The following is a 57,671-nucleotide window of genomic DNA, read 5'->3' as shown; positions in this document are numbered from 1 at the left end:
GTCGTACAGCATCATTAGGACTGATGAGACTGTATTCCGAACTGCAAAGTGTACATGCCTGAACTTCTAAGCCTAACTCGGCCAGTTGTTGCCCTAAACGCTGCCATTTTTCCAGCTTGACGTCATTGATCGGAATCTCGACAAAATCAAATCCACTCGTTTTCAGGAACGACAGTGTATCGGACAAATCTTCGTCCATTGTCATTGTCCAGACAAACAAGTTCATTCCTAGCTTATTCATATTTGGTCTGTAAAAATTTACACAAACTTATTCAGTAACGAAAAGTTTATCTCCGCTTTTATTAGCCAATTATGACTCTATTTTTACATAGATCAGAAAAAATGGGCAACATTTGTGTTAAAAAAGGAACAATGAAATGAAACAGCCCTTACGCAAAGACCTGGAACCCGTTGCGGCTTCATTCATCGTCAAAGAATTGGTTGAATCCCATTTCGACCCCAACTGGCACTTTCATCCACATTACCAGTTGTTTCTGGTCGAGGAGGGTACGGGCACTCGATTTATAGGTGATTCAATTAAACCATTTGGCCCTGGCGATCTGGTTTTTCTGGGCCCCAACCTACCGCACCTCTGGCGAAGCGATCAGGCCTATTTCAGCAAACAGCCGGGACTGATTACCAAAGGCATAGTGATTTATTTTGCCGACGATTTTCTGGGAAATGATTTTTTCAAAAAACAGGAAATGAATCTGCTTCGCCAGCTACTCAACCATGCCCGGCAAGGCCTTGAATGGACGGGACCTACTCACTCGTATGCTGAAACGGCGCTTCGAAACCTGGCAACGCAAGCTGTAGGGTTTGAGCGGATATTGAATCTGCTGACGTTGCTCAACCGCTTGTCGCAGGCAACCGACTATCGATTCCTGACAAGCTCAGGCTACACCAACACTGTAAAACCATCCGAAACTGACCGAATGCAGCTCGTCCATGATTATGTACTGGATCATTTCCCGGATGAAATTAGTCTGGACACCGTCTCTGATCTGGCCGGAATGACTCCCCCAGCCTTCTGTCGGTATTTTAAAGCACGCGCTAATAAAACCTTTTCCGAATTTGTATCGGAGGTACGGATTGGTCATGCCTGTAAATTACTCATGGCAGGTAAGCTGAACATAACCCAGATCAGTTTCGAGAGTGGGTTTCGAACGCTCTCGAATTTCAACCGACAGTTTAAGTTCATCACCGGCCAAACGCCTTCGTCGTATGTGAGAACTTACCGGGACCTATAATTAGTATACATTATGTGTTTTTTTGTTACTTTTCGGATCTATGAAACCTCGCTACCAATCGCCTTCCAACTCATGGGGAAGCTTACACACTATTTTAAAGAGCAAGAGGATCCATTTTTCCAGAAAGGTCAGCGTTTGGGCTTTACGCTCGGTCTCGAAAGTGGCAAAAAAGAAGGATTAGAAGAAGGCAAAAGTGAAGGGCTAAAAGAAGGAAAAAAGCAAGGATTAGAAGAAGGGAAAAAGCAGGGGAAGCGGCTAATTATTTTAAATCTGCTTACTCAAACCAACTTTTCAGTAGCTGAAATCGCCCAGTTAGCGGATGTATCTGACTCTTTCGTAGAGGAAATAAAAAAAGAAATGGGTGCATAATCTACACACCCATTTGGGAAATTTATACTGATTCGGTTGAAAACTAGTACACCGTTGTGGTTCCTACAGTTTGCCGAACGTTGACACCTTCCAGAATAAAGGAAACCAAATCGTCATTCAACCGATCTTTTTCAGTCATGAACAAGCCGTGTGGCGCCCCATCGTACACAATATACTGGGCCGTTGGCAGTGCATTAGCCGTCCGTTCACCTGATGCCTCGATGGGGACCGTTTTGTCCGAATCCCCATGAATTACCAGGGCCGGAACCTGAATCTGAGCCAGATCATCCCGAAAATCGGTCATGGCAAATGCCTTCGCACATTCTACCGTAGCCCGCTGTGAAGCGACATAAGCCCTGGCAAAATCGCCGTCCAGATGGGCCTGACTAACGGGTTTACTAATCAGATTGACTCCGTAAAACTGTTTGCCGAAGGTTTGCAGGAAATCGGCCCGGTCTTTTTGAAGGCCGTCCAGAATTTCGTCAAACACACTCTGATCTACCCCATCTGGATTATCATCGGTTTTGAGCAAATAAGGGGTTACTGCACTCACAAAAGCCACTTTCGCCACTCGGGCTCCGCCATGCCGACTCATATAGCGGGCCACTTCGCCACCACCCATCGAAAAGCCGACCAAAGTCACATTTTTGAGATCTAATTCATCGAGTACCGCTTTCAGATCATCAGCCATCGTATCATAATCATACCCATCCCAGGGCTGCGACGATTTACCAAAGCCGCGCCGATCATAAGTGACAACCCGTATGCCGTGCGCAGGTAGTTCGGCCAATTGATAATCCCACATTTCATGGCCTAGTGGCCACCCATGAATTAAAACCACTGGGGTGCCAGAGCCTAAATCCTGATAGAAAAGTTTAACGTCATTGCCGGACGAATCCGTACCTGCTTTGATGTAGCTCATAACGTGATCGAATTTGTTGAGTTGATCGATTAATTTACTAGAGAACTAACTACAGGTACGAAGAATAGTTTGTCTCAGATTTTTGTTCAGTCGATTTTCAGCAACACCTTACCCAATGGCCATGAACGTATCTCTAGGCGAACCGATTTATAACAACACCGCCTGAAAAACCTCGTCCAGACGAGTTACAGGCTTGACACTGATTTTGTACTCTTTTGTGTCGAGCCCTTTCATGTTGTATTTGGAAATGAATATTTTCTTAAAGCCCAGCTTTTCGGCTTCGGCAATGCGGGATTCAATCCGGCTGACAGCCCGTACTTCTCCACCCAGACCGACTTCAGCCGCGAACGCTACGGAGGGCGGAATGGCAATATCTTCGTAGCTGGATACGACTGCCGCACAAACGGCTAAATCGATGGCAGGGTCTTCGACGCGCAACCCACCCGCAATGTTCAAAAATACATCCTGCTGGCCCAGCCGAAATCCTCCACGTTTCTCCAAAACGGCCAGGAGCATATTCAATCGTTTGGCATCGAATCCAGTACTACTGCGCTGAGGAGTACCATAAGTTGCCACACTCACCAGTGCCTGCGTTTCGATCATTAATGGTCGATTCCCCTCCAGCATTGAGCCGATAGTAACCCCACTCAAGGCTTCATCCCGTTGCGAAATCAGAATTTCGGACGGATTGGTTACCTGGCGGAGTCCTGTACCCAGCATTTCATAAATCCCCAATTCATCGGTGCTGCCAAAGCGGTTTTTGGTGGTTCGCAAAATCCGGTACGTGGTATGACGATCCCCTTCAAACGTCAGGACTGTATCGACCATGTGCTCAAGCACTTTAGGCCCAGCCAGCGAACCTTCTTTGGTAATATGGCCAATCATAAATACAGGTACCGCACTTTCTTTGGCGTACTTCATCAGCTCGGCCGTACACTCACGCACCTGCGAAACACTACCCGCTCCCGACTCAACCAATGACGACTGCATCGTCTGAATGGAATCGATGATCAGAACATCCGGCTCAAAATGTTCCACTACCCGGAAGATGTTCTGCGTGGACGTTTCCGACATCACATGGCAATCACTGGTAGGGGCGTCGAGTCGTTCGGCACGCATTTTTATTTGCTGCTCACTTTCCTCACCCGATACATACAACACGCGCATTCCCGCTAAACTAAGCGCAATCTGAAGCAACAGAGTCGATTTGCCAATACCTGGCTCGCCCCCAATCAGCACCAGCGAACCTGGAACAATCCCCCCACCTAATACCCGATTCAGCTCAATATCGGTGGTACGTACACGCGGTTGCTCTTCATAATTAATGGCGTGAATTGCTTTGGGTTTAGCAGCTACTTTAATGTTGCCAGGACCCGACGAAGGGCTGCGCCAGTTGCCTTTTTCAGGTTCGTCTTTCTGTACGAGTTCTTCAACAAACGTATTCCATTCACCACAGGACGGGCAACGTCCGAGCCACTTGGCAGACTGAAGACCACAACTCTGACAGAAATAGGTGGTTTTTAACTTGGCCATCTTTGAGATAACGATAAACAATAGAGCCTACTCAGCGGTTGGATAACGTAAGCTGATTAAACCTTTTCGGTAGCAATTTATCCAACCCGCACCGGGAATTTTTGGGGATAACTGCCTACTAATGTCAACGCCATTCACTCAAAATTAGTTGGCTTTTGTACCGGAATAAACCGATTTCCGTTAATCAGACAGTACAATCATTTTACAACCAGCTATGAACAAAATCCTGCTTTTCGTTTCACTGACTCTACTGCCCGCCTGCGTGTTTGCACAGGGCTTTCAATTCGGCATTAAGGGGGGCGTCAACCTCACCAAACTCAGCTTTGGCAACTTCGTATCAACCGGAACCAACGCCAATGGATCGCCTAGTGTAAGTGTGGATGGCCAAACCTTTCGCAACAACCTGAATGCGAGCCTGGACAGCCGCACTGGCACATCCTTCGGCGTTTACGCTCGTATTGGCAGCAATCTCTTTATTCAGCCCGAACTTCTGTATTCAACGCGTGCCGGTTCATTCGACGTAATCCGGAATGGGCAAACAGAAACGGTTACGGTGAAGACAACAACGTTTGATGTGCCGGTTCTGTTAGGTATAAAAGGGGGACCTATTCGGGTGGTAGCTGGTCCCGTTGCTTCTTTTCGTGTGAATGACAATCAATCACTCGGACAAGCCGTTAAGCAATACACCAATGGAACCCTGAATGATGCCTGGTCGCAGGCCTATTACGGCTACCAGGTTGGCGGTGGACTGGATATTGGCTCCTTCGGGCTCGACGTTCGCTATCAGGGTAACATCACCGACATTGCCCAAATAAAAGACAACTCATCGCAGTTCAGTCAGGGTATGAAAACCTGGCAAATCACCCTCGCATTTAAAATTATCTAATCCTCATCGTATGCTGAAGGGTAATGCCTTTAGCGATATAAAAACAAACCGTTGCTGTCCGCCCGATTGGGTTTGCAGCAACGGTTGTTTTTTTCAATTAACCCACTAAATACGTACAGTCTTCAGTCGACCATGGCCTATTGACGAGGGTCGATGTTTTAATTATACAGTCGGTGCCAGTACTGGGCCAGTTGCTGCGAAATGTCTTTCATGCGCCGACGAGAAATAGCGACTTCACGGCCATCGGCCAGCCGGACCTGACGATCCCGATTGAAGATGTTCCGTTGCACATACGCCAGATTGACGATATAGGATTTATGGATACGCAGAAACATCGAAGCGTCTAAAGTCTTCTCAAATTCTTTGAGTGTTTTTGACACCAGGAACCGCTTGCGATCGCGTGTATAGAGAAATGTATAGTTACCTTCTCCCTGGAGGCACAAAATATCATCGACCGAAATAAAAATGGTTCGGTTCAGATAAGGCAACGCGATACGTTGTGCACTACGCTGGTATGAAGCGGGGAACTGGGGAACAACGGGAATCGGTTGAACGGACGAGAATAAATTAGCTTCCATGATAGAGAGTGTTTTGGTTCGTGTTCTAAGTGATTACTGACGAAGCAAAACTACCTGATGGTTCCCGCCCGGGAAAGAAATAGCCTGATCTACAAGGGCGGCAAAAAGCCATAACCAATTGCAAATCAGGCTATTACGAGACGTTCTCGTATATTATTCAAGTGAATGTACTCAGAGCATTGCGTAAAACTACGTAGTTGGGAACTATGTGAATTGCCCTATAATCAATCGGGAAATCCCACACCTACCTACTTAAACTAAAGCGACGGGCTGAAAATCCCGAATTCGATCCATAAACATCTGCGCCCGCCGACGAGAGATTTTAACCTGCTGGCCGTCTGTCAGCTCAAGCTCCCCTTCTTTCTTAACAAAGAACTTACGGACAAAACCAAGGTTCACAATACAGGACTTGTGGACCCGAACAAATGCCTGCCCTTCGAGCATGATTTCGTATTCTTTTAATGTGCGCGATACCAACATTTTAGTTCCATCTTTGAGGAAGAACTTGGTATAGTTTCCACACCCTTCAAGTCTAACTATTTCGTCAGTAGAGACCGTGCGTTTCCGATCATAAAATGGAATGAGTAATTTCTGCAGACAGTTCGAATCGGCAATTTTTTCCACACTATTGTGGAAACCTCTGGACACTGTGTCAAAAAGGGAATCATTAGCGAATGCATTCATAGCTGTTTGATCGGGTGTTTAATAATGGTTATATAGAGGCTGACATTCAGAAACTTACCAATTTTATATCCGCATCGGCGCCACTGGTTAACCTGCCTTCTCTGTCGAATCAATGTACAAGAATCAGTCCTACTTACTAGAATTAACGTATATTCATAAAATAATTCTATAACCAATTGTCAATCAACACATATAACCATTCACTCAACAAAACATCAATAATCTCCCTCCTGTTCACATCTTGGTAACACCCAAATTTGACAGGTTCCGGACCGATTCCGTCATGAGCTTAGCAGACAGATTGGGCTGCTCTTCTTTGTTTTCCCTACCTTTGTACCAGCGAATGGCTAAATGAGTAACCTATGCTGGATAAAGTAAAAGACCTATACCAGGAGATTGATCACTATATCGTTAGCTCACCAGAGCAATTAGAGCAGTTTCGGATGCGTTTTATCAGCCGCAAAGGCGTAATAACCGAACTGTTTGAACACCTCAAAACCGTTCCACAAGCCGACCGCCGGGCTGTTGGTCAGGAATTGAACGGGTTAAAAAATCTGGCTCAGGAACGTTTCGATTCATTCAGTCAGCTCATAGATGAGCAGCGGTCTGCCGCCAACAATGCCCCTCCGGTCGATCTGACATTACCAACGATCCCTAATCTGACGGGCACTCAGCACCCGCTCACGCTGGTTCGGCAACGCATCATTCAAATTTTTGAGCGCATTGGCTTCAACGTAGCCGACGGGCCTGAAATTGAAACAGACTGGTATAACTTTGGGGCGCTCAATTTCCCCGACAATCACCCTGCCCGCGATATGCAGGATACGTTCTTTATCGAGAAATCGGAAAATGGCTCCCCTTCCTCCGATGTCTTGTTAAGAACCCATACCTCCAATGTACAAATCCGTCTGATGGAGCGACAGAAACCGGGCACGGCCTTCCAGCCTATCCGGTCGATTATGCCCGGACGGGTTTATCGAAACGAAACCATTTCGGCCCGGGCGCACTGTATGTTTCATCAGGTCGAAGGTATTTATATTGACCGGAATGTAGGGTTCAAAGACCTGAAAGATACACTTTACCACTTCGTAAAAGAGATGTTCGAGCCAGGTACGCAAATTCGCTTCCGGCCCTCCTACTTTCCTTTTACCGAGCCGAGTGCCGAGATCGACATTTCGTGTCAGATCTGCGGAGGCAAGGGCTGTAATATCTGTAAGCATTCAGGCTGGGTTGAAATTGCCGGTTCGGGCATGGTCGACCCACAGGTAATTGCCAACTGCGGCATCGATCCCGAAGAATACACGGGCTTTGCCTTCGGCATGGGTATCGAACGCATCACCCAGCTAAAATACGTTGTAAACGATTTACGACTATACACCGAAAACGACGTTCGTTTCCTCCGTCAGTTTGAAGGACTTTAAATGCAATGATTGAATGACAGAATGATTGAATGATTGAATCGACGGGCGTAGGCCTTTTATTCATTCGATCATTCCGCTATTCAATCATTCAATCATTATCTATATGTCTCCCATTCGTCTTTCTGATCTGGCCTTCACGCTCGAAGCTGTTCTCGATGAAGCTTTCGGTCAGAAAGCCATGTGGGTAGTCGCCGAAACGAGCGATATAAAAAATTATCCAGATCGGGGCTATTGTTTTCTGACACTGGTAGAGCGTGACTCCGCGAGTCGTGAGACGGTGGCAAAACTGGAGGCCTGCATCTGGCGACGGAATTACCATACAATTGGTGATTTTGAACGGGAAACGGGGGTAGCCTTCGCCCGAAATATTCAGTTACTGCTGTTGGTATCGGTTGCGTTCAATCCCGTATATGGGTTACGACTCGAAATTCTGAAAATCGATCCGTCGTACACACTCGGCAACCTCGAACGCGAACGACAGGCTGTACTGGACTCACTTGTTAAAAATCACCCCGATCTGGTCTGGCTCGAAGCAGGGCATTACATCACCGCTAACCAGCTTTTGCCACGCCCAGCCGTTATTCAGCGAATAGCCCTGATCGCAGCCCCCAATTCAGACGGCTGGCGGGACTTCCGGCACGAACTGGCTCAGAATATGCTCGGGTACGACTTTGTGGTGGATGAGTATCTGACGCAGGTGCAGGGGCAGGGAGCCGAACGGGCCATTTGTGGGCAACTAGAACGTATCCGACTCAGTGGGGTTCCATACGATGCCGTTGTAATGGTGCGGGGTGGAGGCTCACAACTCGATTTTGGTTCGTTCGATACCTATCTAATGGGCCATACCGTAGCTGGGTTTGAGATACCTATTCTGGCTGGTATTGGCCATGAGCGCAATGTGAGTATTACCGATCTGCTCTGCCATCAGAGTGTAAAAACACCAACCAAAGCGGCTGCTTTCCTGATTGAACACAATCGGCAATTTGAAGAAAGCTGTCTGCAACTTCGTGAACGGCTACGGCTCCTGGTTCAGGATGCCATGCTGTCTGCGCGGGAGAATCTGGATCGTGAAATCGAACGGTTACGGTTTGTGAGTCAGACTTATTTTCGGGAGCGCCATACCGACCTTACTGAAAAGGCGGTTACTCTACGCCACCTCGACCCATCGAATGTATTACGCCGGGGCTACGCACTCCTGCTTCGTAATGGGCGAATCATTACCCAGGCTAGTCATATCCAACCCGCCGAAACCCTTCAGGTACAGATGTACGACGGAACACGAACGATTAACGTAGTAGAGTAATAAAGACCTGAAAATAGACCGGGCCAATACAGCTCAGGATCAACTCTGCTAGTTTATGAGTCTATAACTTTCCAACGCTATAGCAATGACGTATCAGGATGCTTACGACCAACTGACAACATTGGTCTACGAAATTGAAAATGAACAGGTCCCTCTGGATGAGCTTCCTGCCAAAATCCGGCTGGCCACTGAACTGATTACATTCTGCCAGGAACGGCTTCGGGCTGTAGAAACGGAGTACCAGGAAGTTATCGAAAAGTTACCTAAGCGATAAATTAGGATTTTTATTATAAGGTCGTATGTAACCTTTGCTAAACCTTGCCTAATTTTATCCCCTGTGAAAAATAGAAGGCACTTTATGCCCGGGATCGGTTGTGATGAATGAAGAAGTGTCTAATTACCGCCTGATTGAGTCTGTTGAAAATATGAATTTATTCGCCAATATAACGAATGTATTAAGTTCGGATGTTCTGTCGCGCATAGCAACGTATATCGACGAACCACCTGCTAAAACGACCAAAGCCGTCAACGGTCTTGTTTATACGATCGTTGGAGGATTGATGAAGCGTACTACTAGCGAAATAGGTGTTAATCAACTGTATAATCATATTCAAAAAGGTCGGTTCGATGGATCGCTGACCGAAAATCTGGCGGCTGTTCTACGTGACCCAACGCTAACGAATACCCTGATCATGCAGGGCAACGACGTGATTAGTCACTTGTTGCCAGCAATGAAAAGTTCGATTGGCAACATGATTTCGGGCTATGCGGGCATCCGCAATTCGTCGGCGATTGCGTTGCTGGGCTTGATTACGTCCCTGGTTCTTCATGTGCTGGGAAAGCAGGTCAAGGATCAAAAACTGGATGCCGATGGGCTGGCCGCTTCGCTGTTTACCGAGCGCGAAACGCTGGTCAATGCGGTACCGGAGGATTTTATGCCCCAACTGGTCGAGAAAGTCGGCCTGCATCAGGTGGTAGCTGGGCTAGCAATGCCAGCCCGACGGGCAACCGATTCGGCTGGCCGGTCAACCGCAACGGCCACTCGGCCAGCCGTCAGCTATGAGCCTGTAGATGAGTCGGATGGAGAGAACGAAACCTTAACAAAATGGGGAGTGGGCGCCCTTATTGCTGTAGCACTCGGTGTTGGCGGTTACTATCTCTATCAAAACACGCAGCGTTATTCGGACGGACAGGAACAGGTGAACGATGTGACGACCATTACCAGCGATACCGTTCAGGCTGATACAGTGGCCCGATCGCTGGCCGTTCCTATTGACTCTTCGACCAAAACACCGCCTAAATCGACTTCGGTAGCGGCCATTACCACAGCAGCCCCTTCAACAACGGTTGCCGCTTCTGGCGACCTGACCAGCCGAATGGCTCCTTATCTGGGCAATGCCGCTTTACCTAAAGGGCGAACTTTCCCGATCACCTCCATTACATTCCCACCGGGTTCATTTTCACTGACCCCTGGTTCAGAGGCTGGTATTGCGGAATTGACTACCCTTTTGAAAACCTATCCTCGTCTACAGGTTCAATTGGTAGGGTATGCCAATGATGCCAAAGGAGACATGACCAATAAAAGCCTGTCGTTCAAGCGGGTAGTCGAAATTAAGCATCGATTGATGGCCGCTGGTATTGATTATATGCGACTCGATGCAATTGGCCGTGGAACGGGCGTTTCCAAAGCAGACACCTCGAGCGTTCCCAAGCCAACCCTACGCAAGATCGATCTGAAAGTAGTGGTCAAATAGTGGCTTCAACAAGCCAATCAGATTATGTCAAAATGCCTTCCTATGGTTATGGGAAGGCATTTTGATTTCCCCCCTATTCCAGTAACTCTAAAGAATTTCTCTCCGCTTTCTCCAAACAACTTCACTCAGCCACAGTTCATAACCCATAGTGACTAACTAATAAACTGTTATGAACACACAAACAGGAAGAACCGCTCTGATTACAGGTGCCTCTAGTGGGATCGGTCAGGAAATTGCCAAACTGTTTGCTCAGGATGGCTATAATCTAGTGTTGGTAGGCCGTAGCGACGAGAAACTGGACCGACTGGCGGAAGTTTTTAAAAATAACTATGGTACCCAGCAAATAACCGTAATTGGCAAAGACTTAGCCACTGAAGATGCGGCTCAGGATGTATATGATCAGGTTAAGGCAAAAGGTATAACCGTCGATGCGCTGGTCAATGATGCGGGGGTTGGTCTGTATGGCCTATTCGCCACAGACACCGACTGGGAGCGGGAGAAAGCCATGATTCACCTCAATGTGCTCACGCTTACGCAGATGACCAAGCTGTTTTTGTACGATATGCTATCGCGGAACGAAGGCAAGATTCTGAATCTGGCGTCGATCGTTTCGATTACCCCTAATCCAATGATGGCAGTATATGCCGGTACAAAAGCCTACGTCTATAATTTTACCCAATCGCTCATCAACGAGTTGAAGGATACCAATGTAACGGTTACCGCCCTTCTGCCAAATGCCACCGATACCGATTTCTTCCACAAAGCAGGAGCTGACAACACCAAAGTTACCGACGAAGTGCAAGATCCGCTGATGGTGGCAAAAGCCGGCTATGATGCCTTAATGGCTGGTAAACACAAGGTTATTCCGGGTGGCCTGAAAAATAAATCGTACGAAATCCTTGCCTATGTAGCTCCTCAGGAAACACTGGCGGCTGTGATGCGGAACAAAATGGCGCAGAAACCCGAACCGCAGGAAACTGAAAAATCGTCGGCAGCCACATGGGGAATTGGCTTCGGCATTGCTGTTCTGGCGGGTATTGCCTTAGGGGTTGCCTATGCAAACTCGAACGCCATTGATCGGGCCAAATATCGGTACAAGGCCAAATCCTTGGGCGACACCATTTCTGATGCGCTCTCATCCGTAACCGACAATGTAGTCGACTCGTTGGTGGATGCGTATAAATCTACGAAGAGCAAAGCCGAAAAGATCGTTGCCCGGGAAACCGAGCTGGTCGAAGACGAAGTAGGCGCATAATCACGTAAAAGGCACTGCCAAACCTACCTAAAGTCATGAAGAACTCATCATTCTGGCGCATTGCTACGGCCGTTGTGGCTGTAGGCAGTATTCTCTACACAACCGTTCTGAGCAACCGTTCTGGCTCACAAGCCAACGCAAGCGACGAAGATGATGACGAGCCCAGTGGCTCCGAATATGAATACGATGTACCACCCGAGTACCAGCACGTTTTTGAGAAGAACAGTATCGTTCCGGCCGGGTGGGCTTTCGGGGTAGTCTGGTCAACCATATACACGGGCTTAACGGCGCTCTCCGTACACCAGGCCCTGCCAACCCAGGAACGAAACCCTCGGTATATACAGGCTTTACCCTGGTGGTGGGCGAGTTGGGCTCTTAATGCCCTGTTTGGCCGGTTTTTCTCCGAAAATGACCCGCAGAGCATTGTCATTTCTGACCTGACAACCAAATTCAACCTGCCTGCCGCTCTGGCCCTTCACCAGAGCCTGGAGATTGGCAAAACCGATGTCCCCTCGCCAGAGAAATACCTGCGAATTCCCGTCAGCCTGTATGCAGGCTGGCTTACGGCCGCTACGGTAGTGGGTACGCCCAATACCCTTTTGACGCTGGGTCTTTGGCATTCCGACAAAAAACGGGATGACGCTATCGCTTCTGGTATCTTAAGTGCTACTGCTGGGGCTGGGTATCTGATTGGTCGTCGGCTAAACGATCCGTGGTACATGCTCCCCTTTGTGGCTGGCTTTTCGGGCATTGCCAGTCGCCAGTGGAACAAACATCCCCTGGTTGGCTGGACAGCCGCCACGCTGGCGGCAGCCTATGTCGGCTTTCTGACCTACTGGCTTCCCAAAGGGAAATTTCACGACTACGAACGGATCGTGATTCAGGATGCAGAAGCCGAAGTGCTGGCAGGCCCTGTCGAAACAAGCGAGCCTGTTCAGGCAGCAATTGCCCGTGAGCGTACAAAACCGATTGAGATTGAGGAAATAAACTAAGCTTTATTCAACAGAGAGCCAAAAAGCCATTCCGATTGGGGTGGCTTTTTGGCTATTTCCTGTTTTAGGCCCAAAACCGTTTATTGTCATTTTGACCGAAAAACGATCAGAAAAAGCTAAAAACAAGCCAAAATGTCCGAAAAAACACCTCGGCCCGCGATTTGTTAGATAAGCATATAGCGTGAAGGTTGAAGAATAGAGACTGAGCGATCTGGCTTATTCTTCAGAATTTACTCTAAACTCTTCACTCCTTAACGGTCATGGATTTTAAGAATTACACCATCAAAGCACAGGAGGTCGTACAGAAGGCGTCGGAAATTGCCCTCGGAAACGGCCAGCAAGCCATTGAAACAGGTCACCTGCTCCAGGCGATCCTGTCGGAAGACGAAAATGTGATCGGGTTTATTACCAAGAAATTGGGAATCAATCTACCGAATACGACCAGCGCTTTACAGGCCATCCTGACTACCTATCCGAAGGTATCGGGCGGGAATGGAAGCGTATACCTCAGCAACGATACAGCCGCAGCCCTTGCCAAAGCCAGTACGATCACCAAAGAATTCGGCGACGAATTTGTTAGCGTCGAACTGATGCTGTTGGGACTTATGGCAGGGAAAGACCAAATTGCAACGTTATTGAAAGATGCCGGTTTCAACGAAAAACAAGTGAAATCGGCCATCAACGAACTTAGAAAAGGAAACTCAGTGAAAGATCAGAACGCTGAAGCAAAATATCAATCGTTAGAGCGGTACAGCATTAACCTGAATGAACGAGCGCGTACGGGCAAAATCGACCCCGTAATCGGTCGTGATGAAGAGATCCGTCGGGTGCTGCAAATTCTGAGCCGCCGTACCAAAAACAACCCGATTCTGCTTGGTGAACCCGGTGTTGGTAAAACCGCCATTGTGGAAGGGTTGGCCCAACGCATTGTGTCGGGCGATGTACCTGAAAACCTGAAATCGAAAACCATTGTCTCGCTCGACATGGGTCTGCTGATTGCAGGTGCCAAATACAAAGGGGAGTTTGAGGAACGCCTGAAAGCGGTTATTAAGGAAGTAACGGATTCCAATGGCGAGATCATCCTGTTTATCGACGAAATTCACACGCTGATTGGGGCGGGTGCAGGTGGTGAAGGCGCTATGGATGCTGCTAACCTGCTGAAACCAGCCCTGTCGCGCGGTGAATTGCACACCATTGGTGCTACCACGCTGAAAGAATATCAGAAATACATTGAAAAAGATAAAGCGCTTGAACGTCGATTCCAGGCCGTAATGGTCGATGAACCCGACATGGCCGATGCCATTTCGATCCTGCGCGGCATCAAAGAAAAGTACGAATTGCACCACGGGGTTCGGATCAAGGACGATGCCGTCATTGCCGCCGTTGAGCTTTCGACCCGCTACATCACCGACCGTTTCCTGCCCGATAAAGCCATTGACCTGATGGACGAAGCAGCAGCCAAACTGCGACTGGAGATGGACTCGGTACCCGAAGAGCTGGACGAGTTGAATCGCCGGATCATGCAGCTTGAAATTGAGCGTGAGGCCATCCGACGTGAGCACGATAAGGAAAAAGAAACCCTGCTCAATAAGCAGATCGAAGATCTGAGCGAACAACGAAATAGTCTGAAAGCCAAGTGGGAAACTGAAAAAGCATCCGTCAACGAAGGCCGAACCCTGAAAGAGGAGCTCGACAAATTACGACTGGAAGCCGAACAGGCCGAACGCTCGGGCGATTATGGCAAAGTGGCCGAGATTCGCTACGGCCGGATTCCTGAGATCGAAAACAAGCTGAACGCGTTGACCAAAGAAGGCGGAGATAAGGGTTCGTCGGACCGGATGATGCAGGAAGAGGTTACGGCCGAGGATATTGCTGAAGTCGTTGCCAAATGGACGGGCATCCCAGTATCGAAAATGCTGCAAAGCGACCGTGAAAAACTGCTGAATCTGGAGAAAGAACTCGGTAAACGGGTAGCGGGTCAGCAGGAAGCGATTGAAGCCGTTTCGGATGCGGTACGCCGGAGCCGGGCTGGTATGCAGGACCCCAAACGGCCTATCGGTTCGTTTATCTTCCTCGGCACTACGGGCGTTGGTAAAACCGAAGTGGCCCGGACCCTGGCCGAATACCTGTTCAACGACGAGAACGCGATGGTACGGATCGATATGTCGGAATACCAGGAACGCCATGCCGTAAGCCGACTGATCGGGGCTCCTCCAGGATACGTTGGCTACGACGAAGGGGGGCAGTTGACCGAAGCCGTTCGTCGGAAACCCTATTCGGTTGTACTGCTCGATGAGATCGAAAAAGCGCACCCCGATGTCTGGAATATTCTATTGCAGGTGCTTGATGAAGGCCGCCTGACCGACAATAAAGGCCGCACAGCGAACTTCAAGAACACCATCATTATCATGACATCGAACATCGGCAGTCACCTGATCCAGGAGAAATTTGCCGAAGACGAAGGCTGGAACCACTCGCTCGTGCTGGAAGAAGCCAAACGGGCGGTGCTGGAGTTGCTGAAACAAACCATCCGGCCGGAATTCCTGAACCGGATCGACGAAATTGTGATGTTTGAACCGCTCACGCAGGCCAACATTCGCAAGATTGTGGACATTCAGTTCGGTGAAATCAAAAAACGGCTGGCCGAAAATGGCATCCAGCTCGATGCAACCGACGAAGCGCTGACCAAACTAGGCGAAGAAGGGTTCGATCCGATCTTCGGTGCTCGTCCGCTGAAACGGGTTCTGCAACGCCGGGTACTGAACGAATTGTCGAAAAGTATCCTGTCAGGTGAAGTTAAGAAAGATTCTGTCGTATTAATGGAGTTAAACTCCGACGGTGAAATCGCCTTCACCAATCTGGATGCTGAAATTGAATTATAATTGATACCGGGCTAAAGCCCGTAGATACACGCCCGGCTGCTGAAAAGTGGTCGGGCTTTTTTTACATTTGCTTAACTATTACTCTATCGTAACTATGCCTGAGATCAGTCGCTTTTTCGGAATCATTATTTATATGTATGCTAAAGATCATTTACCCCCTCACTTTCATGCTGTTTATAATGATGATGAAGGAATGTTTTCAATTGAAACCGGCAATATTATTCAGGGAGACCTCCCCAGAAAACAGATACGATTAGTACAGGCATGGACTGAACTACATAGAGATGAACTGATGGAGAATTACAATTTGTTACAGCAGGAGACAGGGACTTTCAAGAAAATCAAGCCATTAATGTAATGTTGCCTCGTATAAAGCGTATCCTTGCTGTAGAGCCATATAAGATCACCTGTTTATGGAATACGGGGGAGGTACGTATAATTGATTTTCAACCCTACATAGTCGACTCGAAACCCAAAAGCCCGATTGCGCACCTAGCCGATAAACAACTCTTTAGAGAAGTTAAAACCGATGGGAGAACGCTCTATTGGGATAATCTGCTGACCATGATTGACTATGATGGAAGCCAACATCCTGCTCCATTAGACTTTGACCCCGATGTTATATATCAGCAGAGTCGGCTGATCGAATAAACGGATCTTTTGGTCGGATAACTTAATTAATCGTAAACGTTCAACATGTCAGCGAAACAGCTTCCGTTTCATCTTCTGCCAACCCGAAGGGGCACGCACAATGGCAAGCCCACCAGCCGTAAGGGATATATGCGCCAATCGACCCTGCGTCAGCACAATATCATTAACAACAACTGATGTAGCGGAAGGAGTAATCTCCAAAGTGATCACCTCTCGGCGTAGATTAGCGCCATTCACTACTATAGTTAGTTTCGTATTCTGAGTCTCCCCGGAAATTGTCGCTTTGTACCTACCGGCACTATCCGTCTGGGTACATATTCCTTTCGATGCCCCGCCAATACTGACATACGCTCCGATAGCCGGAACTACCTGCCCGGTCGAATCCATCTGCATAACCCGCCCCGAAACCGTCCACTCCGTCATGGCCCCAATACCGCGTATTGGAATTGGCGATACAGCAATCTCGGGCCGGGAAGAGACCGGCCGACCTAAAGAGTTGTATTGGGCGAGCGCGGTTTTCCAACTCAGCAAAGCCGTTGCCAGTACCCCTACCCACCGATGCCAGTTAAACATCGGGTTCGGACTCGTTACAGACAAAGCCCGATTTAATTGATCATCACGCAAACGGCCACAAATCGGTCCAGGAACTTTACTCAACAACATTACCAGCTCCTGATCAGACAAGGCAGAATAATCGACAACCGTTTTCTGGCAACTGGCGCAGAATCGCCCTTGCTCAGTTGGCTGCATATCCTCCCAACGCTCGTGGCAGGGTTGTGGAATCTGGATGGTAAGGCTACGCATGGCGTCTCTTTGTACTGAATACGAACAATGCGCCAATTTATTACCTAACTACTTTATAGACACAGGCTTTGTTGGGTCGATACGAAGCCAGAGCAGCGCACTAACCAGCAAACAGCCCGCAATCATAAACAGCGGATAGTTGAAATTGTGCGTCTGCTTAACGATGATGCCGAACAGAATGGTAATAAAAAAACCGCCCAACTGCCCGGCAAAATTCATTGAACCCGCTACTGTTCCTGAGTTTCGCTGACCCATATCAACACAAACAGCGAAGGCAACGGGCAAGGCTAAATCTTTCATCAATACACAGGTAGCTAACAAATAACCAGCCTGTTCATTATCCGTTGTCAATCCAGCCAGCAGGAAGAAAAGGCTGGATAAACCCAGCCCACCCAGGCCAACGGCCCGTCGACCAATCTTAAGACCATATCGTTTGGTGAGCGCATCGCTTAAGCCGCCACCCACCAGACAACCTATAGCGCCCAAAAAATACGAGAGCGAGATAAAATTCTTGGTCTGGTCTTCCGATAGGCCACGTCCTTCCTGAAAATACACCGACGACCAGTTGGTAAAAAAATACGAGCCGTAGAAGAACAGATGGCACATAAGCATCAATGCCCACAGATCCGGATTGCGGATGATGGTCGTCCAGGGAATGCGGTGATCCGTCTGTTTAATCCGCCGACCCGATTCTATTTCCTGCACTTCGGCTTCGGTGATGCCTTTCTGTTCGGCGGGGTCGTCCCGAAACCAGGCGTACCAGCCAATAGCCCACAATACCCCCACAATACCCAATATCCCAAACGCCCAGCGCCAGCCTGCGTAATGAACCAGCGGAATCACCAGCAACGGAGTCAACGCGCCACCCAATCGCCCGGCGGCCCAGATCACCGACTGCGCCCGCCCTACTTCAACAGCCGGAAACCAGCGGGCAATGACGATAGAGGCATTCGGATACGCTCCCGCTTCACCGGCCCCAAACAGAAACCGTACGATCAGCAGATACAGGAAATTAAACGCTGTTCCCGTAAGTGCCGTAAAGCCCGACCACCAAAATACCACGCGCGTCAATACCCGTCGGGGTCCGGTTTTATCGCCAAGTGTACCCGTCGGAATTTCAAACAGGGCATACGACAGCGAGAAAGCGCCCAGAATCCAGCCAAACTGTTCATTGTCGAGTCCCAGATCATCTTTGACATATTTACTCACCACGTTCATACAAACGCGATCGAGATAGGTGATGGTGGAGAGCAGAAATAAACCAGCCAGCACACGGTAGCGAACCTTCATAGGGCTTAGAGGAAAGGAGTAAGGAGAGAAAGCCAAAAATACTTATAGACTTGACTTTATCCCAATCAAAGACTGCCGTACTTTTACAGCATGTCAACCGTAGCCATTGCCCCAATCACCGAAAGCCTGCCTGCTTTCCTCGATGCGCACAATTTTTCGGCCATTGCCGTCATTGTCGATAACCATACGTTTCGTTTCTGCTACCCCGAACTGAAAGCGCTACTGCCCAAACACACGCTGGTTCGCATCAAAGCCGGAGAAGAGCAGAAACACATTGCCACCTGCGAACTGATCTGGGATGCACTTACACGCGCCAACTTCGACCGTCATGCACTGGTACTGAACCTCGGCGGGGGGGTAATTGGCGATATGGGTGGCTTTTGCGCAGCTACCTACAAGCGGGGTATTGCCTTTGCCCAGATCCCCACTACCCTACTGGCCCAGGTCGACGCCAGCGTAGGCGGCAAACTTGGTATTGATTTCAACGGTTACAAAAACCACATTGGTGTTTTTAAACTCCCCGATGCCGTCCTTATCGAGCCCCATTTCCTAACTACCCTGCCCGAACGGGAGCTTCGGTCGGGCTTTGCCGAGATTATCAAACACTGCCTGATTGCCGACGCTGAGATGTGGGAAGAAATCCGCCGACGCGACCTGGACGAGCAGGGCTGGCCCCGTCTGGTCGCTCACTCGGTAGCTGTCAAGCAACGTGTCGTTGAGCAGGACCCGACCGAAAAGGGTTTGCGTAAGATTCTGAACTTCGGGCATACCATCGGGCACGCTGTTGAAACGTACTTTCTGACACAGCCCCGCAAGCGATTATTACACGGCGAAGCCATCGCGGTGGGTATGATTACAGAGGCTTTTATCGCCTTTCAAAAAAAAATGATCGAACAATCGCTATTGACCGCAACCGAAGAGTACATTTTTTCCGTATATGGGAATGTTAAGCTGAACGACGAAGATATTGACCCAATTTTGGCGCTGACGTTGCAGGACAAGAAAAATCGGGGGCGCGATGTTCGGATGGCGTTGCTCGATGGGCCCGGAAGTTGCGCGTATGACGTGTCGGTTACGAGTGCTGAAATGCGCCGTGGACTGGATTTTTACCGGGGGATAAACAAGAATTAAAAATTGGCCCTATACTATTGTTTGCCAAACATTTACGGTTATATTTGAGTTCGGTCAGAATAATGACATTGAGTTAATCCAGTTCATAAAGCTTATTGATTGAAACTTTTACAAATGCCCGTATGAAAACGTACATCGGAATTCTGTTTGCAGTGGCCGCAATGGCTATGGCGGGATGCTCTTCGAGCAGACTGTTTGTAGAGCATGATTATAGCTACGAGGGTCATTTCAAAAATTACGAGTCATTCAATTTTCTGGAATGTGAATTTGTCGATTCAACCCTGCTCTGTTCCGATATTCAGGATGCGATCCGGCACCAGATGGAAGCCCGTGGCTACCGGGTCAGTAACCGTAGTCCAAACCTCCTGATTTCATACAATATCTTCCGTTCCGATCTGCGCTTCCGGGGCTATCAACAACCCGTTATCAAAGACTGGGTGGTTCGTGAAGATGACGATGCTACCTACAAGCGCATCGACTACAACCTGGACGAAGGTACACTGATGATTTCGCTGATCGACGCTGAGTCATATCAGGTCATCTGGAAAGGCTATGCCTCCAAGATGATGCGTAATCAGAACTTTAAAAACAACTACTTCAAAGGCATCGTCCGGTCCATTTTCGACCAATACCCCCTCATGGCAGCCGCCAAGTAACGCGGACAACCTGTCCGCAGGTTTAAGCACAACGATCGCTGCTGTTCTGCTTGCAGGGCTTGTTTAGAGCTTATCTGCAAACAGGACAGCAGCGTTACTTTGTCAATTCTTTAAATATACCCTCCAATGAATTTTCCTGCTGCCGCAAGCCAACGAGCGTTAGCTTTTGGTCGGCAGCGAGTCGGAAAATAGAAGCTCGCAAATCCGTCTTAGGCAGGGCCGAGATTCGGTATTGACCGGCTCCTAAAGGCTCTACCTGCTCTACGCCAGCGAGAGTAGTTAATAAAGCAGGCGCTTCCAGCTCGCTTTCAAACTCGGCCACGACCACTACACTATCGCTCCCAGAGGCACTGCGAAGTTGACTTAGTGGACTGTCGACTACGAGTTTTCCCCGATTGATGATAATGACCCGGTCGCAGATCGCTTCTACTTCCTGCATGATATGGGTCGAAAAAAGCACCGTTTTATCGCGACCGACATCGCGAATCACCTGCCGGATTTCGGCCAGCTGGTTCGGATCAAGCCCTGTAGTGGGTTCGTCCAGAATCAGAACGGGTGGATTATGCAATAGCGCCTGTGCCAGTCCAACCCGTTGGCGATAACCTTTTGACAGTTGACCGATGCGTTTGTGCTGTTCACGGCCAAGCCCGACCAGTTCGATCATACCGCCAATCCTTCGGCTTAATTCGCCCCCCCGCAGGCCGTGCAGTGCCCCCGCAAACCGCAGGTATTCCTTTACGTACAAGTCCAGATAGAGCGGGTTGTGCTCCGGCAGGTAGCCTACACTCCGGCGGACCTCCATGGGCTGTGTGCGAACATCAAAACCATTGACCTCTACCGTTCCCTCCGTTGGTGAAATGTACCCCGTAGCAATTTTCATAGTGGTCGATTTCCCGGCACCGTTTGGCCCCAGAAAACCGACGATTTCGCCCGGTTGTACGGTAAAGGAAATCTGATTGACAGCCCGTTGCTGATTATATTCTTTTGTAAGATTCTGAACCTGAATAGACATAGTTAACTGCGCGACTATCTCATCAACGAAAGCCGATAGCGAATTGGCATAAGACGAATGTACAGGTAACCGATTAAAAACCGGAAAGAATTTCTATTTTTAGCGGTTTAACGTCCATAGAACGCGTTTTCTTCCGTCTATACATGTCGATTTTCCGAAAAAAAACCGTCACACAAGCCATCGGCGATGCCGGTTCAGGCGACTCCTCGCACTTGATGAAAGTGCTTGGTGTTCGTGACCTAACCTCACTGGGTATTGCCGCCATTATTGGAGCCGGTATATTCAGCACCATTGGCCGGGCTAGTTTTAATGGTGGACCAGCCGTGTCGATGCTGTTCGTCTTTACTGCCATCGCCTGCGTATTTACGGCACTCAGTTACGCGCAATTCGCCAGCACTGTCCCCGTAAGTGGCAGTGCCTACACCTATGCCTATGTTTCGTTCGGAGAAATTTTTGCCTGGATCATCGGCTGGGCGCTTATTCTCGAATATGCTGTCTCGAACATGGTAGTGGCTATTTCCTGGTCCGAATATTTTACCTCCATGTTATCGGGATTTGGTATAAACTTCCCCGGTTGGCTGGCTACCGATTATGGGTCGGCTCATCGAGCCTATGAAGAAGTCCAGGCAGCCCGACCAGCCGCTACGGCCCTACCAGCCAATGTACTGGCTCTAGCAACTGCTTATGACCAGGCCCCTTCGCTGGGTAGTTTGAAACTCATCATGGACTTACCGGCCGGGCTGATCACTGTACTCATTACCGCTCTGGTCTACATTGGCATCAAAGAATCGCGCAATGCCAGTAACCTGCTTGTGCTGCTCAAACTCTGCGTGATCGGGCTGGTCATTGGCGTGGGCGTATTTTATGTAAAACCAGCCAACTGGTCGCCCTTTGCCCCAAATGGTGTGAAAGGGGTATTGAGTGGGGTAGCTTCGGTATTTTTTGCGTTTATTGGGTTCGACTCCATCTCCACTACGGCCGAAGAATGCCGCAACCCCCAGCGCGACCTGCCCCGCGCTATGATCTATTGCCTCGTGATCTGTACCATTCTGTATGTACTGATTACGCTGGTTTTGACAGGTATGGTCAATTTTAAAGAACTGGGCGTCGATGATCCACTGGCCTACGTGTTTCAGAAACTGAACCTCAACTTCATGGCGGGAATCATTTCGGTTAGTGCCGTGGTAGCCATTACAAGTGCATTGCTGGCTTATCAGTTAGGGCAGCCCCGTATCTGGATGACCATGAGTCGCGACGGTCTTTTGTGGCCGAAATTCTCTGAGATCCATCCGAAATTCCGAACCCCTTCGTTCGCCACCATTATCACGGGCGTTCTGGTAGCCGTACCATCCTTGTTTCTGGATATGCAGTTTTTTATCGATCTGACCAGCGTGGGAACGTTTTTCGCGTTTATTCTGGTGTGTGGTGGAATTTTGTATCTGGATGCCAAAGGGATTTCAGCACAGTCGAAATTTCGGGTGCCTTACGTAAACGGAAAATACCTTATCGGACTTGGTTTTCTGCTGCTGTTCGGGTATGTGCTCTACAGCGGAGGGTTGATGTCGAGCATTGCCGAAAAACCACTAATCGCCGTATTCTGGCTCACCTGGGCCGTACTATCGGTACTTGCCTTTCAGAAAAATTTCTCGCTGTTACCCGTACTGGGTATTCTGACAAACCTCTACTTAATGACCGAACTGGGGGTTACGAACTGGGCTATTTTTATAGTCTGGCTGGTGATCGGGCTTGTGATTTATTTCTCGTATGGCTTTCGAAAAAGCAAATTGGCCAAGAAGGAGTTAATGCCCTCGTAAGGCTTACCGACCGAAGAACATAATATGCTGCTGTGGCAGTCGATCATCGCTTTTCAGCAATCGCAATCCAGCTACTTTCATTTCCTTCGTAGCCTGAGCAATGCTGAGCTTATGCAGTTCTTTGATAGGCACGGCAGGATCTTCGGCCCGGTACTCAACCAGTACTAGGCGTCCGTTTGGCTTTAGAGCCGATACAATGTGGGCAATCATTTCGCGTGGGTACGAAAATTCGTGATAGGCGTCAATCAGAATAGCCAGATCAATGCTGTTCAGCTTCAGTTTCGGGTCCGACTCCGTACCCAATACAGGTTCCACATTCGCAACCCTGTATTTGGATTTGCCCTGGTTCAGGTAGGTAATCATCTCCGGCTGGATGTCTACCGCGATTACTCTACCCTGAGGAAGTTCAGGAGCCATCCGAAAGGTAAAAAAGCCCGTTCCAGCCCCAATATCGGCTACTACGTCGGTCGGTTTCAGACTGAGAGCTTTCAAAAGCAGGTCGGTTCGCTCTTCCTGTTCGCGCTCTGGACGCTCTAACCAAGCGGCCCCTAAATGGCCCATTACCTGTGCAATCTCGCGGCCCTGGTAGAGCTTTCCGATGCCATCGCGGCTGGGTGTGCGAAACTGATAAACCGAAGTAGTATCGACTGATGTGGCCGCAGCCGTTTGTTGCCGGGCAGCCTGTTGGCCACAGGCCATTACCGAAATAACGAATAAGAATCCTAGTTGCTTCATACGGTCTGAAGGCTATGCTGTATAAACTATCGGTGCATCGAAACGGTTGTGTCTCTGAACTAAATACACCTATTCATGAATCTCATTCTTCACTTACTACTCGATGCGGCAGTTATTTTTGGCTTAGCCTATCTAATGCCCCAGGTCGATGTTAAAAATTTCGGTACAGCCGTGCTGATCGCCCTGATTCTTGGCCTATTGAATTTCTTTGTTGGATGGATTATTCGGTTTCCGCTTAATCTGGTTACGTTTTTTCTGCTTACGGGTCTTGTTCGGGTTGTCGTTACGGCTCTCTTACTCAAACTGATCGACAACTTCATGGATAGTTTTACCATTGCCGGTTTCTGGCCGGCGCTGGTTATTGCATTGGCCGTTGCTGTTGCGGGTTCGCTCATTGACCGATCAGCACCAACGCCTGAAATGGTCAATTCGGGTTATGTCGTTTCACTATTGTCGACCCTTCGGCTCGGTTAGCCAGTTTATATAAGCATGCCGTTCGACATTACTGATGTCGAACGGTTTCTGCTCATACGTTCTGAACGAACGATTCGTCATCAAAAAAGCCACGCCGTTGCTGACGTGGCTTTTTAAACGATATTCCCTACGGTTAGTCGTTACGACGACCGCCCATCAATAAACTTGCGTAATAGAGCAGCGTAGCCAGCGAGCCCAGTGCTGCCACCACATAGGTCATAGCAGCCCACCAGAGCGCATCTTTAGCGAATCCGTACTCCCGCTGATTGACAACGCCCCGATTCTGAATCCAGGCCAAAGCCCGACGGCTGGCATCGAACTCAACGGGTAACGTAATAAAGCTAAACAACGTGGTCAGGGCAAACATGGCCACCCCAATCGCCAGCGGAATAGGGGTCGTCCGCAACAGTAAGACACCGGCCAGCAGTACCCACTGCATATACTGAGAAGATACTGTCAGAACTGGCACCATGGCCGAACGGAATTGCAGCGGTCCATACGCCAATTTATGTTGCACAGCGTGACCACATTCGTGAGCCGCAACGGCCGCTGCGGCTACGCTACGCCCGTAATACACGTCGGCACTGAGGTTGACCGTTTTTTCCTGCGGGTTATAGTGGTCAGTCAGCATCCCTTCGACCGAAACGACCCGAACATCATAGATGCCGTTTTCGTTGAGCATTTTTTGCGCCACTTCGGCTCCGCTCAGGCCATTGCTCAGACCAATTTGTGAATATTCATTGAATTTGCTTCGTAAACGCCAGCTCACAAAGGCACTGGCGCCGAAAATGAGAATCATTATTAACCAGATCATCGATAGTTAGTCAGGTTTATGGTTTATTCTGACGGCCAACTTAATTGCCTGTCAATAGTAAAACAACAGTTTACCGAAAAAGTATCCCGGCCCTTTACCATTTATCAGAGTATGGGACCATTCATTCCGCTAATAGCTCTGTTTGATTCGTTCGATGAGCTTCGTGGTTGAATAACCGGGAACTAAAGCGATGGTTTCGACCCGACCACCACGCCCCAGTACAAAATCAGCCCCTACGATGGTAGCTACGGAATAGTCGTTGCCTTTAACCAGAATATCGGGCTTAACGGCTTCGATCAGTTCAAGGGGGGTATCTTCGCCAAAGAGCGTTACGGCATCCACAAACGCCAGCGCGGCCATTAGCCGGGCGCGGGCATACTCGTTCACAACGGGGCGAAGTGGCCCTTTGATACAACTTACCGATGCGTCGGTATTTAGCCCCAAAATCAACTTATGGCCCAGACTCCGGGCCTTTTCCAGATAATCGATGTGTCCTAAATGAACAATATCGAAGCAGCCGTTGGTAAAGACAATCTGCTGCCCTTCAGCCCGCCATTGATTGGCCTGTTGTATGGCCTGCTCACGGGTCAGTATTTTCGATTCAGTCATAAGTAAGTTACCGTTCCAGTTTGATGGCTTTGGGATCGTCGAGTACATCAGGCAGATTGGTCGTTTTATTCCGTCGAAGTAAAACGACCAGCAGGGCCAGAATTCCCAGAATGATGATCATTACGGCCGAAACGCCATGAATAAATGTAGCCAGTATCTGCCCATCCTGACTTGTTAATCCGTAGAGCAATGCTACCTGGCCAACCAGCAGGTGGAACGACCCAATTCCGCCCGGTGTGGGAGCCGCCATACCCAATGAGCCAACCACCAGAATCGTTAATCCGGCCAGCATACCTAGGCCAGCCGTAGCGGGCATGGCAAAGAATAAGGTATACGACATCAGATAATACATCGTCCAGATGAGCAGCGTATGAAACACAAACATACCGGGTCGACGTAACTTCCGAACGCTCAACAGGCCATCCAGCAGCCCTTTCAGAAACCCACTAACCTTCTGATAGAGTGGATGTCTACCTAAGGCTTCGCGATAGCGGTTGAATAAAAACCACGCTAATAAAGCCCCGCCCAGAAGCACAGCGCCTATCAGCAGCAAAAGACTCGACCCACTTGACCCTTTGGGAAGTTTGCCCCCCAGAAATTCCATGAAAAACTGGCTCAGTCGGTCAAACTCCAGCACGAATGTCGCACCCAGCAGCAGGAGCAGCATGAGCAGGTCGAACAACCGCTCGGCCACTACCGTTCCAAAACTCACATTAACAGGCACTGCCGACAAACGATATAAGGTGCCACAACGAGCCACCTCACCAGCCCGAGGCAATGCCATATTGGCCAGATAGCCCGTCAATACGCTTACTGTAGCTTCCAGCGATGTAGGCCGCTGTGGTACAACTGGTTCCAGCAGCACACGCCAACGTTCGGCACGGCTCCAGTGGGCGATAATCGTAAACAAACCAGACAAAAGCACCCACCGATAGTCGGCAGCACTGATTTTCTGCCACAGGTCCGCTACGTCCAGATGGCTTTGCTGAAACGTAAACCAGAGTAATCCTCCGGCAATAGCCAGAGAGATCAGGTATTTGAGTATATTTTTGAGATTCATGCGCATGTAATGCGACAGATAAGCCGCATCAAAAGATTACATTAGGCGGCTTACCAGCCGCGTTCCATAAAAAAACTCCGCTACAAAGTAACGGAGTTTCCCTGAAACGAATAGTAAACGCTTAGTAAATGGCCCGAAACAATCCGCTCAATACACGGCCATTTCGGGTTCAATTTCCCGCGCCCAGGCGTTGATACCGCCATCCAGATTATACAGATTCGTGAGGCCGTCCTGGGCATACAGGTACTGCGCAACATTGGCCGAACGAATACCATGATGACAATAAATGACTACGGGCCGATCCGTTGGGATGCGTTTGCGGTTATTGGGAATCATACTCACCGGAATCAGTACAGCATTTTCCAGATGGCAAAGCTCATATTCGGGCCGCTCCCGAACATCGAGCAGAAACAAGCCTTCGCCCAGCGCCAATCGATTGGCCAGCTCCTGAACTGTCATTTTTTGTGGACCCAGTTCGCCCGGATTCGATCGGGTACTGGCCGAAGTCAACCCCTGCTGAGCCAGCTCATCGGCATCGGCCCGCCGTTTGGTTTTTATTTTCTGCTGATTCATCGACAGCAGATCAATCATCAGCAACTGGTCAGAAAGCGGATCACCAATCCCCGTAATCCACTTAATGACCTCATTAGCCTGATAGGTACCAATCACGCCCGGTAATACCCCCAGTACGCCCGTTACACTACAGTTCGGAATTTCAATTTCGTTGGGATAATCAGGAAATAAACACCGATAGGTAGGCCCACGTCTGCCATCGCCAAGCTCGGCATTCAGGACAGCAATCTGCCCTTCAAATCGGTGAATCGCCCCGTATACAAACGGTTTCTCTAACGTGACGCAGATATCATTGACCAGATAACGTACTTTAAAATTGTCGGTACAATCGACTACGATATCATACGCTTCGATAATCGACCGGGCATTGCTGATATCCAGCGCCATCGTGTAGGTATCGAACCGAAGTTCGGGATTGAGCCTTTTAAGGTGGCTTACAGCTACTTTGGCTTTAGGTTTACCAATCTCATCCGTTGTATAGAGCACCTGTCGTTGCAGATTGCTCAGATCCACGACATCCGGGTCAATGACGCCAATTCGGCCTACGCCAGCCGCCGTCAGATACAGCAGTACCGGACAGCCAAGGCCACCGGCCCCAACCACAAGTACACGCGCATTCTTCAGTTTTAGCTGGCCGGCAGATCCGAGTTCGGGCAAATTTAAGTGTTTCTGATAACGTTGTTGTTCGGAAGGCACTAGCGTTGTTGTTTCCATAGTCGTACAATATACAACTTAAATCAATAGGGGCGTTGCTTCAAATCAACAGATTTAGCCTACTGAAAATTGCGTCGCGAAAGCCTTCCAACAAAATATTTTTAGGCATCGGTTCTCAGGCTTCTGTTTGTCGAAACTCGTCGTTAAAACCGAAAGCCCAACGTCTGAAACGTTACCATTATAAAACCTTTTTTAGTACTATTGCCCCGTAAAATCCAAATGTTTCTCAACTATGTTTACGTATTTATCGATGGCGGGTGGCGTTTCGGCCAGCCTGTTAGCCCTTACCCTGACGTTCAACGCAAATTCTGTCACCTCAACAACCATACACACAGCGGGTGTCTATGAATCGCCAGCCAAAAAAGGTCCCTGGGAAACGCTGTTTGATGGAAAAAGCTTAAAAGGCTGGCACATCTACCTCAAGAACGGACAACCTATATCGGATAAATGGACCGTCGATAACGGCGCCATTCACCTGACAGCCGGTGGCGCTGGTGACCTGGTCACGGATAAAGAATACGGCAATTTTGAACTGGAAGTTGAATGGAAAATTGCTGAAGGTGGCAATAGTGGCATCATTTACCACGTACATGAAGACCCTAAGTTCAAAGCGACGTATCAAACGGGCCCCGAAATGCAGGTCCTGGACAACGAACGTCACCCCGATGCCAAACAAGGTCGTGATGGGAACCGAACAGCCGGAGCACTTTATGATCTGCAAAAACCCATTACGCCAAATGCGGCCAAACCCGCTGGCGAGTGGAACCTAGCCCGCTTAGTTGTAAAAGATGGCCGGGCCGAGCAGTTCCTGAACGGCAAAAAAATTGCCGATTACCCAACCAGCGGCCCTGAATGGGACAAAATGGTATCGGAGAGTAAATTCAAGGGTTGGGAAGGCTTTGGCAAGTATTCGACCGGCCATATAGCCCTGCAAGACCATGGCAACAAGGTCTGGTATCGTAAAATCCGAGTTCGCGAATTGTAATTTTGAATGATAGAATGATTGAATGATAGAATGGTTTAGCCAGCTACACTCCTATTCAATCATTCTATCACTCTATCATTCAATCATTCAACCACTATGCAACGCCGAACGGCCCTTAAAACCTTAACGGGTACAGCCCTAACGCTCCCTACCCTGACTCATTCATTAGCCCAGCCAATGACTGCATCCGAACAAGCTCCTACCGTATTGAAAGGAAACATCAACCACGCCGTTTGCAAATGGTGTTACGGCAAAATTCCGCTCGAAGATTTTTGCAAAGCGGCCAAAGAGATGGGCATCAAAGGCATCGACCTGCTCGACCCCGATCAGTGGGCAGTTGCCAAAAAATACGGTCTTACCTGCTCTATGCCACAGGGAGCGGGCAAAGGGATTACCCAGGGATTCAATGATCCTAAACTCCACGACGAGTTGGTAGCCAGCTACGAAGCTATTTTCCCGAAGCTGAAAGAAGCAGGGCTGGACAAAGTGATCTGTTTCTCAGGCAACCGACGGGGCATGAGCGATGCTGAAGGTATGGAAAACTGCGCGGTAGGCCTGAAACGGCTGATGCCTAGCGCCCAAAAGTATGGTGTGACCATGATTATGGAGTTGCTCAACAGCAAAGTGGACCACAAAGATTATATGTGCGACCACAGCGCCTGGGGTGTGGAACTTTGCAAGAAAGTAGGGTCCGAAAACTTCAAACTGCTATATGACATCTACCATATGCAGATCATGGAGGGCGATATTATCCGGACCATCCGCAACAACCACCAATACTTTGGGCATTACCATACCGGCGGAAACCCCGGTCGAAATGAGATTGATCAGACGCAGGAACTCTACTACCCGGCCATTATGAAGGCCATCGTCGATACGGGCTATAAAGGCTTTGTGGCCCAGGAGTTCATTCCCAAACGCGACCCACTCACCAGCCTCAAAGAAGCCGTCATTCTGTGTGATGTGTAGTTTTTAAAGTAATAGGAGCGAGAAGTGAGAATGGCTGGCGCATCAATATTTATTAATGCGTCAGCCATTCTCACTCCTCGCTCCTATTACTTTAAAAGAACATAGTTCTTATACTCGCCTATTCGCCAGCCGGTTAGCTTTTCGATAAAGGTCAGAAAACGGACCCGGAGCGTGTAGTGCTTTTGGCTGGTATCGAACACAAAATTCCAGTTTAGTCGATCGACCCGTGGTTGCATTACGGCTGGATGCTGCCCTTTAAAAAGAGCCAGCGAGTCGATTTCGCTATAATCAAAATTCGCCTGAGCGGCTTCTACTTCTGCAATTTTTTCGGGATCGGTATGCCAGAAGTGATTGGCGTATCGAAGTCGGTTCTTCTGTAAATCAGGAGGTTTTACCCAGCCGTAATGGTAGATATAGGCATCGATCAGTTTCACGTTCAGCTTTCGGTTATCGCGCGTTCGAAACCCCTGGGCATCCTTATACGACACCACATTGCCCGTATTCCGAATCACCCGAATTTCCCGGCGATACCACCGTCGGGAATCGCCAACGTAGCTGTAAGACCCAAAAAAATGAACGTATTTGAAGAGTAGTCCTTCTACCTTTTTATCGTCCATATACCCTTGCATGGCCTCCCGAACGGCCGGGATCGAATCTTCGTGCAGCACTTCATCGCCCTGAATATAAAATGCCCAATCGACATCAGCCGATACCGCAGCCAGTGCTTTATCCGTTTCCTGGGCGAGTACCCGCCCCCCGGCCCGCGCATTCACATCCCAGGTGGTATGAATAATTCGAATTTTGTCGGAAGGAATGGCCTGGATTAGCTTCAGGGTATCATCGTCCGATTCACCGACGGCAATGACAAACTCATCGCAAAGCGGCAAAACCGATGTGATCGCTTCAACAATCGGGTAATCGAACAGAAGGGCATTACGGATAAAGCTAAATCCGGCTACTTTCATAAAACGACTCAAGTTGACTATGAGCCGGTAAAGATAAGCCTGTTTTTTGGGTTCGCTTCCAGTTTGACATCCTTCATGGCCTTCAGTCAGATTCTGTCATGAAGGCTTAAAAGATTAATCAGGAAAGCTGGCTGGCAAAACGGGCGCTATCCCAGTTAATATCTACGTGCGTAATACGGTCGGATGGATCGAAGCGGAAAACAAAGACATGATCGCTATTGAACGTATGGCCTTTGCTGGGGATACCCATAAACGCTTTGGCCTGCGTACCAAAAATCGTGACCTGACACGTAACCACGTCGCCTTCAGCCGTAATGGCATCAACCGTATTGTCGACGTTTGGAAAGCAATCCATAATCAACTGCCAGACGTTTTTGCCAAACTCCCAGAAAGTCCCTTTGCCATCGTTACCAAGCGGTACGAAATGGACGGTTGCATCGGGGGTTGCGAGGTTAATCATTCGGGCGGTATCGAGATCGCTATAGGCTTCGAAAAATGCCAGGCATGCTCCTTTTCGGGTCAATTCAGCTACTGATTCCTGCTTTGTGGTTTCCATACGTGTAAGGGATATTGATTGGTTGTCTAAACATGAAAACGGTATTTGAGCCGGACAAAACTTATTTCCCAGCCGTTTCTTTCGGGTAGTTCATATGGGCCTTCACCTTACGAATCTGTCGCAAATGCCGATCGACATGGCCCCACTGAAAAATATAGACCTGATGCATGTTACGTGGGCTATCGGTGCCCGTCAATTCAAATTGCGCCCGCATATCAGCCTGAGTCTTCTCGACAAACGAGATCGTTTGATTCCGTAATTTCAGAAAAAAAGCCAGATTGTTTTTTCCTTCGATAAACCCGGTAGGCCGTGAGAAATCGGGCGATACATGCGGAGTATCTTCCATGATCCAGTCCGCATAATATTGATCCGGTTTACTGGTCTGATTAAGTTCGGGTTGTGGCTTACTACGGCTCCCCATGCTCACTTCCCGCGCCCAGATAATTTCCCATAAAGCCAGGTGCTCCACGATTTCGCCAATACTCCAGCGATCGGGCGACTCCTTGAAACGCCATTGGGCCGGGCTCAGGTTTTCCGTTTCCTGCACCACCAAATCGCGGGTACGTTTGAGGTTATCCAGCGTGTATTGCCGGTCAGCTTCAGTCCAGAGTTTTGTCGGTGCAGGCGTTTGAGCCAGCAAGCGGCTGTGGAGCAGAACGACAAGCCAGACCAGGCAGCAAGTTCGCATCACAGTCGATCCCCCTTCAATTGTCCAGTAGCTGTTCATCATGTATTGGTTTGATTGATGAGTCAAAACTACAGGGCCAGCCTAAGGCCTCATTGTAAAATTGCGACATTCTGCCGCCATGTGCTTTCCTTCGGCAATCATTGTGACGATTGCTCTGTCAAATACTGCGTCAATTCAAGGTTATTCCGAACGTAGAGCGATGGATTTTTGCCCGTGAATGCGGTAAATTCTTTGATAAAATGCGACTGGTCATAATAACCATATCGATACACGAGGTCCTGCCAATCGGTGATCTGCCAGCGATGACTAGCCAGTTCGGAACACATATAACTGATCCGTCGGATTCGCGCATAAAACTTAGGACTTACGCCAACCCGTTGCAGAAACTTTCGTTCGAACTGCCGACGGCATAGAAACGCATCTTCGATCAGCCCACTCAAACTGACATTGCCCCGATTCGCTACAATCAGGTTCGCTACGTAATCGATACGGTCAGGCTGGCAGTTACGCCTGATCAACTGAAAGGATAAAAAATGCTCAAGACAGGCAATTTGCGCCGAGTGGCTGGGCGCTTCGGCTAGCTGCTCGGCCAGGTACTGAACAGATTGCTCCAGCACGTCAGTGAGCGCAATGCGTTCATCAGTCAGCTCAACCACGGGTAAGCCGAACAAGCTTCCTATTCCGGCAGGGCGAAAGACAATGCCAACCATATGGATCGAATCGGACAAATACAGTCGGTATTGGTGGGTTGCCTGCCCGGTCATAAAGGCCGTAGGGACAGCCTGAACCGAATTTCTTTGTGCAGTACCTACCGAATACGGAGCCCCCAGATTAAAGACAATAGACCCAAATCCAGAAGGGGGCGATTCTATAACAGCAGGCTTCTTTACAGGCAATGGCCAGGCAGTTGTATCAGGATTATTTTCCCAGATGTAATAACATTCCACAAAAGGAGCCAGATGAGGTGCTGGGGAATATTTCTGGTAAAACATGGGTGTATAGTCTGTTCAATGCCAATTTACTAGATAGTGATTTAAGAATCAGTGTCAGCTAAATAGCTATCAAACGGTCAACCACCCTCAAAGCCTACACGTTATCCCCTAATCAAAAAGGCCGATTCTGAGAATCGGCCTTTTTGATTAGGGGTATATTGCTTACGCATGTTGTCGCTCATGCTTACCTTCCCGAATCTCTTCAATCATTTTCCGGTTGAAGGCAGGAATATCGTCCGGTTTCCGGCTGGTTACCAGGCCCTGGTCGGTCACCACTTCCTGATCGATCCAATTTGCACCGGCATTTTTCAGGTCGGTCTGAATCGATGGATACGAGGTCAGTTTGCGACCGTTTACCACCCCTGCTTCTATCAGCATGATAGGCGCGTGGCAGATAGCGGCTACCGGCTTTTTATTCTCGAAAAAATGCCGGACAAACTGTACGGCCTTGGGCTCCATCCGAAGATTATCAGGATTCATCACCCCACCTGGCAATAATAGCGCATCGTACTGGGATGGATCGGCGGCAGCCAATGGCAGATCGACCGGAAACGTGTCGCCCCAATCCGTGTGCTCCCATCCTTTTACATCACCCCCTTTCGGAGCTATCAGGTGCGTGGTGGCCCCCGCATCCTGTAACGCTTTGCGGGGCTCGGTCATTTCAACCTGTTCAAATCCATCGGTCAGCAGAATCGCTACCTTCTTTCCATCCAATCGTTGTTGCGTTTCCATAGTTTCGTTGAGTATTTAATTCTCTGGTATAACTATAGAATCAAGGGAAAGTTATAGGTATTTACTGACTATAGGCGGTCAAAAGGGCGTCAGAAGCGTATTATTTTCTGGCTATTATACTGACCATCAGCCGTTAACTGAAGGATATATTCGCCCGACGACGAAGGCAGCGAATGGGCTGGAAACGTTTCCTGATGCTCCCCTATCGATTGATCAGGCCGGGCAAATCGCTGTATAATTTGCCCGTTTGCATCGGTTATGGTCAGTAAAACGGTGGACCGCTTTTGTAATCGATATCGGACCGTTAGATCGCCTGCCGACGGGTTTGGACTAACGCTCACGGCAAATTCGGGCGTTGGCTCCACGCCCAGCACCTGCACATCCATTGTCAGAATGGCGTTATCCATCCATTCCAGTCGGTTTTTAACCCAGGTTTTCAGAAAGTTGATTTCTTCCTGATAGGTTTTTCCGACAAAACTATTGGGCCAGACGTACACGCCCAGAATAGGCCAACGCTGAAAATTACGACTCTGGGCTTCAGCCAGTACATTGGCTACTGAATCGACATAGGCCTGAACCCGCTCGGTTTTGAGCAGTCCTTTCCGAAGCGTCTGGTATTTAGTCCGTACAGCCTTCGAAAAACGCGGATCGCTCACCAGCCGATACCACCAGAATGGAACCTGATAGGGATCATCTCCACAGATTCTATCGTACGTATACGACCAGCCCTGATACGAATTACCATTGCAGTAGTTGGCGTTGCCGTAGGCCAGATTAAAGTCCCAGATTGGGCCCATCACCAGCCGCCCATCTTTCGAATCCCGGTCTTTATAGAAAAATGCACTCAATCGATACCCATCCAGATTATGCGCTACTTCGGTCATAATCATATAATCCACAAAGGAATCATCGTGAATGTATTTCCGATACCCCACTGCCGAATCCTGGTACCTGGCCCCGGCCAATGTATTCTCAAAATCGGTCACAAACTGTTTGGCGTACTGGTATTGCGGTTCAGTCACCTCGTCAATCTTGGGCTTATCAATCTGAATTGGAATAGCAATATTGTTCGTTTTGAAAGGTGAATCCCAGTCGCGCGAGTCGGCTCCGGTGTATTTGTCAATTTTGAAAATGTACCCACCCGTTACGGCATCGCCTGTATTATCAGCGGTTTTGATGCTGGTGATGTTCACCCGGTTTTTGTTGCGCTTGATTTTTTCCATCAGCATATACACCCCATTGTAGCTCCCGTTCAGCACCACTTCACACAGGCGAAATCGAGGAGTGTAATAGGCGCTTAGCTGTCGGTTCAGGTCGTAGGTAAGCGGCTCCCGAATCAGCGATTTATCATTATACATGGCGTTGAGTACCCAGTCCGATTCGGAAGGCATACCCAAAATCGACGCGTTGACGGAGTTTTCGCCCGATGCATCGCGCAATTCGAAACCATACGGCTTTTTGGGGAAGCTCTGCGACGACGAGCCCCGTAGTTCGATCCCTATTTTGCTGGTAAACGTAGGCGTATCGGTCAATGCGTTGCGCTTGCCTGTTCCGTTATCGACAATTGCCAGATCGGCTACTATTTTGGGGTCGTCGACAATAGTTTTACTACCTGTGTTGATGATAACAATCGGCAGATTCGACGACGTAAACGATTGGCTAAACGCCGAAACAGTAAGCAGTAAGAAACAAATCGTCCAGGAGTAAACAGGCTTCATAGGGGCTGTGGTCGTTACGGATCTATTTTTTTAGACCCTTCGTAGGTATAAAGCAACATTGCCTTATCGAATACTAGTAAGCCCCCTATTTCTCCTGCCTAGTTGCCTATAGTTAGTTTACCACCCGATACATAGTTTATTTTACCCTTCAGATCGAGCGACCTGGCCTGAACAGTGGCATCGATAGTCACAACATGCCCTGACTGAATGAATGCCTGATCGGTCAGGATCGGGATGCGACCACAGGCCCAGGTGGTTGGGTCGTTCCAGTTGCCGGATTTTACACTGGTCACCCGATCCGTATAGCAACTGGCCTGCGACAGCAATCGGATGTAAGCCCCCTGCGAATAAATAGCGGGTTCGTTAAGCTGCCAGGAGTTTTCGGGATAGCTCGTGTTCCAGGCTTTGTAGGCTTTCTGAATCGGCTGGTTCTGTGGCGGACTAATCACAGGCCCCGAATAAGCCGCGTCGGGCGCATAGGTTGGATTGGCTCCTCCCATCAGATAACCCGGTGGCGGATTCAGGTCAAAAACGGTGCCATCCCCAAACCACGAATGGTACATAGTAGGGGCTGAAAATTCACCCCCGTAAGCACTCATATTGGTCAGGTAACAATACGCCGTCGGGTTAACGCCATGCAGGTAGTGCATGTATCCCATGCCCGCATCCCGATAATTGGCCTTGTTGCCCGTATCCTGATTGTAGACGTTCATGGCAAAAAACATATTTCCCTGATGCGACTTGGTTTCGTTGCTACCCCAGGTGTAGTTGTCATTTTTGAGAAACGCCCGGTAGGCATCCGACTGATTCAGATACGAAGGCAGGTTATCAGAATTACCCGTTTTCAAACTCCCGGTATAGGTCGATAAAATGGCATTTTTAACGCTGGTTGTGGCACCGGCAGCGCGGGTATAATAGAGCAATGCATCCTGATAGGTAGCCTCAAACGGGTAGGCAAAGCTCCACTGCATCAGATGCACCTGACTGTAATTAGCCTCGAAAAAGGTTTTGTACGTAGTGTCGCCCGTCAGAGCGTACAGAAAAGCCGCTGCCGCTACCCGACGGGCCAGCCGGTCGTTGTCGGTATAGGTGGCGGCAACACTCTGAAAACCCGTATTATTGAACAGGACCGACGGATTGCTACTGGCCCAATTGAAGGCATTGACAGCCGCCGTCTGAAGCGTGCTCCCATAGGCTTGCAGGGTTGGGCTACTCAGCGATTTAAACTGAATAGCCGCCAGGGCGAAAACAGCCGCTCCGGTAGCCGTAGCATCCGTGCTGGCGGCTCCATACCGACGACTATGGGTATCGGCACTAGGTGGCGAGGTGGCACTAAAATCCGTAACCGATACCTTATGGAGCAACGACCCATCGGCCTGCTGCATCCGCAGGAGCCAGTCAAGCTCCCATTTCACCTCATCGAGCAAATCCGGCACTCCATTCCCCGATTCGGGCAGGTTGAAATCATCCGTCCACACAGCCGGATTCTCCTGATAGGCCAGCAGCATATCGACTAATGGACCGTAGGTAAACGGTACGTATTTGTTGTAATCTCCGGCATCGAACCAGCCCCCCCGTAAATCCTTCGATGTTGCCGCCGATGTATTACTCACCAGTCGACAGTCGGCATCCTGCTGGGCTCCCAGAAAAGCCGCGCCATCGGTCCAGGGGCTTTGGGCGTAAGGCGTTTGTTTGGCAAAGCCGCTTCGCTGATAGAAAAAAACACGGGTGGCCTGCTTCAGCACATTCTGATAAACGGCATTGCTAATATCGAATGCATACGAACGCTTGTTCTGCCCCACGTCATACACGTAATACGTTCCGGGCGTTTGTAGGGTCGAGAAATCGAACCACCAGACCTTATCGCCCGATTGCATGTGCGTGGCCCCTGCACTCCACGAGGCTGGCGCTCCTGTAAACACAACCGCATCATTGGCCGCATTCCGAATCTGATAGCTACCGGACGGTGTAAATGGCTCACTGGCATTATATCCTGTTTGTGGGTTGCTGATAACGGCCACTTTTTTCGCCATTGGCAAATACCCAAACTGATCGACTTTGATGTGGACATCGACTTCCGGGAAGCTGCTCAATTGATAGTTTTTAACAAAGTTCCAGATCGTCGAGGCCACGTTGAACTGCGTACTCCAGCCATGCGTAGCGTCTTTGGTCATCAGTAAAATCACCTTTTTGCCCGCTCCGCAAAACGTCAGCGAATCGACATTCGGGTTAAACGCGGCAGTTGTATACGAACTCCAGTTGTTGCAGTTCATACCAGCGTAGTTCGATAGCGGCCAGGCATAGGCTGGTGTTTTCGGATAGGGTACAATCGGGGGCGTAACGGTCGGGTCGCCTGCGCTATGGATGTGTAGTATAGGAACGGGCGTATACGTACCCACCGAAAAATAGGCATTCGAATAACTGTTATTGACCCACAAACTGGCCGCTACGGGGGCAAAAGCCGCGATCTTATTCGCCAGCGCCATACTGAGAAAATAACACATATAGCCCCCGCCCGAATGCCCCGTTATATACACCCGATTGCGATTGATGCGGTACGTTTGGGCAAAATAATCAATCAGATCGGACGTAAATCGGACATCATCCGGCGCATTAGGGTCGGCCGGACTAGGGCCATTCGCATCGCCTGCCGATCCGAAACCGGGAGCTGTATCGGCATATTTATTGAATTGAATACTCCCTCCCACCGTAACCGCATCGGGATAGACAACAACAAAATTTTGGGTGTTCGCCACCGCGTCCAGTCCGGCATAAGCCTGAAAGCCAGCACCCGTACCGCCATCGCCATGAAAGGCAATTACCAGGGGCAGATTATCCTTCGGAAAATTTGTGGGGAGATGATAGGAAAACGTCCGCGTTCGGCCACCGGATACCAGATTACCTGACCCATTCACAGGACTTTGCGCTCCGACTCTAGCAGACATCAGCACCCATACGAACGAAACGAGGAGCCTCAGCGCGTTCATGTCTATCCTTTTTTGTTGAGTTCCGATCAGCAGCATACCGCCTGATTTAGCCGTAAATAAGCAAAAGGAGCTATTCAAACTATAATTTTCTATGTGAGCGGTCGTGAATTTATACACTCTTTGTCAGGACGATATATACAAAAAACTTCCTCCCCAGTAAAACCAAACAGAGCCGGATCGCGTGACCCGGCTCTGTTTGGTTTTACTGTTTTACTATCCGTTTTCGGAATACCTCGTCGCCCATCCTGATTTCGACAAAATAGACTCCTCCCGGCGTGTTTCTTATATCCAGTTCCTGCTGGAAGATGTCGGTTGTTTTCTGATAGTTCTGTCGGCTGAGTTCGGCTCCGTTTATGTTTCGGACACCCAGTGTCAAGACTCCTCGTAGCGGGCTGCTGAACGATACCATCATCTGGCCATCAGTCGGGTTGGGGGTTATCTGCAAGGCTTGTTCGGCCAGTGGGGTTGTCGAGGTAACAGTTCCAGCACGAACATTGACGGTCACGACGGCGCTCGTGCTACACAGGTCCAGTCCCGAACCTGTAACCGTGTAGGACGTGGTTTGCGTAGGGCTGGCAACTACCTGGGCGCCTAGCGTTGTGTTGAGGCCGGGTCCACTCCAGGTGAAAATACTGGCGCCACGGGCATTCAGCGTAACGGTCTGGCCGGGGTCGATAAAGATGGACGAAGCGGCCACCTGCACCGAGGGCTTCTGCCCTACACGACCGGCAATATTATGCGCGACGTTCAGACCCAGGCTATCGGCATACCGAATCCAGTTGCCCTGCTGGCTAAGCCGCCACGAGGTAGCCTCCAATGATTCACCATTTCTAGTTGTCACTAAGGCAACCGTATCACCCGATGCATAAGGCAGTAGAATACCGATATGGAAAGGCAAACCACTCAACGGAAGGCTCTTATCAAAGGTTACGGAGGTAGCGCGGTTGTTGGCTACATCGTTCAGAATATCGCGTAAAGGCACATCTTTCTGCCCTAGAATAGCGCCCGGCCCGCCCTGAAAACCCCGGCCATTCCAAACGGTTACGGTTACAACCGATTCGGTAGCGGCTCCTTTGGCGGCCTTGGCGACCCCAAATTTAAGCGTAGCGCCCGACAGGTTATTGTAGGCCAGCTTATTAGCAAAAAACTCCGAAACGGCCTGACTCTTATGGCTGTTCTGTCCGGCTACATAGCCTGTTCCACCCGTTTCGCGGAGTAAGGTGGCGGTTCCGTTGAAGTTGGTAATATCCGAACACAGCCCGGAATTCAGTACTTCGATGTATTCGGTCCGAACCAGCGGGTCCGACTGGCCGAGCGCGTTCGTCGTTACCAGCGTTACTTTAAACTTACCCGGCTGCGTATAGGTAACCGTCGGGTTTTGGTCCGTTGAGGTGGCCGGTGTACCGCCTTCGAAGGTCCATAACCATGAGGTCGGGAAATTTTCCGATAGGTCGGTAAACTTAAGCTGCCCGCCTAACAATACCTGCTGGTTATCGACCCGAAAATTAGCCTTGGGTCGGGCGGCTACCTGTGTACCACAGACATTAGACGATAGCAACGTTAACCGCCGGGGGCTAAGCGCCATAACGGCCCGAATCCGGTCTTTCTGGTTCTGGGTGAAAATATTGGAGCAGGCATCGTTGGAGTAGTCCATGTAGTTCTGCACCATGTTGGTAGACCCGCAGCTTACCCGACCCACCTGGCAACCATTACTGGCCGACGCCTGGGGCGGGGTATCGGCACAGAAGTCGTCGCCACAAACGGCATCGCCCCAGATGTGCCGCAAGCCCAGAAAGTGGCCCGTTTCGTGCGTCAGGGTACGACCCAGGTTATAAGGCGACTGGAGCACCGGGAAGGTTCCTTTGTCGGCACTACCGAACGCTTTGTAATAAATCACCACCCCATCCGTACTGGCAGGTGAATCAGTGGGAATACCCGGCAGATTCGACTGGCTGGGAAACTGCGCATATCCTAACAATTGTCCGTTTACGGAAGGCTCGTTCAGATCCAGTACCCAAATGTTGTAGTATTTATCAGGATTCCAGTAGGTACTGGGTTTGAGCACCCCTTCGATACTGGCCTGATCCCAGGTGGTCCGGTTACCGTTGTAGCGATCAATACCCGGCTCAGCCAGCGTCTGTCCCTGTGGGTTCACTGCAGCCAGACAAAATTCGATTTCAATATCGGCTCCCACCGGATTATCATTGAATCCACGCGTACCGGCTTTCCGGCGGTAATCTTCGTTCAGTACGGCCAACTGCGATTGCACCTGTGCCTGGCTGATGTTTCGCCCCGTTCCAACCGTTTCGCCATTATGTACTACGTGAACAATAACCGGAATGGTAATCACCGTAGCGGCTGCCGTCCGATTGTTGGCCATCTGCTTTTTGAGGGCAATCATTTTCAACTGTAGCTCCCGTTCAAAATCGGCAAGCGAACCCAGTTGCGGATTTTTGGCCCGACGAACACTGTCCATGTACATCGTTCCGCATTTCTCAGGTGCCTGAGCATATAGGCTGGTTGCGAATAAACCCAGTAAGGTCAGGCTAAGTATGAATCGAAACATAGGCCTATTTGGTCGTAACAGGAGTAAACGTAAACTGGTAGCTGGCATCAATATCCTGGAAGTAATACTGAACCGTCATTGAAGTGCTCGTTAGATTCTTAATGATCCAGGGATATTTGCCATTCAAAACAGGAATATAGAATTCCAAAGTTGCGTTGGCATTGACCAACGTCCAGGTATCAGTCAGGTAAAGATCCGGGTCCGATGCACTGCACTTTGTAGGGCCTTCACTGGCTTCAAACTTGCGCTCCGAATTGGCGTAGAAGGTTAGGTAATCGTCGTAGATACAAGGCGCTATATTACTTTGGTTTACGGGAATTACACCCGACGCATTACCCGCGTCGATTACCTGAAAGGAGACCATCTTCCAGGTTTTCTTATCGGTGCCTGTCAGCAGTTGCGAGTAGGTCGGTGGTTTGGGTTCTATCTTTTCCGAACAGCCTCCCAATATCCATCCGATAAAGCCTGGGATCAATAAGAAGCGTATAAACTGTCGCATAGGTAAAGCTTGTCAACAAGTCTGTAAATAAGTCTGAAACAGATCCTTTATTGGGGTGTATAGGTTTGTGAATACGAAAGCAGCGTATCTTTCCCCGTGGTGAGTTTAATGGTAAACTGAAGGTTCAAGGTAATCACCCGATTCTTTGGATTCCAGGCTCCAGTTCCCTTAATCTTATCGGTTGACCCCAATTCGGCATTGTTTTGGGTGGGAACCGTCAGGGAGTTGTCGCCATTGTCAATAAAGGTCAGTGTTGGCTTAATAGCATCGAAACTCAGGAAAGGAATCCCAATGTTCCAGTTGCTCAGCAGATAGTTTTTACAATCGGTACTGGTAATCGACGCTGTATTGGTATAGGTTTGATTCCCTATTTTACTACTCCCTGCATACGACCCGCCCAACAGGCAATCGTCCTGAATAATGAGCGTAAACTGCTTGCCAATCACGTTTTCACCACTCCCAAAACCCACCTGCAATGAACTAGGCTGCACGCTGGTGATAGTAAACGTTACGGTCGATGATTCGAGGATGTTGTTGGCGTTGTTGATCAGTTTCAGCACAATATTGGCCTTGCTTGATTTAGCCGGAATTGTGACGGTCCCTTTCTTACTGGTAAAGGAATACTCTTTGCCTTCACGCGCTGTTCCGCCCACCGTGTAGTTGATGGTAATGGCCTGATCCAGTTGCGGCCCGGCATTGTGTACTTCTATGTTGATCGGCTGGCTGTAGCTTTCCTTATAGGTCAAACTATCCTTCGTAAAACGGACAAAATACGGGCCTTCGAAAATACGGTCAACATCGCTCGTTTCGCAGGCAAACACGCCCAGCGCCAGCACGAGTACGACTCCGAACAACCCACGTAGTTTATTGGTTATCATGACGTTTCGATTCGTTAGTGATTAATACCCTGGATTCTGGGCTCCCTGTAGACTGGGGTTATTTAAAATTTCGGATTGTGGAATCGGCCATAGCTCATATCGACTATTCCAATTCGGTGAAAAAGCAGACATGACTGCCTGCGCCCGACCAGTGCGAACCAGATCGTACCAGCGATGGCCCTCAAAAGCGAGTTCATATTGACGTTCTCGCTCAACAGCCAGCAAGATATCTGCTTGTGATGTTGCCGTAACAGCAATTCCTTTAGCCCGTGTACGAAGTACGCCTAGATCAGCCACGGCTCCAGTTGCACCAGTTAATTTACCCTGCTGGGCTCTGGCTTCTGCCCGAATCAGATACATTTCAGCCAACCGGAATACTACAATATTTGCATTGTTTTCGAGAGCAGTACCATACTTACGAACTGTCCAGCCGTTGTCGTTCCCCTGTTGTTTCGTTGCGTCGAATGAAATTGTTGCTACGCGAGTACCAGATTCTGTTGAATTGAGATTAATGACCAGTTGGTTTGATGGAATAACTTCCCGACGCCCTACAAATAACGTATTTAGTGTCGCCGGATCATCGTTTAATGTATAACCAACTTCCAGGATCGATTCAGCGGGAAAGTTCTGATTGACAATTGTTGTATAATCGGGTACGAGCGTGAACTTACCTGAGTTAATCACTAACGATGCGTAATTTTCAGCCTGTGACCAATTTTTCTGATATAGGTAATATCGGGCAAGTGCAGCTTGGGTAACCCGTTTTGATAAATAAGCAGCTCCCGTCGATGAGTCATCAGGCAGATCAGCTAGAGCCGCATTAAGGTCAGCCAGCAGGGCTGTTAAGACTGTTGCCTTGGCAGTTCGGGTTACGTTTCGGTTAGTAGCTTGGTCAGTAGTGGTTAGCAGTGGAATATCTCCGTAGGTATAAACCCCATAGAATTCAGCCAGACCTCGAAAAAAGCGTGCTTCGGCAGTTAGTTGCTTTCGGGCATCACTCGTTACGCCAGTTACTGCCGGTAATCGCTCCAGAATAAAATTGGCTATGTAAACTGTTCGATACAGTGCCCCCCAAAATGTAGCGACATCCGAATTAGTAGATGTGATCTGTTTGTTGCCGAACTCCTGGTAACTAGCAAAGGTGCCATTATGCTTAATATGGTCTGCGGTGAAATCACCTGCGATAACAACCGAAGACATCATCCCACGAAATGCACTATACAGACCAATCCGAACCAATGGTACATCAACAGCCGATTTCAATACCAATTCATCGGTGAGTAAATCAACAGGTTTGGGTTCCAATACATCCTTACAGGACGTCAGAAACGTAAGGATTAGTATTAATAAAGTGTAGTAATACTTCATGTAACTGAAAAAGAATATCGGATTGAGTAAATTAAAACGTTACAGTTAAGCCTGCCATCATATTCTTTACCTGTGGTAACGTATTCAGATCAATTCCCTGTCCAGCTGTTGACCCATCGATAGCGCTCACTTCCGGATCAGAGCCTGAATACTTTGTATACGTCCAGAGGTTTGTTGCCGAAGTGTATATGCGTACATTGGCTAATTTTACTTTATTTACCCAGATTTTAGGAAGATTATAGCCAAGTGATACGTTCTTCAACCGTAAATACGAACCATCTTCCACAAAGCGGCTACTGAAATAGTCATTATATGTATTCTGATAAATGTAGCGCGGCACACTGGTAATGTCACCCTCTTTTTGCCATCGTTTTAGCGCATCAGTGCTTTGATTAGTCAGAATCGAACTACCAGAATTGACTAACCCCTGTTTTGTCAGATTTACGACACGGTTACCATAAGAGAACTGAAAGAACACACTTAGCTCGAATCCTTTGTAAGTAAACCGGTTTGTTAGTCCACCGTAAAGTTTAGGTTGCGCATTTCCAATTAACTGAGCATCGTCTGGTGTGATTCGTCCATCACCATTTTTATCATCATAGATCGCATTCCCAGTACCAGGATCAACCCCCAGAAATTTCAATCCCCAGTAAGACCCCAGTGGCTGACCTGGCAAAACGATGTTTGTACCGGGTGTACCACTAGCCTGAAAACCAGCATAAATAGGCTGATCCGACACCAGTTCAACCACTTTATTTTCGTTTCTGGACAGATTCAAATCAGTACTCCAGCGCAGCCCTTTCTGATCGATATTGACGGATGAGAGGGTCAGTTCAATACCACGGTTTGACATTTTACCAACATTGCCCTGGAAAGAACCAAACCCAGAGGTTAGTGGAATGGGTTGATTGAATAATAGTTTATCCGTCAGATTGTCGTATACTTCTACGGTAGCATTTAACCGACCATTAAAGAATGAAGCATCAAGTCCAACGTTGGCTTCACGGGTTCGCTCCCATTGCAGATTAGGATTTGACAATCGGGATGGTCCTAAACCTGAGGAGCCACTATACGAAGTAGCACCCCATGTCCCTAGATATAAAAAGTTACCGATCTGTTCGTTACCAGTAAAACCATAACTGGCGCGGAGTTTCAAATCACTTAGGAAACTGTATTTCGACAGAAATTCTTCTTCAGAAAGTCGCCAGGCTACCGATCCTGAGGGGAAAAAACCAAACTGCCGGTTTTGTCCGAATCGCGACGATCCATCGTACCGTCCAGTTGCTGTTACCAGGTATTTTTCTTTATAGTCGTATTTAACTTCCCCAAACCCAGAAAAAAGACCATTATTAACTAAGTAAGAACTTCCTGCATCAACAACCTGGGCAGACGTAATATACGTAAATTCATCTCTAGGGAAATTCTTACCATCAACAAAACTGGTGCGGTTTGTCTGTTTCATAATTTCGACTCCCCCTAAGGCACTCAGTCTATGTTTTTCATTGATAAGCGTATTGTAGGTTATTGTATTGGTACTGGTGAAGGTAGCCGCTAAGTTGGTATTATATTCACCATATCCCTGCTGGCCAAGGCTAGGGATAGCTCCGCCCGTGGAGGTAGTAGAAGGATAAAATAAATTCTCAGTAATGTTATTATAATCAACGCTAGCCTTGGAGCGAAAGCGTAGATTTTGCAAAAACTCATACTCAGCATAAACACCACCCAGCATCTTTATAGTCAGCACCTGTTGCCGTGGAAGCAAGGCTTCAGCAACCGGATTGAAATTGGGGAATCCGGGATAGTTAGGATCGCTTGGACCATAGAGCTGGCCTTGTTCATTGTAGGGTGAATAATAGGGTAAACTGGCAACGGCTCCTGAATAAACCCCATTCAACGCATTATCGCCCAATACCCGGCTATTTAGAGACCGTGTTACAGTCATATTCGTGCCGAACGATAGTTTCGATGTAGCATTATGGTCAATAGTCATGGTTCCGCTCATTCGTTGAAAACCATTGTTAATCAGCACGCCCTGCTCATCCCGATAATTACCACTTATATAGAATCGAGTCCGTTCATTTCCCCCCTGCGCCGAAACCTGATATTGCTGATATACTCCTTTCCGCAACACCATATCGAGCCAATTCGTATTGATACCGTCGGTTACTCCTTTAATCAATCCGAGCTTATCAGGGTCTTGACCTGCATTAATAACCGCTTCCCGTTGCAAATCCAGTAGCTGTGACGCATTTAACAGATTGGGGCGCTTAACAAGATCAGTCATTCCTCGTTGTACATCAGCCGTAATATTGGTTTTCTGATTCGCCTTACCCCGTTTCGTTGTGATTAAGACAACACCATTGGCTGCTCGCGATCCATAAATAGCTTTAGCCGATGCATCTTTCAGCACCTGAATAGATTCGATGTCGCCAGGATTTAACAGTGCCAGCGCATTATCATTCTGACCACCATACCCGCTTGTTAGGGCACTATTCTGGACCTGAATACCATCAACAATATACAACGGGCGGTTACCAGCCGAAATAGATGTGTTTCCTCTAATCCGAACCATGAGCCCTCCACCTGGCGTACCAGACGACTGTTGAACCAACACACCAGCAGCCTGTCCCTGGAGGGCTTGATCTACGCCTGTAACAGGAATATTTTTAAATCGATCAGGTGAAACCGATGCAATGGAACCTGTAATGTCCTTACGCTGCGTGGTGTTATAACCAGTTACAACGACCTGAGTAAGCTCGTTAATAGCCTCCTGCATGACAATGTTGACAACCGTTCGATTATTTACCGGAACTTCCTGAGAGTTCAGCCCGATCGATGTCAGCACCAATACCGCCCCCGGTCCAGGAACCACGATGCTGTAATTTCCGTTGGCATCAGTCGTAGCCCCTATGGTAGTTCCTTTGACAACTACATTGACTCCAGGCAACGTTTGCCCATCCTGTGCTGAGGTTACTCTCCCTGTTATACGTTGAGCCTGGGCCAGCAGATAGCCCGGCAGCATGATCAGCAAAGCCGACCAGCTAATAACACGATAAAAATTTCTCATGTATAGGTTATACCAAGTAAATGCTTTTTGGGGTTACACGCTTAATCTGAAAAACGATTTACTAATGAGCGCATCAAGCTACAATTTTTTAAACGAAAAAATCACCGGCATCGTATAAATCTACTGATAGAGTAGCCTACAGCCCTATTTTCCTTAGCTCGCCATCGATAAAGCTTATTTTTTATGCACCCATTTCCTATACGTCAATATAGGGCTATCCGATGCAATTTCATACAAGTTTAATCAGGCGTCCGAATGGCTAACTAAAAATAAGGCTCTACATCAACGACATAGAGCCTTACAAAGTATAGCAACTGACCTAATTTACTTTTTCGGATTCGAGGTAGGGGCGCTACCCGATGCCGCCGGATTGTATTTCAACTCATTGTCGGGTACGTCCCAATAATCCAGGAAGTTGTAGTTGATGGTGGCATTGGTGCTTACCTTCCCTGCTTTATCCACAACGACAGCCCCTTTTCGGCCACCGCCCTGCGCTACATCGTCGATAACTCCCCAACGGCGCGCATCATAGAAAGACAGGTTCCGGAATGCCAGCCCCACCCGACGCTCACGACGAAGTTCTTCCTTCGCCTGATCGAGTGAAAGCCCGGTACCCGCTACAGCCGCTAACCCGGCTCCCTGATACTTCCGAACGGCATCGATTGATTTTAGCCCATCTTCAATTTTGCCGGTGTTGACCAGCGCTTCCGCTTTCATCAGTTCGTTTTCTTCGTAACTGCCTGCCAGGTATAACTCGGTAGCACCCGGAGTCCGATCGCTTAACGTCGAAACGCCCGCTATCTTTTTACCCCCATCCAGCAATGCCCAGCGTGTATTGAAGGCATTACCCCGGCTGCTTTCGCCAATCCAGGGCGTAGCGCGTTGGGTGAAGTTATTCGCCAGTCGCTGGTCGCCCGTTTTGAAATCCTGAATCAGTCGCTCCGAGATCTTATACGTAGCGCCCCCCGATGGGTCGCCTGTTGCTTTAGCGGCTACCGTCCCGGCGGTTGGCGACAGGAAGTCCCCATTCTGGTTCGAGCGCCCCGTAAAGACGTTGTCCGAAGCAGTGATCCCATCGGTTGCCAGCGTCAGAATTTGGCCCCACTGAGCAGCCGTCATTGCCTTGACGGTTGTATTGACCAGCAGGTTACGGGCCTTCAGGGTATTGATGTTGCGTTTCCACATGTCGGGAGTAGGTACGCCCCCCTTTCCTACCTGATTGAACGGAGGGATCAACTGCGACATGATCGCGGTATAATCCGTTGAAGCGGCAGGTAACAGAGCAGCGGCCTTATCCAGATTGGCGTTGGCCTCCTCGATAATCTTTTCCTTCGCTACATAGTTGTTGTTCGTACCATTCGCATCGCTGTTGATGATACCCGCATAATAGATGGACCCTATGTGCGAATACGCAAAACCTTTCCACCAGTAGGCCCAGGCCTGAATCGTAGCTTTCTTGGCTTTGGCATCTCCTGTAAATGAGACCTGCTCCGACAACGCCAATACTTTGTTCATCTGGCTATTGAGCGAATACATGTACCACCACTCATGAAACAACGGGTTCGACCCCTGATTGGAGTTGACATTGACCTGACGGATCAATGCCCATTGCGTATTCGGCGCATTGGGATTTACGACTTTAGAGCCATCGTCCAGAATCACATAATCGGGTGCCCCAATCTGATTACCGAACTGGTTGGCTGCTTCTTCACCAATGATGTCGCCCATGAGATCATGAAATCCCATTGCCCCCGACCAGAAGTAGCCCGGAACCCCATCGTATAGGTCCGTTTTGATTTCCTTAAATCCGTTGATGTAAGCTGCTCCCTGCGCGAAGTTGATAATCCCCGACTCGGTATTGGCACTGCTTACAGTTGGCTGGTTGGGGTTCTTTACGTCCAACTGGTCTTTACAGGAAGTCGCAAAGCCCAGCACCAGCGCAGCCGCTAGAATATGTATTTTTTTCATTGATAAGTTCATGAAGAGTGAGGTTAGAGTCCGATGTTGAGCGTAGCCTGGTATGAACGTAGGTTGGGCATGGTGTTGTGGTCAGTACCACGATCCCAGGCCGAACTACCTGTACCCGAACTGATTTCCGGGTCGAAGCCGGTATACTTCGTGAAAGTCAGCAGGTTTCGGCCTGAGAATACCAACTGGGCCCGGCGCAGTACAGGTACATTCACCACTTTGCTCAGGTCGAAACCAACCTGTACGTTACGCAGCCGCACAAACGAAGCGTCCTCATAGAAATAATCTTTTGTGCCATTGGCCTGCCGTTGCGCGTAAACGCCCCGATAGAAAGCCGTCCAGGCTCCTGTATTTCCATCAATTGTGATGGGGTTCGCATAATCGGCATGGATACCGTCGCGATACATCCATTCCTTGGTTTGGTTGTAGATGTGGCTGCCATTCACCCAATCGAACTGGAAGCCGAAGGTCAGGAAGTTCTTGAACGTAAACTCGTTGATAAACGACATATTGAACTTCGGATTGGGGTCACCAAAGCTGTACTTATTGGCCGAAAAGAAAGGCTGTTTAGTCGCTTTGCTCACTACGATGCCATTGCTCGCTACCGTATACTGCGACTGCTGGTCGGCCGGAATGAGGGGCGTACCGTCGGGGGCTAGCTGATCCAGTGAATGCGTGGTGATATAGCCGTATAGCTGACCAATTTTTTCACCCGCTTTCAGCACGTAATTTGAGCTACCTGCACTCGACAATACGACCACTTCGGCATTGTTCTTAACCGCCGTAATCTGCGAGGTTTGTTTACCAAAGTTTGTTGTCAGGTTCCAGGTGAAATCTTTTGTCCGCAGAATGGTCGTATTCAACGAAGCCTGGAAACCGTTTGACCCCAGCGAGAAGGCATTGTCTTTGATCGAGTTGATACCCGCCGATGGAATACCGCTTACATCGAAGATAGCATTGTCGGTAGAACGTTTCCAGTAGGTGGCCGACAACCGAACACTGCTCAGCCAGTTTGACGTTTTCGACGGTGTCAGGGCTAAATCGGCACCAATTTCAAGTTCCGACGACACCTCTACATCCAGGGCCGGATTCGGCTGGCTGGCTGGCGTATAGAAGGAGTTCGATGAACCCAGCGTCTGGGTGTTCAGGACCAGATAGCGATCAAAAGGTTTTGGCTGAATACCAGCCTGACCGTAGGCAGCCCGCAGCTTCAATTCGGGGAAGAAACCGGCCACTGAGCTGTTTTCCCAGAATTTCAAAGCCGAAATACGGAAATATGCATCGCCCCGTGGAAACGTAAACGGTTTGGAACCACTACCAAAAGCCGAAGAATAGTCGGTACGGAAACCACCCGAAATACCAGCCAGATCCCCAAAGTCGATCCGCTGGTTGACTACATACCCGTAGGTGATAAACGGCTCGGTATAATCACCACCAGCCGGTAAACCAGCCCGTCCGGCCGATGGGGCTTTTACGCCCGGTACCCGGAACACCGCCGATTGAGCCGCTGTGAAAGGGTCATAGGTCGGCAAACCCAGTGTATAGGTATAGAACTGCTTGAAGTTCCGGTTGCGGTAGTCGAACGACAGTTGCGTAGAGGTGCGAATCGGCAGTTTCGAACCAAAATCATTCTGGAAATCGGTGTTGATATACGCACTGGCCAGGAAATTCTGATACGTAGTGGTCAGGCTGTTGTTATCAATCTCGCCCGAAGGATCGGTACCAAAATAGTTCTGGTAATAGTTGTTGTTCAGCGCAATCACGTTCCGGTTTTTGGTCTGGTTGGCGTAGGTGGTCCGAATCTCCTGTTTCGAATAGTTGATCCCGTACTTTGCATCCAGCGTCAGGAATTTGTTGACATTATAATTCAGATTGAAGTTCTGGATTACATCCACTTTGTTGTCCTTATTGTCGGTGTATTTCTGCCAGAAACTAGGGTTGTTATGGTTCACCCCGACGGCGTCCCCGTAATAAATACCCGGATTACCGTCGGGATCAAGTGCCGAAAAATCAGCAAATGGGCGGGCATTGTTCACCGCGTACAGAATCAGCCGGTCGTTGGTTTTGATTGTGCTTCTGGTATATACCAATTGCGTAGTTGTCCTGAATGTCAAGCCTTTGGCCAGTTGAAGGCCAATATTCGACATCAGATTACTACGTTGATAATTTCCGTTGTTGATGACATTACTCTCCTGTTGGTTATTCGAAGCGGATATGGCAAAATCGACTTTATCGGTTCCCCCTGTCAGCGCAATGCTGTTATTATATGTATTTGACGGGCGGAAGAAGTAGGCATAATGGTCCTGATACTTCAAATTAGCTGTATAAGGTTTATCGGCCTTATTGTTCACATCGAGCGGATTGTACTGCACATTCTCGCTGTAAACCAACGTATTCGGATTGAACTCAAGTGGCTTGCCCGACGTACCGATCACGTTGTTGCTGCCATCAACGATAAAACCGTTGTACTGCGCTTTTGCTACCCCGCCTACGTTCAGGTATTCGCTCCGGGTAATGCCCGAACTCACATCAATGTTTAGTTTACCCGATTTCCCTTTTTTGGTAAATACCTGAATAACCCCGTTCGCTCCCTGAGCCCCATAGAGGGTAGCGGCAGCCGCACCCTGCACTACCTCAACCCGCTCGATGGTATTGGGATCGATGCTGCTCAGCAACGCGGTTGGGTTATTATTGATGTTCCCGTTCGAATCGTAGTTCGTGGCATCGACCTGCACCCCATCAATGAGCAGAATGGGGGCTGTTCCCCGGTTGATGGTATTGATACCGCGCAGTACGATGTTGACGGGTGATCCGGGCGTACCATTGCCACTCGAAATCTGCGCTCCGGCAATCTTTCCAACCAGTGCCTGATCGATGGAAGCGGTTGGTGTTTGCGGCAGATTCTTCGACGTAATCGACTCGACCGAAATCCCCAGTTTGCGTTTGTCGGTAGCGACTCCGACCCCGGTTACGACGACTTCTGTCAATTGACGGTTGTCCGATACCAGCTTAACATCGACGACCGACTCGTTACCGACAGCTACTTCCTGTGTGGTAACGCCCACAAAGCTAAAAACGAGGGTTATAGCCCTGGTGCCGGCAACGTCAAGGCTATACATACCCGCTGCATCGGTTGTAGCCCCCTTTGTGGTGCCTTTTACAACAACCGAAACTCCTGGCAACGGTAAGCCATCTTCGGCTGATGTGACCTTACCCGTAATACGCCTATCCTGTGCCCATACCGTGGACCAGAGCGAGCTTACCAGAAGGAAACTCAAGCATAGAAATTTACTCATGTACGTTAGATGTTAGGTGAAACCATTTTTTACTATTGACAAAACTAACATCAAAAAGAAATAATACAAATTCACGAATACATTTATGTAGAATTTTATTTGACAATAAAACAAGTATTTCAAAATATTATTCCGAAAATATCGAATAATACCAGTATATAAAACCAAAAAATAGTCTATAATCTAATTTTATAAAATAATATATTTAATACCTTAACCAATTGACACTTTTGTTTATATAAAAATAGTACAAATATAAAAACACAAGATTTAAAGACGTTTTATTGGTATAGTATGTTGCATCTACCTAGTTTTTTTTCCATAAACGGTCAAAAATAGGGCTGGACGTCAAGTGATTATTAGCCATGTCACTATACATGTATTTTTCATACACTATAGAAATAGGCTCAATTTTGAAATCCCGAACTGTTTTTATCTTCATACTTATCGCGTAAGTAAATATGCTCAACTCACACGTAGGAAATCCATATAAGCAAAAAGCACCGCTCAGGCGGTGCTTTTTGCTTATTCAAGGAAATCGAACAACGACTAATAATTCGGGTTTTTGGTAGCAACCCCTGATGTCGACGGATTTAACACGGACTCATCAGCCGGTACATCCCAGTAATCCATGAAGTTATAGTTGATCGTCACATTCTTGTTAACGACCCCTGCTGTTGTTACGATCGTATTTCCGTAGCTTCCACCGCCAGCTGAAATATCATAGGTCCAGCCCCAACGACGACTATCGTAATACGCCAATCCTCGGCTGAACAGGGCCGTTCTACGCTCTTTAGTCAGTTCGGTAAGTGCTTTTGACAGGGTTAATCCTGTACCTGCCACCGGAGCTACACCAGCCCCCTGATAGGCTCTTACCGCGTCGACATAGCCTAATCCAGCTTCGATATTGCCTAATCGCATATTAGCTTCGGCCAGCATCAGCGCATTCTCCTCGTAGCTACCCGCAATGTAGAGTTCGTAAGCACCAACCGCTGTAGTTCCATATACGTAAACACCAGCAGTGCCATTGCCTCCGTCAATCATGTTGTAGCGGGTCGTGTAAATGTAGTTATTTTTATACGTGTTGACCGTACTAAAGTTATTGGTAAACCGCTTATCACCCGCGTTAAAATTCTGGATAAACCGCTCGCTGATCTTAAACGTAGTGCTGTTGTTCACACCCGTTGTCAAGGCAGCGACTGTACCACCCGTAGCCGTGATAAACGTATTTTTGTCTGAACTACGTCCTGTAAAAACGATATCGTCTTTTTTGATACCATTTGTGACCAGGGTAAGTACACTGTTCCAATCAGCGGTTGTCATAGCAGTCATGTTCGACTTACTGATGGTAGCCGATGGATTGCCATTGACAAACGGGGCCAGCTTGTTGATCAGAATATTCCGCGCCAGCATGGTATTGATGTTCCGCTTCCACATATCAACTGTAGGAACGCCACCATGCCCAACCTGATTAATAGCCGGAATCAACTGTTTCAACACGGTCTGATAATCACTTGCGCTAGTAATATTTCCCAAGGTAGCAGCGGCCTGATTAAAGAATGTATTCGACTGATTAATAATGGCATCATGTAGAACATAGTTACCATTGGTCGATCCGGCCTTATCCAGAATCAGTCCAGCATAATACATGGAGCCAATAGACGCATAGGCATATCCTTTCCACCAATAAGCCCACGCCTTAATGGTATTTGCCCGAGATGCGGCATCGCCTGAGAATTTGATACCGTCAACCAGCCCTAATACCTCATTACAGGCATTGTTTAAGGCATACATATTCAGCCATTGATAATATATGGCGTTGTTTCCATTTCCGGTTGCCGCACGCGTATTGTACGAACGGATAATACCAACCTGTGGAGCCGTATTGGTCTGTTTGGTTCCGTCGTCCAGAATAATATAATCGGGTTGGGCAATGGTGGTAATCTGGTTGTTCGAGGCATCGGCGCCCACCATATCGGCCATTAGTTCCAGATACCCCCAGGGAAGCGAGAAGTAACTATCACCTAGCCAGCCATCTCCATTGGCAAACCCATTGATATAGACAGCGCCCTGGGCCAACGAAATAATGCCCGATTCGTTACTGACATTGGCAGATACGGTAGGCGCATTTGGGTTGCCCACATCCAGTTGATCTTTACAGGCCGTGGTACCCAATACTACGGCTGCGAAACAAAGAAGAAATTTATGTTTAGTAATCAGTTTCATGTCCGAAAGAATAGTAAAATTAGAACCCAATGTTCAACCCAACCTGATACGACTTCGTGTTCGGCAGCGTGCTATGATCCACACCTCTGTCGAACGAAGAGTTAGGCGTACCTGAGCTAATCTCAGGGTCATAGCCCGAGTACTTCGTGAAGGTCAGAATATTACGACCCGTAAACACAATCTGGCACTTATTGAGGGCTGGTAATTTAACCACCTTAGCCAGATCGAAAGCCAGCGAAATATTCCGCAGACGCACGAACGAAGCATCTTCTACGAAGAAATCTTTGGTAGCGTTGTTACCCGCACCACGCAGACTTCCCCACAGGTTATAATAGGCACTCGACCAGTAGGCCGTATATGCGCCTGTTTTACCATCAATAGTTACGGGTTTGGCGAAATCACCGCTGATCCCATCCCGGTACATCCATTCTTTGGTTTGGTTATACAGTTTGCTGCCATTAACCCAGTCGAACTGGAAGTTCAGAGTCAGGAAGTCCTTGAAGCTTACCCCGTTGATGAACGACATATTGAACTTCGGGTTCGGGTTCATGAGCGGGTAGGTTTCATCCGTAAACTGCATCTGGTACGTTGACTTGTTTACAACCCGCCCATCCACAATGGTATACTGTGTTTCATCACCAGGCTGGATATACCGGGTTTTCCCATCCTGACGCAGGTAATCGAGACTCGTTAACGCTTTGTAGCCATATACCTGACCAATTGGCTGGCCGGGCGTTAGTACCAGGGCTGTACTACCCGCCGATGTGGTCAGAATAATATCGGCTCCGCCTGAAATCGCATCGATTTTGGATAACTGATGCCCGAAGTTGGTGGTCAGGTCCCATTTCAAGCCTCTCGAGTTATAAATAGGAAAGGTCAACGAGAATTGCACCCCGTTCGACGACATATCGATGGCATTGGTCAGCTGACCCGTCGAACCCAGCGATGGTGGTACGCTAACGGTATAGATTACATTTTCACTCTTCCGTTTCCAGTAGGTAAACGAACCTGAAATTGAATTTAACCAGGCCCGATTCGCATTGCCCCCGATGGTAAAGTCCGTTCCTACTTCGAATTCTTTCGATACTTCTACCTGTAGGTTAGGGTTGTTGCTGGTGGTTTGGATGGAGTAGGCAAGCCCCGATCCCGTACCGATATTTTGCTGGTCGAGCACCGGATACCGATCAAAAGCACCCGGCTGAATCCCGGCTTCGCCATAGGCCGCCCGCAATTTGAAATAGGGCAATGCACTCGATAATGCGCTATTTTTAAAGAAGGATAGTGGAGCTATATGCCCATCGAAGTGCGGGAACGTAAAGGGAGTGGAACCACCTCCAAAAGCCGACGACCAGTCGCTTCGGAAACCGGCGGTTACGCCACCATAATCACCAAAATCAATTTTCTGATTTACCAGGTACCCGTAGGTCACAAACGGACGAACGTAGTCGAAATCAACAGCCTGCGAGTTCGTAGATTTAATATTGTAAGGTGGAGCCAATCCAAGCCCTACCCCATACGTATCGAACTCAGTATACTTGTTTTTCCGATAATCGAACGAAACCTGTGTGCTGGTCTGAATAGGTAGTTTGAGGTGAAAATCGTTCTGGAAGTCTGTTCTGAAGTAAGCCGTTGCCAGAAAGTTCTGAAACGTAGTGGTATACTGGTAGTTATCAATTTCCCCCGTGTTGTCAGGAGCAAAATTACTGGCGAAGTTACTCCCTCCGAAGAATACCGCACTAGCATTTTGCGACTGGTTATAATAGGTCCAGCGCGCATTCTCGTTACGATAGTTGATCCCGTATTTGGCATCCAGTTCCAGAAACTTATTCACCTTGTAATTGGCGTTAAAGTTCTGAATTACATCTACTTTATTATCCAGCCCATCCGTGTATTGCAGGTTATAGAATGGGTCATTGGCATTGATACTGACAAAATCGGCCAGTTGCTTATACGGATAATTTCCATCGGCCATTCGGGCTGTTAAATCAAAGAAAGGCGATGTATTCAGGAAGCCATATACCCGACCAATATTTCCCAGGGAGTTGCCCAGTCCATAATAGCGTCCACCAGCAGCTCCGAGGCCCGGCTTCAGGGTATTTTTGGTGTACACAAGTTGGGTTGTTGAGCGGATAGTAAACCCTTTAAATAACTCGGTACCGACATTGGCCGACAGGTTGCTACGGTCAATATACCCATTTTTCAGAATTGGGGTAACGTTGTGGTTGTTGGCCACCGATATGTTGAAATCGCTCTTTTCAGAAGCCCCCGAAATGTTGATGGCATTGTTGGTCGTCGTACCCGTCTGGAATATTTGCTTGAAATGGTCGTAGTATTTCAGGTTGGCATTGTAGGGCTTATCGGCCACGTTTCGAATATCCTGAATCGCATAGCGGGTAGCTCCACCATACTGATAGGATATCCCTCGGATCGATCCGTAATCCGTGTATTGCAGGATATTCCCCTTCGAATCCACCAGGTTATTACTGGCGTCTGTTAAATACGGATGCAATTCAGCTTTATGCACGTTACCCGTATTCAAGAACTCGTTTGTCGAATAGCTGGTTGAGGCATTAATCGACACCCGTCCTTTCTTTCCTTTTTTGGTAAAAATCTGGATAACTCCATTGGCTCCCTGAGCACCATAAATCGAAGCGGAAGCGGCCCCCTGTGCCACCTCAATTCGATCTACATTGCTCAAATCAAGGGAGTTGATATCCGTAGCGGCTACCTGCACCCCATCCACCATGATCAGGGGCTTGGTACCACCCTGAACTGAGTTGATGCCTCGCAGCAAAATATTGACCGGGTCGCCGGGGTTACCACTCACGGACGAAATCTGTGCGCCCGGAATTTTACCAATCAGGGCCTGATCGATTGAAGCCGTCGGAGTTTGAGGCAAATTCTTTCCTGAAACGCTTTCGACCGCAATACCCAATTTAGCCTTGCTGGTTTCAATACCACTACCCGTTACAACCACTTCGGTAAGCAGCTTTGAGTCCGATACTAAGCTTACATTAATCTCCGATTGATTACCAACCAGAATTT

General features: G+C 48.7%; 47 protein-coding genes (2 of these 47 running past the window's edge). 18 read left to right on the top strand and 29 right to left on the bottom strand.

From position 1 onward, the window contains the following. Window positions 1-241, bottom strand: partial view of a sugar phosphate isomerase/epimerase family protein gene (locus B153_RS0102470; RefSeq protein ID WP_051097202.1) — the start only. 626 nt of this gene lie to the left of the window's left edge; the window shows 241 of its 867 coding nt (coding positions 1-241); the start codon lies at window positions 239-241; its stop codon lies off the left edge, out of view. 136 nt (window positions 242-377) lie between these two features. On the opposite strand from B153_RS0102470, the gene B153_RS0102465 reads away from it, so the two are divergent. Then, entirely contained in the window at window positions 378-1,250 is an 873-nt protein-coding gene (locus tag B153_RS0102465) for an AraC family transcriptional regulator (RefSeq protein ID WP_020595078.1), read from the top strand. A 72-nt stretch (window positions 1,251-1,322) separates the two neighbouring features. Beyond that, the gene (locus tag B153_RS0102460; RefSeq protein ID WP_157634543.1) at window positions 1,323-1,619 is read left to right on the top strand and encodes a hypothetical protein; all 297 of its coding nucleotides are present in this window, start codon (window positions 1,323-1,325) and stop codon (window positions 1,617-1,619) included. 43 nt (window positions 1,620-1,662) lie between these two features. Here the strand turns inward: B153_RS0102460 and B153_RS0102455 are convergent, their stop codons facing one another. Together B153_RS0102455 and radA are read right to left on the bottom strand one after the other, a co-directional pair. Continuing rightward, the gene (locus B153_RS0102455) at window positions 1,663-2,541 is read right to left on the bottom strand and encodes an alpha/beta fold hydrolase (RefSeq protein ID WP_020595076.1); all 879 of its coding nucleotides are present in this window, start codon (window positions 2,539-2,541) and stop codon (window positions 1,663-1,665) included. Between the two features lie 147 nt (window positions 2,542-2,688). After that, window positions 2,689-4,074, bottom strand: coding sequence for a DNA repair protein RadA (radA, locus tag B153_RS0102450; protein WP_026261854.1), 1,386 nt, complete (start codon window positions 4,072-4,074; stop codon window positions 2,689-2,691). 214 nt (window positions 4,075-4,288) lie between these two features. On the opposite strand from radA, the gene B153_RS0102445 reads away from it, so the two are divergent. After that, a complete protein-coding gene (locus B153_RS0102445) occupies window positions 4,289-4,960 on the top strand; it encodes an outer membrane beta-barrel protein (RefSeq protein WP_020595074.1) in 672 nt (223 codons plus the stop codon). 158 nt (window positions 4,961-5,118) lie between these two features. Here B153_RS0102445 and B153_RS0102440 read toward each other — a convergent pair whose 3' ends face one another. Together B153_RS0102440 and B153_RS0102435 are read right to left on the bottom strand one after the other, a co-directional pair. Further along, entirely contained in the window at window positions 5,119-5,538 is a 420-nt protein-coding gene (locus B153_RS0102440; protein ID WP_020595073.1) for a LytR/AlgR family response regulator transcription factor, read from the bottom strand. A gap of 252 nt (window positions 5,539-5,790) precedes the next feature. Continuing rightward, complete coding sequence (locus tag B153_RS0102435; RefSeq protein WP_020595072.1) at window positions 5,791-6,222, bottom strand: LytR/AlgR family response regulator transcription factor; 432 nt, start codon at window positions 6,220-6,222, stop codon at window positions 5,791-5,793. A 362-nt stretch (window positions 6,223-6,584) separates the two neighbouring features. Here B153_RS0102435 and pheS point away from each other — a divergent pair, with 362 nt between their 5' ends. From pheS to B153_RS0102390, 9 genes are all read left to right on the top strand, one after another. Further along, window positions 6,585-7,643, top strand: a complete 1,059-nt coding sequence (gene pheS, locus B153_RS0102430) for a phenylalanine--tRNA ligase subunit alpha (RefSeq protein WP_020595071.1) — start codon at window positions 6,585-6,587, stop codon at window positions 7,641-7,643. A gap of 103 nt (window positions 7,644-7,746) precedes the next feature. Then, on the top strand, window positions 7,747-8,946 hold the full coding sequence (locus B153_RS0102425) for an exodeoxyribonuclease VII large subunit (protein ID WP_020595070.1): 1,200 nt from the start codon (window positions 7,747-7,749) through the stop codon (window positions 8,944-8,946). An 85-nt stretch (window positions 8,947-9,031) separates the two neighbouring features. Further along, entirely contained in the window at window positions 9,032-9,220 is a 189-nt protein-coding gene (gene xseB / locus B153_RS0102420) for an exodeoxyribonuclease VII small subunit (RefSeq protein ID WP_020595069.1), read from the top strand. 151 nt (window positions 9,221-9,371) lie between these two features. Then, the gene (locus B153_RS0102415) at window positions 9,372-10,700 is read left to right on the top strand and encodes a DUF937 domain-containing protein (protein ID WP_026261853.1); all 1,329 of its coding nucleotides are present in this window, start codon (window positions 9,372-9,374) and stop codon (window positions 10,698-10,700) included. A gap of 169 nt (window positions 10,701-10,869) precedes the next feature. After that, entirely contained in the window at window positions 10,870-11,955 is a 1,086-nt protein-coding gene (locus B153_RS0102410) for an SDR family NAD(P)-dependent oxidoreductase (protein ID WP_020595067.1), read from the top strand. Window positions 11,956-11,990: 35 nt separating this feature from the next. Next, window positions 11,991-12,947, top strand: coding sequence for a TspO/MBR family protein (locus B153_RS0102405; RefSeq protein ID WP_020595066.1), 957 nt, complete (start codon window positions 11,991-11,993; stop codon window positions 12,945-12,947). Between the two features lie 260 nt (window positions 12,948-13,207). Then, on the top strand, window positions 13,208-15,829 hold the full coding sequence (clpB, locus tag B153_RS0102400; protein WP_020595065.1) for an ATP-dependent chaperone ClpB: 2,622 nt from the start codon (window positions 13,208-13,210) through the stop codon (window positions 15,827-15,829). Between the two features lie 94 nt (window positions 15,830-15,923). Further along, window positions 15,924-16,187, top strand: a complete 264-nt coding sequence (locus B153_RS0102395) for a DUF4160 domain-containing protein (protein ID WP_026261852.1) — start codon at window positions 15,924-15,926, stop codon at window positions 16,185-16,187. Next, a complete protein-coding gene (locus tag B153_RS0102390; RefSeq protein WP_020595063.1) occupies window positions 16,187-16,480 on the top strand; it encodes a DUF2442 domain-containing protein in 294 nt (97 codons plus the stop codon). The genes B153_RS0102395 and B153_RS0102390 overlap by 1 nt, the downstream gene beginning before the upstream one ends. Window positions 16,481-16,528: 48 nt before the next feature. Here the strand turns inward: B153_RS0102390 and B153_RS34505 are convergent, their stop codons facing one another. Then, on the bottom strand, window positions 16,529-17,284 hold the full coding sequence (locus tag B153_RS34505) for a hypothetical protein (protein WP_040760626.1): 756 nt from the start codon (window positions 17,282-17,284) through the stop codon (window positions 16,529-16,531). A 48-nt stretch (window positions 17,285-17,332) separates the two neighbouring features. Next, window positions 17,333-18,574 (bottom strand): MFS transporter, encoded by a 1,242-nt coding sequence (locus B153_RS0102375; protein ID WP_020595060.1) that lies wholly within the window; start codon window positions 18,572-18,574, stop codon window positions 17,333-17,335. 90 nt (window positions 18,575-18,664) lie between these two features. Here B153_RS0102375 and aroB point away from each other — a divergent pair, with 90 nt between their 5' ends. Together aroB and B153_RS0102365 are read left to right on the top strand one after the other, a co-directional pair. Continuing rightward, a complete protein-coding gene (gene aroB / locus B153_RS0102370) occupies window positions 18,665-19,705 on the top strand; it encodes a 3-dehydroquinate synthase (RefSeq protein WP_020595059.1) in 1,041 nt (346 codons plus the stop codon). A gap of 122 nt (window positions 19,706-19,827) precedes the next feature. Next, window positions 19,828-20,361, top strand: coding sequence for a DUF4136 domain-containing protein (locus tag B153_RS0102365; RefSeq protein ID WP_026261851.1), 534 nt, complete (start codon window positions 19,828-19,830; stop codon window positions 20,359-20,361). Window positions 20,362-20,455: 94 nt separating this feature from the next. On the opposite strand, the gene gldA is transcribed toward B153_RS0102365, so the two are convergent. Further along, window positions 20,456-21,373, bottom strand: a complete 918-nt coding sequence (gene gldA / locus B153_RS0102360; RefSeq protein WP_020595057.1) for a gliding motility-associated ABC transporter ATP-binding subunit GldA — start codon at window positions 21,371-21,373, stop codon at window positions 20,456-20,458. A 143-nt stretch (window positions 21,374-21,516) separates the two neighbouring features. On the opposite strand from gldA, the gene B153_RS0102355 reads away from it, so the two are divergent. Continuing rightward, window positions 21,517-23,187 carry an amino acid permease gene (locus tag B153_RS0102355; RefSeq protein WP_020595056.1) on the top strand — a complete coding sequence of 557 codons (1,671 nt, stop codon included), beginning with the start codon at window positions 21,517-21,519 and terminating at the stop codon, window positions 23,185-23,187. Between the two features lie 3 nt (window positions 23,188-23,190). On the opposite strand, the gene B153_RS0102350 is transcribed toward B153_RS0102355, so the two are convergent. Further along, window positions 23,191-23,922, bottom strand: a complete 732-nt coding sequence (locus B153_RS0102350; RefSeq protein WP_020595055.1) for a class I SAM-dependent methyltransferase — start codon at window positions 23,920-23,922, stop codon at window positions 23,191-23,193. Window positions 23,923-23,997: 75 nt separating this feature from the next. Between B153_RS0102350 and B153_RS0102345 the strand changes: the two genes are divergently transcribed. Further along, window positions 23,998-24,396, top strand: a complete 399-nt coding sequence (locus B153_RS0102345; protein ID WP_020595054.1) for a phage holin family protein — start codon at window positions 23,998-24,000, stop codon at window positions 24,394-24,396. A 133-nt stretch (window positions 24,397-24,529) separates the two neighbouring features. On the opposite strand, the gene B153_RS0102340 is transcribed toward B153_RS0102345, so the two are convergent. From B153_RS0102340 to moeB, 4 genes are all read right to left on the bottom strand, one after another. Next, on the bottom strand, window positions 24,530-25,195 hold the full coding sequence (locus B153_RS0102340; protein ID WP_020595053.1) for a zinc metallopeptidase: 666 nt from the start codon (window positions 25,193-25,195) through the stop codon (window positions 24,530-24,532). 144 nt (window positions 25,196-25,339) lie between these two features. Continuing rightward, entirely contained in the window at window positions 25,340-25,819 is a 480-nt protein-coding gene (gene rfaE2 / locus B153_RS0102335) for a D-glycero-beta-D-manno-heptose 1-phosphate adenylyltransferase (protein WP_020595052.1), read from the bottom strand. Window positions 25,820-25,826: 7 nt separating this feature from the next. After that, on the bottom strand, window positions 25,827-26,879 hold the full coding sequence (locus B153_RS0102330; RefSeq protein ID WP_020595051.1) for a lysylphosphatidylglycerol synthase transmembrane domain-containing protein: 1,053 nt from the start codon (window positions 26,877-26,879) through the stop codon (window positions 25,827-25,829). Between the two features lie 147 nt (window positions 26,880-27,026). Beyond that, the gene (moeB, locus tag B153_RS0102325; protein ID WP_020595050.1) at window positions 27,027-28,166 is read right to left on the bottom strand and encodes a molybdopterin-synthase adenylyltransferase MoeB; all 1,140 of its coding nucleotides are present in this window, start codon (window positions 28,164-28,166) and stop codon (window positions 27,027-27,029) included. Between the two features lie 232 nt (window positions 28,167-28,398). Here moeB and B153_RS0102320 point away from each other — a divergent pair, with 232 nt between their 5' ends. After that, the gene (locus B153_RS0102320; protein WP_020595049.1) at window positions 28,399-29,151 is read left to right on the top strand and encodes a 3-keto-disaccharide hydrolase; all 753 of its coding nucleotides are present in this window, start codon (window positions 28,399-28,401) and stop codon (window positions 29,149-29,151) included. 96 nt (window positions 29,152-29,247) lie between these two features. Next, window positions 29,248-30,120, top strand: a complete 873-nt coding sequence (locus B153_RS0102315; RefSeq protein WP_020595048.1) for a hydroxypyruvate isomerase family protein — start codon at window positions 29,248-29,250, stop codon at window positions 30,118-30,120. A gap of 86 nt (window positions 30,121-30,206) precedes the next feature. On the opposite strand, the gene B153_RS0102310 is transcribed toward B153_RS0102315, so the two are convergent. The 16 genes from B153_RS0102310 to B153_RS0102235 all read right to left on the bottom strand — a co-directional run. Continuing rightward, the gene (locus B153_RS0102310; RefSeq protein ID WP_020595047.1) at window positions 30,207-31,085 is read right to left on the bottom strand and encodes a glycosyltransferase family protein; all 879 of its coding nucleotides are present in this window, start codon (window positions 31,083-31,085) and stop codon (window positions 30,207-30,209) included. 118 nt (window positions 31,086-31,203) lie between these two features. Next, window positions 31,204-31,641: a nuclear transport factor 2 family protein gene (locus B153_RS0102305; protein WP_020595046.1), complete on the bottom strand. Its 438-nt coding sequence runs from the start codon at window positions 31,639-31,641 to the stop codon at window positions 31,204-31,206. 61 nt (window positions 31,642-31,702) lie between these two features. Beyond that, window positions 31,703-32,371: a DinB family protein gene (locus tag B153_RS0102300; protein WP_020595045.1), complete on the bottom strand. Its 669-nt coding sequence runs from the start codon at window positions 32,369-32,371 to the stop codon at window positions 31,703-31,705. Window positions 32,372-32,466: 95 nt separating this feature from the next. After that, on the bottom strand, window positions 32,467-33,321 hold the full coding sequence (locus B153_RS0102295) for a DUF6597 domain-containing transcriptional factor (RefSeq protein ID WP_020595044.1): 855 nt from the start codon (window positions 33,319-33,321) through the stop codon (window positions 32,467-32,469). Window positions 33,322-33,483: 162 nt separating this feature from the next. Then, entirely contained in the window at window positions 33,484-34,053 is a 570-nt protein-coding gene (locus tag B153_RS0102290; RefSeq protein ID WP_020595043.1) for a type 1 glutamine amidotransferase domain-containing protein, read from the bottom strand. Between the two features lie 89 nt (window positions 34,054-34,142). Further along, the gene (locus B153_RS0102285; protein WP_020595042.1) at window positions 34,143-35,771 is read right to left on the bottom strand and encodes a CotH kinase family protein; all 1,629 of its coding nucleotides are present in this window, start codon (window positions 35,769-35,771) and stop codon (window positions 34,143-34,145) included. Between the two features lie 98 nt (window positions 35,772-35,869). Further along, window positions 35,870-38,716 (bottom strand): glycoside hydrolase family 9 protein, encoded by a 2,847-nt coding sequence (locus B153_RS36445; RefSeq protein WP_169518466.1) that lies wholly within the window; start codon window positions 38,714-38,716, stop codon window positions 35,870-35,872. A gap of 244 nt (window positions 38,717-38,960) precedes the next feature. After that, window positions 38,961-41,324, bottom strand: a complete 2,364-nt coding sequence (locus tag B153_RS0102275) for a M43 family zinc metalloprotease (RefSeq protein ID WP_020595040.1) — start codon at window positions 41,322-41,324, stop codon at window positions 38,961-38,963. Window positions 41,325-41,328: 4 nt separating this feature from the next. Continuing rightward, the gene (locus tag B153_RS0102270) at window positions 41,329-41,823 is read right to left on the bottom strand and encodes a lipocalin family protein (RefSeq protein WP_026261850.1); all 495 of its coding nucleotides are present in this window, start codon (window positions 41,821-41,823) and stop codon (window positions 41,329-41,331) included. 47 nt (window positions 41,824-41,870) lie between these two features. Then, on the bottom strand, window positions 41,871-42,701 hold the full coding sequence (locus B153_RS0102265; protein WP_020595038.1) for a hypothetical protein: 831 nt from the start codon (window positions 42,699-42,701) through the stop codon (window positions 41,871-41,873). Window positions 42,702-42,722: 21 nt separating this feature from the next. Next, window positions 42,723-44,069 carry a RagB/SusD family nutrient uptake outer membrane protein gene (locus B153_RS0102260; protein WP_020595037.1) on the bottom strand — a complete coding sequence of 449 codons (1,347 nt, stop codon included), beginning with the start codon at window positions 44,067-44,069 and terminating at the stop codon, window positions 42,723-42,725. 31 nt (window positions 44,070-44,100) lie between these two features. Next, on the bottom strand, window positions 44,101-47,136 hold the full coding sequence (locus B153_RS0102255; protein ID WP_020595036.1) for a SusC/RagA family TonB-linked outer membrane protein: 3,036 nt from the start codon (window positions 47,134-47,136) through the stop codon (window positions 44,101-44,103). A gap of 324 nt (window positions 47,137-47,460) precedes the next feature. Then, entirely contained in the window at window positions 47,461-49,104 is a 1,644-nt protein-coding gene (locus B153_RS0102250) for a RagB/SusD family nutrient uptake outer membrane protein (protein ID WP_020595035.1), read from the bottom strand. Between the two features lie 23 nt (window positions 49,105-49,127). After that, a complete protein-coding gene (locus tag B153_RS0102245; protein WP_020595034.1) occupies window positions 49,128-52,400 on the bottom strand; it encodes a SusC/RagA family TonB-linked outer membrane protein in 3,273 nt (1,090 codons plus the stop codon). A gap of 549 nt (window positions 52,401-52,949) precedes the next feature. Next, window positions 52,950-54,626, bottom strand: coding sequence for a RagB/SusD family nutrient uptake outer membrane protein (locus B153_RS0102240; protein WP_020595033.1), 1,677 nt, complete (start codon window positions 54,624-54,626; stop codon window positions 52,950-52,952). A 19-nt stretch (window positions 54,627-54,645) separates the two neighbouring features. After that, window positions 54,646-57,671, bottom strand: the 3' portion of a protein-coding gene (locus tag B153_RS0102235; RefSeq protein ID WP_020595032.1) for a SusC/RagA family TonB-linked outer membrane protein. It continues 250 nt past the right edge of the window; only the last 3,026 of its 3,276 coding nucleotides appear in the window; the start codon falls outside the window, past its right edge; the stop codon is at window positions 54,646-54,648.

The sequence above is a fragment of the Spirosoma panaciterrae DSM 21099 genome (assembly GCF_000374025.1).
In the GTDB taxonomy this organism is placed as follows: Bacteria; Bacteroidota; Bacteroidia; order Cytophagales; family Spirosomataceae; genus Spirosoma; species Spirosoma panaciterrae.
Note: the sequence above shows the minus strand (reverse complement) of the source record. Positions and strands in the feature narration are given on the sequence as shown.

Bases quoted from the DNA above. Each gene is read 5' to 3' on its own strand.
- B153_RS0102365 (WP_026261851.1), top strand. From the start codon at position 19,828: ATGAAAACGTACATCGGAATTCTGTTTGCAGTGGCCGCAATGGCTATG.
- B153_RS0102245 (WP_020595034.1), bottom strand. From the start codon at position 52,400: ATGAGTAAATTTCTATGCTTGAGTTTCCTTCTGGTAAGCTCGCTCTGG.
- B153_RS0102410 (WP_020595067.1), top strand. From the start codon at position 10,870: ATGAACACACAAACAGGAAGAACCGCTCTGATTACAGGTGCCTCTAGT.
- B153_RS0102425 (WP_020595070.1), top strand. From the start codon at position 7,747: ATGTCTCCCATTCGTCTTTCTGATCTGGCCTTCACGCTCGAAGCTGTT.
- B153_RS0102240 (WP_020595033.1), bottom strand. From the start codon at position 54,626: ATGAAACTGATTACTAAACATAAATTTCTTCTTTGTTTCGCAGCCGTA.
- B153_RS0102265 (WP_020595038.1), bottom strand. From the start codon at position 42,701: ATGATAACCAATAAACTACGTGGGTTGTTCGGAGTCGTACTCGTGCTG.
- B153_RS0102345 (WP_020595054.1), top strand. From the start codon at position 23,998: ATGAATCTCATTCTTCACTTACTACTCGATGCGGCAGTTATTTTTGGC.
- B153_RS0102270 (WP_026261850.1), bottom strand. From the start codon at position 41,823: ATGCGACAGTTTATACGCTTCTTATTGATCCCAGGCTTTATCGGATGG.
- B153_RS0102440 (WP_020595073.1), bottom strand. From the start codon at position 5,538: ATGGAAGCTAATTTATTCTCGTCCGTTCAACCGATTCCCGTTGTTCCC.
- rfaE2 (WP_020595052.1), bottom strand. From the start codon at position 25,819: ATGACTGAATCGAAAATACTGACCCGTGAGCAGGCCATACAACAGGCC.
- B153_RS0102260 (WP_020595037.1), bottom strand. From the start codon at position 44,069: ATGAAGTATTACTACACTTTATTAATACTAATCCTTACGTTTCTGACG.
- B153_RS0102250 (WP_020595035.1), bottom strand. From the start codon at position 49,104: ATGAAAAAAATACATATTCTAGCGGCTGCGCTGGTGCTGGGCTTTGCG.
- B153_RS0102395 (WP_026261852.1), top strand. From the start codon at position 15,924: ATGCCTGAGATCAGTCGCTTTTTCGGAATCATTATTTATATGTATGCT.
- xseB (WP_020595069.1), top strand. From the start codon at position 9,032: ATGACGTATCAGGATGCTTACGACCAACTGACAACATTGGTCTACGAA.
- B153_RS0102390 (WP_020595063.1), top strand. From the start codon at position 16,187: ATGTTGCCTCGTATAAAGCGTATCCTTGCTGTAGAGCCATATAAGATC.
- B153_RS0102290 (WP_020595043.1), bottom strand. From the start codon at position 34,053: ATGGAAACGCAACAACGATTGGATGGAAAGAAGGTAGCGATTCTGCTG.
- B153_RS0102315 (WP_020595048.1), top strand. From the start codon at position 29,248: ATGCAACGCCGAACGGCCCTTAAAACCTTAACGGGTACAGCCCTAACG.
- B153_RS0102355 (WP_020595056.1), top strand. From the start codon at position 21,517: ATGTCGATTTTCCGAAAAAAAACCGTCACACAAGCCATCGGCGATGCC.
- moeB (WP_020595050.1), bottom strand. From the start codon at position 28,166: ATGGAAACAACAACGCTAGTGCCTTCCGAACAACAACGTTATCAGAAA.
- radA (WP_026261854.1), bottom strand. From the start codon at position 4,074: ATGGCCAAGTTAAAAACCACCTATTTCTGTCAGAGTTGTGGTCTTCAG.
- B153_RS0102330 (WP_020595051.1), bottom strand. From the start codon at position 26,879: ATGAATCTCAAAAATATACTCAAATACCTGATCTCTCTGGCTATTGCC.
- B153_RS0102455 (WP_020595076.1), bottom strand. From the start codon at position 2,541: ATGAGCTACATCAAAGCAGGTACGGATTCGTCCGGCAATGACGTTAAA.
- B153_RS0102375 (WP_020595060.1), bottom strand. From the start codon at position 18,574: ATGAAGGTTCGCTACCGTGTGCTGGCTGGTTTATTTCTGCTCTCCACC.
- B153_RS0102305 (WP_020595046.1), bottom strand. From the start codon at position 31,641: ATGGAAACCACAAAGCAGGAATCAGTAGCTGAATTGACCCGAAAAGGA.
- pheS (WP_020595071.1), top strand. From the start codon at position 6,585: ATGCTGGATAAAGTAAAAGACCTATACCAGGAGATTGATCACTATATC.
- B153_RS0102285 (WP_020595042.1), bottom strand. From the start codon at position 35,771: ATGAAGCCTGTTTACTCCTGGACGATTTGTTTCTTACTGCTTACTGTT.
- B153_RS0102275 (WP_020595040.1), bottom strand. From the start codon at position 41,324: ATGTTTCGATTCATACTTAGCCTGACCTTACTGGGTTTATTCGCAACC.
- B153_RS0102415 (WP_026261853.1), top strand. From the start codon at position 9,372: ATGAATTTATTCGCCAATATAACGAATGTATTAAGTTCGGATGTTCTG.
- B153_RS0102340 (WP_020595053.1), bottom strand. From the start codon at position 25,195: ATGATTCTCATTTTCGGCGCCAGTGCCTTTGTGAGCTGGCGTTTACGA.
- B153_RS0102320 (WP_020595049.1), top strand. From the start codon at position 28,399: ATGTTTACGTATTTATCGATGGCGGGTGGCGTTTCGGCCAGCCTGTTA.
- B153_RS0102300 (WP_020595045.1), bottom strand. From the start codon at position 32,371: ATGATGAACAGCTACTGGACAATTGAAGGGGGATCGACTGTGATGCGA.
- B153_RS0102295 (WP_020595044.1), bottom strand. From the start codon at position 33,321: ATGTTTTACCAGAAATATTCCCCAGCACCTCATCTGGCTCCTTTTGTG.
- B153_RS0102460 (WP_157634543.1), top strand. From the start codon at position 1,323: ATGGGGAAGCTTACACACTATTTTAAAGAGCAAGAGGATCCATTTTTC.
- B153_RS34505 (WP_040760626.1), bottom strand. From the start codon at position 17,284: ATGCGTAGCCTTACCATCCAGATTCCACAACCCTGCCACGAGCGTTGG.
- clpB (WP_020595065.1), top strand. From the start codon at position 13,208: ATGGATTTTAAGAATTACACCATCAAAGCACAGGAGGTCGTACAGAAG.
- B153_RS0102465 (WP_020595078.1), top strand. From the start codon at position 378: ATGAAACAGCCCTTACGCAAAGACCTGGAACCCGTTGCGGCTTCATTC.
- B153_RS36445 (WP_169518466.1), bottom strand. From the start codon at position 38,716: ATGTCTGCTAGAGTCGGAGCGCAAAGTCCTGTGAATGGGTCAGGTAAT.
- B153_RS0102405 (WP_020595066.1), top strand. From the start codon at position 11,991: ATGAAGAACTCATCATTCTGGCGCATTGCTACGGCCGTTGTGGCTGTA.
- B153_RS0102310 (WP_020595047.1), bottom strand. From the start codon at position 31,085: ATGAAAGTAGCCGGATTTAGCTTTATCCGTAATGCCCTTCTGTTCGAT.
- B153_RS0102445 (WP_020595074.1), top strand. From the start codon at position 4,289: ATGAACAAAATCCTGCTTTTCGTTTCACTGACTCTACTGCCCGCCTGC.
- B153_RS0102350 (WP_020595055.1), bottom strand. From the start codon at position 23,922: ATGAAGCAACTAGGATTCTTATTCGTTATTTCGGTAATGGCCTGTGGC.
- aroB (WP_020595059.1), top strand. From the start codon at position 18,665: ATGTCAACCGTAGCCATTGCCCCAATCACCGAAAGCCTGCCTGCTTTC.
- gldA (WP_020595057.1), bottom strand. From the start codon at position 21,373: ATGTCTATTCAGGTTCAGAATCTTACAAAAGAATATAATCAGCAACGG.
- B153_RS0102255 (WP_020595036.1), bottom strand. From the start codon at position 47,136: ATGAGAAATTTTTATCGTGTTATTAGCTGGTCGGCTTTGCTGATCATG.
- B153_RS0102435 (WP_020595072.1), bottom strand. From the start codon at position 6,222: ATGAATGCATTCGCTAATGATTCCCTTTTTGACACAGTGTCCAGAGGT.